The organism is Paraburkholderia sp. BGA-UO-ETr-F12, from assembly GCF_059567945.1.
The window spans coordinates 114,536-172,206 of the sequence record NZ_JCAQOZ010000066.1; the positions used below are offsets into that span (position 1 = coordinate 114,536).

General features: G+C 63.1%; 49 protein-coding genes and 1 pseudogene (2 of these 50 running past the window's edge). 24 read left to right on the plus strand and 26 right to left on the minus strand.

Annotation, left to right across the window (positions count from 1 at the left end):
• The 3 genes from AC57B6_RS34035 to AC57B6_RS34045 all read left to right on the plus strand — a co-directional run.
• Positions 1 to 310: the final stretch of an amidase family protein gene (locus tag AC57B6_RS34035; protein ID WP_496422987.1), read on the plus strand. It extends 1,154 nt beyond the left edge of the window; the window shows 310 of its 1,464 coding nt (coding positions 1,155-1,464); its start codon lies beyond the left edge, outside the window; the stop codon is at positions 308 to 310.
• A gap of 130 nt (positions 311 to 440) precedes the next feature.
• Positions 441 to 1,643, plus strand: a complete 1,203-nt coding sequence (locus AC57B6_RS34040) for a porin (protein ID WP_496422988.1) — start codon at positions 441 to 443, stop codon at positions 1,641 to 1,643.
• 548 nt (positions 1,644 to 2,191) lie between these two features.
• On the plus strand, positions 2,192 to 3,538 hold the full coding sequence (locus tag AC57B6_RS34045) for a TAXI family TRAP transporter solute-binding subunit (protein ID WP_028198652.1): 1,347 nt from the start codon (positions 2,192 to 2,194) through the stop codon (positions 3,536 to 3,538).
• Between the two features lie 18 nt (positions 3,539 to 3,556).
• Here AC57B6_RS34045 and AC57B6_RS34050 read toward each other — a convergent pair whose 3' ends face one another.
• The 3 genes from AC57B6_RS34050 to AC57B6_RS34060 all read right to left on the minus strand — a co-directional run bounded on the left by AC57B6_RS34050 (position 3,557) and on the right by AC57B6_RS34060 (position 6,411).
• The gene (locus tag AC57B6_RS34050; protein ID WP_042276111.1) at positions 3,557 to 4,291 is read right to left on the minus strand and encodes a ProQ/FinO family protein; all 735 of its coding nucleotides are present in this window, start codon (positions 4,289 to 4,291) and stop codon (positions 3,557 to 3,559) included.
• 96 nt (positions 4,292 to 4,387) lie between these two features.
• A complete protein-coding gene (locus tag AC57B6_RS34055; protein ID WP_106356759.1) occupies positions 4,388 to 5,752 on the minus strand; it encodes an ATP-binding protein in 1,365 nt (454 codons plus the stop codon).
• Entirely contained in the window at positions 5,752 to 6,411 is a 660-nt protein-coding gene (locus tag AC57B6_RS34060; RefSeq protein WP_030103351.1) for a response regulator, read from the minus strand. The genes AC57B6_RS34055 and AC57B6_RS34060 overlap by 1 nt, the downstream gene beginning before the upstream one ends.
• Before the next feature lie 225 nt (positions 6,412 to 6,636).
• Here AC57B6_RS34060 and AC57B6_RS34065 point away from each other — a divergent pair, with 225 nt between their 5' ends.
• Genes AC57B6_RS34065 through AC57B6_RS34075 form a run of 3 tightly spaced genes read left to right on the plus strand, consistent with a single transcriptional unit; the run spans position 6,637 to position 12,309 of the window.
• A complete protein-coding gene (locus AC57B6_RS34065; protein WP_496422989.1) occupies positions 6,637 to 8,127 on the plus strand; it encodes a TolC family protein in 1,491 nt (496 codons plus the stop codon).
• On the plus strand, positions 8,117 to 9,262 hold the full coding sequence (locus AC57B6_RS34070; protein WP_496422990.1) for an efflux RND transporter periplasmic adaptor subunit: 1,146 nt from the start codon (positions 8,117 to 8,119) through the stop codon (positions 9,260 to 9,262). Before AC57B6_RS34065 ends, AC57B6_RS34070 begins: the two co-directional genes overlap by 11 nt.
• Positions 9,259 to 12,309 (plus strand): efflux RND transporter permease subunit, encoded by a 3,051-nt coding sequence (locus tag AC57B6_RS34075; protein ID WP_496422991.1) that lies wholly within the window; start codon positions 9,259 to 9,261, stop codon positions 12,307 to 12,309. The genes AC57B6_RS34070 and AC57B6_RS34075 overlap by 4 nt, the downstream gene beginning before the upstream one ends.
• An 877-nt stretch (positions 12,310 to 13,186) precedes the next feature.
• Here AC57B6_RS34075 and hpnK read toward each other — a convergent pair.
• The 3 genes from hpnK to AC57B6_RS34090 are packed head-to-tail and all read right to left on the minus strand — an operon-like array spanning position 13,187 to position 15,632.
• Positions 13,187 to 14,011 carry a hopanoid biosynthesis-associated protein HpnK gene (gene hpnK, locus AC57B6_RS34080; protein ID WP_178369812.1) on the minus strand — a complete coding sequence of 275 codons (825 nt, stop codon included), beginning with the start codon at positions 14,009 to 14,011 and terminating at the stop codon, positions 13,187 to 13,189.
• Entirely contained in the window at positions 14,001 to 15,278 is a 1,278-nt protein-coding gene (gene hpnI / locus AC57B6_RS34085; RefSeq protein ID WP_028198645.1) for a bacteriohopanetetrol glucosamine biosynthesis glycosyltransferase HpnI, read from the minus strand. The genes hpnK and hpnI (AC57B6_RS34085) overlap by 11 nt, the downstream gene beginning before the upstream one ends.
• 12 nt (positions 15,279 to 15,290) lie before the next feature.
• Positions 15,291 to 15,632 (minus strand): hypothetical protein, encoded by a 342-nt coding sequence (locus AC57B6_RS34090; RefSeq protein ID WP_028198644.1) that lies wholly within the window; start codon positions 15,630 to 15,632, stop codon positions 15,291 to 15,293.
• A gap of 385 nt (positions 15,633 to 16,017) precedes the next feature.
• Here AC57B6_RS34090 and AC57B6_RS34095 point away from each other — a divergent pair, with 385 nt between their 5' ends.
• Positions 16,018 to 16,677: a response regulator gene (locus AC57B6_RS34095; protein ID WP_028198643.1), complete on the plus strand. Its 660-nt coding sequence runs from the start codon at positions 16,018 to 16,020 to the stop codon at positions 16,675 to 16,677.
• Entirely contained in the window at positions 16,677 to 18,080 is a 1,404-nt protein-coding gene (locus AC57B6_RS34100) for an ATP-binding protein (RefSeq protein ID WP_496422992.1), read from the plus strand. Before AC57B6_RS34095 ends, AC57B6_RS34100 begins: the two co-directional genes overlap by 1 nt.
• 21 nt (positions 18,081 to 18,101) lie before the next feature.
• On the opposite strand, the gene AC57B6_RS34105 is transcribed toward AC57B6_RS34100, so the two are convergent.
• The 3 genes from AC57B6_RS34105 to hpnJ all read right to left on the minus strand — a co-directional run bounded on the left by AC57B6_RS34105 (position 18,102) and on the right by hpnJ (position 21,837).
• On the minus strand, positions 18,102 to 19,154 hold the full coding sequence (locus tag AC57B6_RS34105) for a flippase-like domain-containing protein (protein WP_496422993.1): 1,053 nt from the start codon (positions 19,152 to 19,154) through the stop codon (positions 18,102 to 18,104).
• An 80-nt stretch (positions 19,155 to 19,234) separates the two neighbouring features.
• Complete coding sequence (gene hpnI / locus AC57B6_RS34110) at positions 19,235 to 20,419, minus strand: bacteriohopanetetrol glucosamine biosynthesis glycosyltransferase HpnI (RefSeq protein ID WP_030102873.1); 1,185 nt, start codon at positions 20,417 to 20,419, stop codon at positions 19,235 to 19,237.
• Positions 20,416 to 21,837 carry a hopanoid biosynthesis associated radical SAM protein HpnJ gene (gene hpnJ / locus AC57B6_RS34115; RefSeq protein WP_496422994.1) on the minus strand — a complete coding sequence of 474 codons (1,422 nt, stop codon included), beginning with the start codon at positions 21,835 to 21,837 and terminating at the stop codon, positions 20,416 to 20,418. Before hpnJ ends, hpnI (AC57B6_RS34110) begins: the two co-directional genes overlap by 4 nt.
• 412 nt (positions 21,838 to 22,249) lie before the next feature.
• On the opposite strand from hpnJ, the gene AC57B6_RS34120 reads away from it, so the two are divergent.
• From AC57B6_RS34120 to AC57B6_RS34130, 3 genes are all read left to right on the plus strand, one after another.
• Positions 22,250 to 23,332 (plus strand): aliphatic sulfonate ABC transporter substrate-binding protein, encoded by a 1,083-nt coding sequence (locus AC57B6_RS34120; RefSeq protein ID WP_496422995.1) that lies wholly within the window; start codon positions 22,250 to 22,252, stop codon positions 23,330 to 23,332.
• A gap of 89 nt (positions 23,333 to 23,421) precedes the next feature.
• A complete protein-coding gene (locus tag AC57B6_RS34125; RefSeq protein WP_496422996.1) occupies positions 23,422 to 24,279 on the plus strand; it encodes an ABC transporter permease in 858 nt (285 codons plus the stop codon).
• Positions 24,231 to 25,052 (plus strand): ABC transporter ATP-binding protein, encoded by an 822-nt coding sequence (locus AC57B6_RS34130; RefSeq protein ID WP_496422997.1) that lies wholly within the window; start codon positions 24,231 to 24,233, stop codon positions 25,050 to 25,052. The genes AC57B6_RS34125 and AC57B6_RS34130 overlap by 49 nt, the downstream gene beginning before the upstream one ends.
• Before the next feature lie 152 nt (positions 25,053 to 25,204).
• On the opposite strand, the gene AC57B6_RS34135 is transcribed toward AC57B6_RS34130, so the two are convergent.
• Complete coding sequence (locus tag AC57B6_RS34135; RefSeq protein WP_007181784.1) at positions 25,205 to 25,408, minus strand: cold-shock protein; 204 nt, start codon at positions 25,406 to 25,408, stop codon at positions 25,205 to 25,207.
• 372 nt (positions 25,409 to 25,780) lie between these two features.
• Here AC57B6_RS34135 and AC57B6_RS34140 point away from each other — a divergent pair, with 372 nt between their 5' ends.
• Positions 25,781 to 27,226: an NAD-dependent succinate-semialdehyde dehydrogenase gene (locus AC57B6_RS34140; RefSeq protein ID WP_028198637.1), complete on the plus strand. Its 1,446-nt coding sequence runs from the start codon at positions 25,781 to 25,783 to the stop codon at positions 27,224 to 27,226.
• 123 nt (positions 27,227 to 27,349) lie between these two features.
• Positions 27,350 to 27,949 (plus strand): GNAT family N-acetyltransferase, encoded by a 600-nt coding sequence (locus AC57B6_RS34145; protein ID WP_030102869.1) that lies wholly within the window; start codon positions 27,350 to 27,352, stop codon positions 27,947 to 27,949.
• Between the two features lie 24 nt (positions 27,950 to 27,973).
• Here AC57B6_RS34145 and kdgT read toward each other — a convergent pair whose 3' ends face one another.
• Positions 27,974 to 28,996, minus strand: coding sequence for a 2-keto-3-deoxygluconate transporter (gene kdgT, locus AC57B6_RS34150; RefSeq protein ID WP_474634042.1), 1,023 nt, complete (start codon positions 28,994 to 28,996; stop codon positions 27,974 to 27,976).
• Positions 28,997 to 29,299: 303 nt separating this feature from the next.
• Here kdgT and kduI point away from each other — a divergent pair, with 303 nt between their 5' ends.
• The 3 genes from kduI (at position 29,300) to kdgR (ending at position 32,006) form a co-directional block, all read left to right on the plus strand.
• On the plus strand, positions 29,300 to 30,136 hold the full coding sequence (gene kduI / locus AC57B6_RS34155; protein ID WP_178369819.1) for a 5-dehydro-4-deoxy-D-glucuronate isomerase: 837 nt from the start codon (positions 29,300 to 29,302) through the stop codon (positions 30,134 to 30,136).
• Between the two features lie 82 nt (positions 30,137 to 30,218).
• Positions 30,219 to 30,974 (plus strand): 2-dehydro-3-deoxy-D-gluconate 5-dehydrogenase KduD, encoded by a 756-nt coding sequence (gene kduD / locus AC57B6_RS34160; protein ID WP_030102866.1) that lies wholly within the window; start codon positions 30,219 to 30,221, stop codon positions 30,972 to 30,974.
• A 132-nt stretch (positions 30,975 to 31,106) separates the two neighbouring features.
• On the plus strand, positions 31,107 to 32,006 hold the full coding sequence (gene kdgR / locus AC57B6_RS34165; RefSeq protein WP_252889160.1) for a DNA-binding transcriptional regulator KdgR: 900 nt from the start codon (positions 31,107 to 31,109) through the stop codon (positions 32,004 to 32,006).
• Positions 32,007 to 32,028: 22 nt separating this feature from the next.
• On the opposite strand, the gene AC57B6_RS34170 is transcribed toward kdgR, so the two are convergent.
• Entirely contained in the window at positions 32,029 to 32,961 is a 933-nt protein-coding gene (locus tag AC57B6_RS34170; protein WP_030102864.1) for a TauD/TfdA dioxygenase family protein, read from the minus strand.
• A 153-nt stretch (positions 32,962 to 33,114) separates the two neighbouring features.
• On the minus strand, positions 33,115 to 33,669 hold the full coding sequence (locus AC57B6_RS34175) for a cytochrome b (protein WP_252889159.1): 555 nt from the start codon (positions 33,667 to 33,669) through the stop codon (positions 33,115 to 33,117).
• Between the two features lie 672 nt (positions 33,670 to 34,341).
• On the opposite strand from AC57B6_RS34175, the gene AC57B6_RS34180 reads away from it, so the two are divergent.
• Together AC57B6_RS34180 and AC57B6_RS34185 are read left to right on the plus strand one after the other, a co-directional pair.
• Positions 34,342 to 34,731 (plus strand): hypothetical protein, encoded by a 390-nt coding sequence (locus tag AC57B6_RS34180; RefSeq protein WP_046569533.1) that lies wholly within the window; start codon positions 34,342 to 34,344, stop codon positions 34,729 to 34,731.
• A 78-nt stretch (positions 34,732 to 34,809) separates the two neighbouring features.
• On the plus strand, positions 34,810 to 35,058 hold the full coding sequence (locus AC57B6_RS34185) for a hypothetical protein (protein WP_028198628.1): 249 nt from the start codon (positions 34,810 to 34,812) through the stop codon (positions 35,056 to 35,058).
• Positions 35,059 to 35,227: 169 nt separating this feature from the next.
• Here the strand turns inward: AC57B6_RS34185 and AC57B6_RS34190 are convergent, their stop codons facing one another.
• From AC57B6_RS34190 to mprF, 5 genes are all read right to left on the minus strand, one after another.
• On the minus strand, positions 35,228 to 35,476 hold the full coding sequence (locus AC57B6_RS34190) for a hypothetical protein (protein WP_028198627.1): 249 nt from the start codon (positions 35,474 to 35,476) through the stop codon (positions 35,228 to 35,230).
• A gap of 245 nt (positions 35,477 to 35,721) precedes the next feature.
• Entirely contained in the window at positions 35,722 to 36,894 is a 1,173-nt protein-coding gene (locus tag AC57B6_RS34195) for a 4-hydroxybenzoate 3-monooxygenase (protein WP_046569535.1), read from the minus strand.
• Positions 36,895 to 37,157: 263 nt separating this feature from the next.
• Entirely contained in the window at positions 37,158 to 38,729 is a 1,572-nt protein-coding gene (ilvA, locus tag AC57B6_RS34200; protein ID WP_496422998.1) for a threonine ammonia-lyase, biosynthetic, read from the minus strand.
• Between the two features lie 300 nt (positions 38,730 to 39,029).
• Positions 39,030 to 40,325, minus strand: coding sequence for a virulence factor family protein (locus AC57B6_RS34205; protein ID WP_496422999.1), 1,296 nt, complete (start codon positions 40,323 to 40,325; stop codon positions 39,030 to 39,032).
• The gene (gene mprF / locus AC57B6_RS34210) at positions 40,322 to 42,874 is read right to left on the minus strand and encodes a bifunctional lysylphosphatidylglycerol flippase/synthetase MprF (protein WP_496423149.1); all 2,553 of its coding nucleotides are present in this window, start codon (positions 42,872 to 42,874) and stop codon (positions 40,322 to 40,324) included. The genes AC57B6_RS34205 and mprF overlap by 4 nt, the downstream gene beginning before the upstream one ends.
• A 500-nt stretch (positions 42,875 to 43,374) precedes the next feature.
• Here mprF and AC57B6_RS34215 point away from each other — a divergent pair, with 500 nt between their 5' ends.
• Complete coding sequence (locus AC57B6_RS34215; protein WP_268748855.1) at positions 43,375 to 43,509, plus strand: hypothetical protein; 135 nt, start codon at positions 43,375 to 43,377, stop codon at positions 43,507 to 43,509.
• Positions 43,510 to 43,770: 261 nt separating this feature from the next.
• Here AC57B6_RS34215 and AC57B6_RS34220 read toward each other — a convergent pair whose 3' ends face one another.
• Complete coding sequence (locus tag AC57B6_RS34220; RefSeq protein WP_167346792.1) at positions 43,771 to 43,923, minus strand: hypothetical protein; 153 nt, start codon at positions 43,921 to 43,923, stop codon at positions 43,771 to 43,773.
• 245 nt (positions 43,924 to 44,168) lie between these two features.
• On the opposite strand from AC57B6_RS34220, the gene AC57B6_RS34225 reads away from it, so the two are divergent.
• Positions 44,169 to 45,566: an MFS transporter gene (locus tag AC57B6_RS34225; protein WP_028198622.1), complete on the plus strand. Its 1,398-nt coding sequence runs from the start codon at positions 44,169 to 44,171 to the stop codon at positions 45,564 to 45,566.
• A 125-nt stretch (positions 45,567 to 45,691) separates the two neighbouring features.
• Here AC57B6_RS34225 and AC57B6_RS34230 read toward each other — a convergent pair whose 3' ends face one another.
• The 6 genes and pseudogenes from AC57B6_RS34230 to AC57B6_RS34255 form a co-directional block, all read right to left on the minus strand.
• The gene (locus tag AC57B6_RS34230) at positions 45,692 to 46,345 is read right to left on the minus strand and encodes a glycosyltransferase family 2 protein (RefSeq protein WP_028198621.1); all 654 of its coding nucleotides are present in this window, start codon (positions 46,343 to 46,345) and stop codon (positions 45,692 to 45,694) included.
• A complete protein-coding gene (locus tag AC57B6_RS34235) occupies positions 46,342 to 46,947 on the minus strand; it encodes a class I SAM-dependent methyltransferase (RefSeq protein WP_028198620.1) in 606 nt (201 codons plus the stop codon). Before AC57B6_RS34235 ends, AC57B6_RS34230 begins: the two co-directional genes overlap by 4 nt.
• A 24-nt stretch (positions 46,948 to 46,971) precedes the next feature.
• Entirely contained in the window at positions 46,972 to 48,135 is a 1,164-nt protein-coding gene (locus AC57B6_RS34240) for an acyl-CoA dehydrogenase family protein (RefSeq protein ID WP_496423000.1), read from the minus strand.
• A 183-nt stretch (positions 48,136 to 48,318) separates the two neighbouring features.
• On the minus strand, positions 48,319 to 50,301 hold the full coding sequence (locus AC57B6_RS34245) for a PAS domain-containing hybrid sensor histidine kinase/response regulator (protein WP_106357784.1): 1,983 nt from the start codon (positions 50,299 to 50,301) through the stop codon (positions 48,319 to 48,321).
• Between the two features lie 188 nt (positions 50,302 to 50,489).
• A pseudogene (locus AC57B6_RS34250) lies at positions 50,490 to 50,646 on the minus strand (DHA2 family efflux MFS transporter permease subunit); the annotation flags it as partial.
• Between the two features lie 97 nt (positions 50,647 to 50,743).
• Entirely contained in the window at positions 50,744 to 51,793 is a 1,050-nt protein-coding gene (locus AC57B6_RS34255; protein ID WP_496423001.1) for an NAD(P)/FAD-dependent oxidoreductase, read from the minus strand.
• 262 nt (positions 51,794 to 52,055) lie between these two features.
• On the opposite strand from AC57B6_RS34255, the gene AC57B6_RS34260 reads away from it, so the two are divergent.
• On the plus strand, positions 52,056 to 53,165 hold the full coding sequence (locus AC57B6_RS34260; protein WP_028198617.1) for a porin: 1,110 nt from the start codon (positions 52,056 to 52,058) through the stop codon (positions 53,163 to 53,165).
• An 89-nt stretch (positions 53,166 to 53,254) separates the two neighbouring features.
• A complete protein-coding gene (locus tag AC57B6_RS34265) occupies positions 53,255 to 54,292 on the plus strand; it encodes a nucleoside hydrolase (protein ID WP_496423150.1) in 1,038 nt (345 codons plus the stop codon).
• Positions 54,293 to 54,378: 86 nt separating this feature from the next.
• Here AC57B6_RS34265 and AC57B6_RS34270 read toward each other — a convergent pair whose 3' ends face one another.
• On the minus strand, positions 54,379 to 55,305 hold the full coding sequence (locus AC57B6_RS34270) for a LysR family transcriptional regulator (RefSeq protein ID WP_028198615.1): 927 nt from the start codon (positions 55,303 to 55,305) through the stop codon (positions 54,379 to 54,381).
• Between the two features lie 82 nt (positions 55,306 to 55,387).
• Between AC57B6_RS34270 and AC57B6_RS34275 the strand changes: the two genes are divergently transcribed.
• Complete coding sequence (locus AC57B6_RS34275; protein WP_496423002.1) at positions 55,388 to 56,734, plus strand: NCS2 family permease; 1,347 nt, start codon at positions 55,388 to 55,390, stop codon at positions 56,732 to 56,734.
• Between the two features lie 22 nt (positions 56,735 to 56,756).
• Positions 56,757 to 57,671: the 5' portion of an adenosine deaminase gene (gene add / locus AC57B6_RS34280; protein ID WP_030102852.1), read on the plus strand. Its footprint extends 183 nt past the window's final position; the window shows 915 of its 1,098 coding nt (coding positions 1-915); it begins with the start codon at positions 56,757 to 56,759; its stop codon lies off the right edge, out of view.

Genomic DNA, 57,671 nt, shown 5'->3' on the forward strand with positions numbered 1-57,671 from the left:
CCACGCGTACTACGTGCTGCCCGCCACGCAGATGCTGCCTTTCGACGCCGATCTGCGCTGGCCCACAGAATTCATGGGCACACGCTACGACTCGTACATCGACTGGATGCGCATCTGCTGGTATCTGTCTTCCACCGAATCGCCAGTACTCGCTCTGCCGTGCGGCTTTAGCGCATCGGGCTTACCGATCGGCCTGCAAATCGCCGGACGCTTTCGCGACGACTGGGGTCTGTTGCAATTCGGTCACGCCTATGAAGCTGCCGCGGCACACGAGAGGATTCGCCCGCCGCTTATCGCCGGGCGTCATTAACCGCCGCTCACTCTGAGTTCTTCCAGTAGCCGGTTTCGCCTCCGGCTGCTGGCTGGCAAGCAACGCGTGGCTCGCGGGAGTCCACACGTCCGTCACTTTTCGCACTTCTCCAACTTGAGCGTCAGACCACATGAAAAAAATGCTACTGGCAGTATGCCTCGCCGCCCCCTTTCCGGCCGTGGTTCATGCACAGAGTGCCGTCACGCTATACGGCATTATCGATGAAGGTGTGAGTTATACGAGCAACGCGGCGACGGTCAACGCCAACGGCAGCATCTCGGGTCACAGCGCGGTTCGCCTGCTGAGCGGCGTGATGCAGCAAAGCCGCTGGGGCATGCGCGGCATGGAAGACCTTGGCGGCGGTATGAAAGCGATCTTCATGCTGGAGAATGGCTTCGACGCCAGCACCGGCAAGCTCGGCCAGGGGGGACTGCTGTTCGGCAAGAAGGCCTGGGTGGGTTTGTCGGGCCCGTTCGGCACGGTGACGCTCGGCCGTCAATACGATACGAACGTCGATATCCTTGGACCGTTCGAGGTCGGCGATCAGTGGGGGGGCTATATGGTTGCGCATCCCGGCGATCTCGACAACTTCAACAACACGAACTCGACGAATAACGCGATCAAGTTCACCAGCAACACTTATGGCGGCTTGACGGTTGAAGGCATGTACAGCCTGGGCGGTGTGGCGGGCGATTTCGCGCGTAACCGGATCTGGTCGGTATCGGCCGGGTATGTGAATGGACCGTTGGCGCTCGGTGTCGGTTATCTCGATGTGGCCAACCCGAACACGTCGTTCTTCGGCAGTACTGGTAGTCCTGCGGCTAGCGTGAATGGCCTGCCTGGAAGCAATATGGTGTCGCCGGTCTATTCCGGATACGCGTCGGCGAAATCGCTGCGTGTGATTGGTGCTGGGGCGTCTTATCTGTTCGGTGCCGCTACGTTCGGCGCGACGTATTCGAATACGAGTTTTCGCGATCTCGGGGATCTTGCTTCGGGGCCGAATCCTGCCGGGTTGAGTGGCAATGCCACGTTGAATAATGCGGAAGTGAGTTTCAAGTATCAGATCACGCCTGATCTGCTGTGTGGTGTGGCGTATGACTATACGAAGGGAAGTTCAGTCAAGGGGATGACAGGGGCGACCTATCAGCAGGTCGCTTCGGGGATCGATTACTTTGTTTCGAAGCGTACCGATGTGTATGTGATTGGGGTTTATCAGAAAGCCTCCGGCACGGACTCGACCGGGCGGCAGGCTGTGGCCGCTGTTAATGGGCCTTCTGCGTCGGCTGATGATAAGCAGGCTGTTGTGAGGGTTGGGATGCGGCATAAGTTTTGATTTTTTTGTTGTTGGGGTGTTGGTCTGTTCTGGTGTTGGTCGTTTGGTCTCTTGGCCTTTCCTTGCTTTGTTAGTGGTCTATTAGCGTTGCCCCTGTGCGGGGCGGCACCTACTTTTCTTTGCCTGCCGCAAAGAAAAGTAGGCAAAAGAAAGCGGCTTTACACCGCCAGCTCATAAGCGGGTCCCCCGCGCAGCCACGGTAGTGGTGCATCTGGAATCTGTGTTCCCGCACACTCCGCCTTAGTGACAAGGCCGTCATACCTCCGGCGGCGCTGCGCGCGCCGTGCCGGTACTTCGTCACGTTATCCCTTTGGTACGGGTGGGGCGCAGGTTGCAATCGCCGTGGGCCGTGCATGTCGCCGTGTTGGGCCGCTCCCTGCTGCCTGGTTCGATGCGGCATACTGCATTTGGAATGCGTTGCGTCACTTTAAACTTGCATTTTGCTTTCGCTGTATGCGCGCCGCGAACAACTGGAGGTCACGGGTCGAGGCGTGGCCTGTGTGTCCTCGCCGACGATGCCTCATCTCGGCTGCTCGTACGGAGTTCCCATGAAAGCGCATCGCCCGCGTCTGCCACACCTGCCCGGCGATCCGTCGCATGCGGAGTGGCGCGATCACACCGTGTCATACATCGTCGTGGCCGTGATTGTCGTGCTGGTCGTCACCCTCATCGTCTGGCTGGTCGATCCGGCTCCGCCGAAAACCATCACGATGAGCGCAGGACCGCATGACAGTTCTTTCCTCGCCACCGCGGATCAGTATAAAAAGATCCTCGCCCGCAACGGCATCACACTCAAGGTGCTGGAATCCGATGGCTCAGTGCAGAACCTGCATCGTCTGCTAGACCCGAAACAACACGTCGATCTCGCACTCGTGCAAGGCGGCGTCGCCGATGGGCTCGATACGTCATCGCTCATGTCGCTCGGTAGCGTGTTCTATGTTCCGGTCGTGGTGTTCTATCGCGGCACAGGGCTCAGCGAGCTCGCGGAACTGGAAGGCAAGCGGATTGCAATCGGCCGTGAAGGCAGCGGCACACGCCTGCTCTCGCTCAAACTGCTGGAAGCAAACGGCATCGCGCCAGGCGGCGACACCAGGCTGGTGCCCAGCGACGGCATGCAAGCCGCCACCCAACTGGTGGCGGGCGAGGTCGACGCCGCGATCCTGAACGGTGATTCGGCCACGCGCGGCCTGATGCTGCGGCTCCTGAAAGTACCCGGCATCTCGGTCATGAATTTCGATGAGGCCAGCGCCTATACGCGCCTTTTTCCCTATCTCGACGAAATCGATCTACCGCCCGGCGTGCTGGATCTCAAGCGCAGAATTCCACCCGACACCATCCATCTGATCAGCCCGACAGCCGAACTGGTGGCCCGGACCGGTCTGCATCCGGCCATTTCCGATTTGTTGATCGAGGCCGCGCAGGAGGTGCACGGCATGCCCGGGCTCTTGCAGCACGCGGGGGAATTCCCGAGTCCGGTTGCCCACGAATATCAGATCAGCGAGGACGCACAGCGCTACTACAAGACCGGCAAGAGTTTTCTATACCGGACGCTGCCGTTCTGGCTCGCCAGCATCGGCGACCGCACGCTGGTTCTGCTGCTGCCAATGGCAGTGCTGCTGTTTCCGGCAATGCGCTTGATCCCGGCGCTTTACCGGTGGCGCGTACGCTCGCGTATTTATCGCTATTACGGAGCGCTGATTGCAATCGAACGCGAAGCACTCGCCGACTCGACCGAGACCGAGCGCAAACAGCTCTTCGCGGAACTCGACGCTATCGAGGCGTCGCTTGATCGCTTGCGTATGCCGCTTGCATACGCCGACGCGTTCTATGTGCTGCGCGAGCACGTCGGCTTTGTGCGCAGCCGGCTGGCGGCGGCACAAGGCAGCCGCCCCTAGGCGGGGCGGCTGGCGTCTTTACGATTTAGCGGAGGATGAAGGCGCTGCCGGCGGCGTGGCCGATTCTGCGGCCGGAGTGTCTGCCGAAGTGGTCTGCTCCGGCTGCGTCGGCACGCCAGCTTGCGCAACGGATGCTGCCTGCGCTGTGGCATCCGTAGCATCCGTAGCATCCGCAGCAACCGAGGCATCGGCAGATGTTGCAGCCGCCGAAGCCGCCGCTTTCGCCGCGCCCCGGCCCGCACGATGCGCCTGCAGACGCTGCGCGCCGGCTGCTTCCTGCGCCGTTACCTTGCCCGCTTCAGCGCCCGTCAGATCGACCCGCGCGGCGCCTTCGACGAGGCACTTCCAGTAGCGGCTGCCACGGCACCACGTCTTGATCGCATCGCGCAATTCGGCTTCGCTCAGCGACAGGTCCTTCGCGTGAACCACGAGGTCCTCGAAGATGCCGACCTTGAGCGGGAGCTTGGGCGCCGGATTCTTCGGGAACACATTGGGAAAGCGCTTTTGCAGTCTCCCGATCGATTTCACCACCGGATCCACGGGTCTCGCGTCAGCCGCAGGCTTTGCTTCGGCCGCCGGTCTGGCGTCGGCCTGATGCGCCTGATGCTTGTGAACGGGCGCGGCACGGCGCGGCGGCGACGGCTTGCGAGCAGGCTTCGCGCCGGGCTTGGCGACTGGCTTGGCCGCAGGCGCAGCTTCGGCGCGTGCCGCCGCCAGTTGCTTCTTCAATTCAGCAAGTTGTTCGAAACCCATAGCGCACAATCAATCGAGAAAGACAGGATTGTAGCAGCGTGTTGCGCCACGCTCCCGTCACCCGGCGATGCGCCGCGCACCGATGGCGGCAAACGATCAGCTTTTGACCGCAACAGGCGCTACCGGCTCGTGCGCGCTCAGGCCAAAAACCGATACACACAAGCCCGGCCGCCCTACGTTATTGCGTAGGGAAAGTTCAAGCTGATGCCGCGCGGCGATCCGCGCCACAATCGCCAGCCCGAGCCCGCTACCTTCGCCCCGCGCCTCTTCGCCTCGATAAAACCGGTCGAAAACCCGCTCGATCTCGGCCTCCGGAATCCCCGAGCCGCTATCCACCACGTCGAATCCCACCCGCTCGCCGGCGCGCTTGAGAATCACATCCACACGGCCGCCTGGCGGCGTATGCCGGATCGCGTTGTTGATCAGATTCCCCAGCAACACACTCATCCCGTGCGGCTCCGCCAGCACCGTATAAGCATCGTAGCCCGCGCCAGCGTCTTCGCATTCGAGGCCGAGATCGATCTCGGCCGTCTCCGCGAGCAACGACAGATCCCCCACCGCCTGTTCGCCGATCCGGCGCAAGCTCACCGGCACCATCGACGTTACGGGATGCGCATCTTCGCGCGCGAGCGTCAACAATTGCTGCACCAGGCGAATGATCCGGTTGACCCGCTCCTCGACGCGCTCCAGCGTTTGCCCCTCGCCCTTCAGCGAGCCGTCGCGGGAAGCCGCCTGCAATTGCAGCTTCAGCGCGGCAAGCGGCGAGCGCAATTCATGCGCGGCATCCGCGATAAACGTGCGCTGTGCCTGCGACGCCACGTTCAGACGTTGCAACAGATCGTTGAGCGACGCCACCAGCGGCTTGATTTCGACCGGCACGCTGCCATCCAGACGCAAGGGGTCCAGCGAATCGAGCGAGCGGGTCGTGAGCGCGCGCGTCAGGCCGCCGATCGGCGCCAGCCCTTTTGCGACCACCAGCAGCACCAGCACGATCGTCACGGGCAGCAGCACGCCGAGCGGCCACAGCGTATGCAGCGCCAGTTGCAGCGCGAGGTCCTCGCGCACGGAGATCGGCTGCGCGACCTGGATATAGCGGTCGCGCTGCTGCACCCCGAATGTGCGCCAATGGCTCTCGCCTCGTTCGACTGTGCTGAAGCCTTCGGGCAAGCGCGAGAATACCGGCGCCTGAGTCGAGTGATAAATGAGTGTGCCGGCACGGTCCCAGATTTCGATGACGACCCGATCGTCGGCCAGATCACCCAGGTCCGGGCTGTGATGCTCGCCGTCGCCGGTACCGGCCAGATTCGACGGCAACGACAGTGCGACCGTGCGCAACTCGTAGTCGAACAGTTCGCTCGCTTCCTCCCGCGCGGTGTGAAAGATGCCGAAGCCGGCCACGCCCGAGGCCGCGGCCAGCCCGAAAATCAGCCAGCCCAGCAGCCAGCGGCGAATCGACGTCATCAGCACCTCTTCAGACGGTAGCCCACGCCGCGCACCGTCACCACCTGGTCCGCGCCGATCTTGCGGCGCAGGCTGTGCACATGTACTTCGATTGTGTTGCTGCCCACCTCCTCGCCCCAGCCGTACAGTTTCTCTTCCAGCTCCGCCTTGGTGAACACGCGCGTGGGTTCTTCGATCAACGCCTGCAGCAGCGCGAATTCGCGTGGCACGAGCGGCAGCAGCTCGCCGTCTTTGGTCACTTCATGCGCGGCGGGATCGAGTGTAAGTTCGCCGTGCGCATAGATGGGTTGCTTCTGGCCAGTGCGCCGCCGCAATAGCGCACGGACTCGCGCGGCCAGTTCGTCGAGGTCGAATGGTTTGATCAGATAGTCGTCGGCGCCGGCATCGAGACCGCGAATCCGATCTTCAACCGCGTCGCGCGCGGTCAGGATGATCACCGGCGCCGCACCGCCGCTCTTGCGGTAGGCGTTGAGCACGTCGATGCCGTCTTTTTTCGGCAAGCCGAGATCGAGCAGCACGAGGTCGTACACGCCGTTGCCCAGCGATAGTTCCGCCGCGCGGCCGTCGTCGGCCCAGTCGATCGCGTAGCCCGAACGGCGCATGGCGCCCAATACCGTTTCCGCAATCATGTTGTCGTCTTCGACGAGCAGCAGACGCATGGCCCCTCCTCTTTGCAGTTTGCCTGCATTGTCCAGCCCGCTAGCTTAACGCTTCCTTAAATCATCCTTAAAGGATCCTTAGCGCAAGCTTAAGCAACGCTGAAGGCAGACTGATGGGACGCTTAACTTCAGCTAAGCGTCCCTTAAGCTCTTCCTCAGCAAAATCGGCACCTGTTGCGCGACATCCGCTCGCCGCCGTCCCAGTTTTCATTCAGGAGCCGGACTTTGCCCGTTTTCAACGCTGCTGCGAAAGTCGCTTCAGTAGTCGCTCCAGTGGTCGATTCAGTGGCCAGTTCAGCGGCCGATCCAGCGGCAGTTCCCGCTCCACCCTCGCGCATGCTCGCGCTCGTGCTCGTGCCCCTCTGCGCCATGCTGCTTGGCGGCTGCACGTGGTATCACCGCGAGCCGCTCGCGCCGCAGGACACCTCGACTTCCGCCAACTCGCTCGACCGCATCCAGATCGATCCAGCCACCATGCCGTTGCCCGAACTGGCGGCGCATCGCTTCGATCCGTCCGATGGACTGGATATCGACGAAGTCGCGATGCTGGCGGTAGCGAATAATCCCGACCTGAAACTGGCGCGCGACGATCTCGGCATCGCCCGCGCACAGGCTTATTCGGCCGGACTGCTGCCCGACCCGCAATTGAGTGTGTCGAGCGATTACCCCGGTGCGGCCGGCGCCACGCGCGCATTCAATTATGGTCTGAGCATCGACGTGATGGCGATCGTGCTGCGCAGTGCGAACAGGCAATCCGCCGATGCGACGGTGGCTAAAACCGATCTCGGCCTGCTGTGGCAAGAATGGCAGATTGTCGCCCAGGCGCGGCAGCTGTTCATCAAGACGCGCTTCCAGCAGGACACCCTGCCGCTGCTGCAACAGCAGCGCGAGCTCGCGCGCACGCGCTACGAACGCATGGCCGAAGCGCACCGCGACGGCAATCTGACCGACGACACCCTGACCGCCGCGCTCACCGCTTACAGCGATGCGCGCAAACAGTACACCGACGCCGAACGGGCCGCGGAACAGACTCATCATGATCTGAACGCGCTGCTCGGTCTCTCGCCCGACGTGCAACTGCAACTCGCGGGCAGCGAAGAAACGACCGCGCTGTCCGACACGACGCTCGATGCAGCGCTCGCGAAACTCGCGCAGCGGCGCCCGGATCTGATCGCGCTTCAGGCGGGTTACGAGGCGCAGGAGCAGAAGTACCGTGCCGCGATTCTCAGCCAGTTTCCGAGCCTTTCGGTAGGTTTCGTGCGTGCGCGCGATACCTCGAACATCTACACCAGCGGCTTCCAGATCAATCTGAGCCTGCCGATCTTCAATCGCAATCAGGGCAACGTCGCGATTGAGAAAGCAACCCGTCAGCGCCTGCGTGACGAATATCAATCGCGCTTGAATCAGGCCTACGCCGATGTCGCCCACATGCGCGCCGACAGTGAGATTCTCACGCGGCAGTTGCAGCAAACCGAGGCGGCGCTGCCCGATGTCGACCTTGCCGCGCAACACGCGGCTGCGGCCTATGCGCAGCACGATCTCGCGCTCGGCGCCTACACCGACGCACAAGGCGCGGCGCTCACCAAACGTGTCGACGTCGCCACCCTGCGCGAATCGCTCGCCGAACAACGCGTCGGTTTGCAGGCGCTGTTGGGCAGTGCGATCCCCGACGCTTTTTCCTCTGCTCAGACCTTCAGCGAAACTCATGCGAAATAGCCCCCTTTCGGCACGGCGGCCGCGTATCGCCTCTTATGCGATTTCATTTGCCTGCGTCGCACTGCTGAGCGCGGCCGTTCATGCGGCTGATACAGCGAGCGCAGCCGGTGCATCCGCCGCCGGCGATGCGGCCGATCAATCCGTCGTATCCGTGCAAACCGTACGGGTACAACGCGCCATCATTGCGCAACCGGTCCGCGCCTATGGCATCGTCGCGGCGTCCGCGTCGAACCTGACCACCGTTAATCTGCCATACCTCGCGCGTATCGTGCAGATGCGCGTCCAGGCCGGCCAGCGCGTGACGCGAGGCACACCGTTATTCGTCGTGCAAGCCGATCCTGCCGCGGTGCTCGCCGCGCTCCAGGCGAAAAGCGCCGTGACGCTGGCGCAAGGCGAACTCGCGCGCACGCAGTCGCTGTACGGCAAAGGACTCGCCACGCAATCGCAACTCGCCGCAGCCCGCAAGGCCGCCGACGATGCACAGCAAGCACTCGCCGCGCAAAACCAGACGGGTATCGCGAGCGGCAACAAGATCGTCGCGGCGCCGATCGACGGCGTGGTTTTGCAGGTATCCGCGGCACAGGGCGATCAGGTACAGCCAGGCGCGGCGATCCTGCAACTGGCCAGCGGCGCCGGCCGCGCCGGCCGCGATATGCGCGCGAACGTGATGCTCGGCGTCGAGCCCTCGGACGCCGCCGCGATCCATGCCGGCGATACCGTCACGCTGCACGGACTCTCCACCGCACTCGCGAAATCTTCGGCGGATGGGCACGTGACGCTGGTCGGCGCATCGGTCGATCAGCAAAGCCAGCTCGTCGACGTTGGCGCGAACGTGCCGCTCGAACAGAGCGCATTCATTCCGGGCACGCGAGTCAGCGCCGACATCGCGACGCGCAGCGGCACGCACTGGGTCGTGCCGCGTGCCGCCGTGCTGAAAGATGGGGCCGGCGCGTACGTGTTCCAGATCACGCCGCAAAACAGGGCACGCCGCGTAGCGGTGGTCATGCAGATCGAGAACGGCGACCGCTACGGCGTGGACGGCCCGATCGACGGAGCGGCGGGCCTCGTCGTCAGCGGCAACTATGAGTTGAAGGACGGCATGGCGGTGCGCGTCAGCAAAGGCGCGCCGCAATGAATTTCGGTCAATGGATGCAGAAGCACCGGCGCTCACTGCTGTTCGTGATCGCGTTGCTGGCGATCGCGGGCGCGCTGACCGCATTTCGCCTGCCTATCTCGCTGTTCCCGAATGTCGCGTTTCCGCGCGCCGTCGTCTCGCTGGACGCCGGTGACCGCCCCGCTGAACAGATGGCCACGCTCGTCACAATGCCGGTCGAAGAGGCGCTGCGCCGCGTGCCGAACGTGCGCGACGTCGAGTCGACCACGAGCCGGGGCGCCGCGGAAATCTCGATCAATTTCGACTGGGGCACCGACATGGCGCAAGCCACGTTGCAGGCTCAGTCGGCGATCAGCGAGATTCTCGCGACGCTGCCGCAGGGCACCTCGATGCAGGTCCGGCGCATGGACCCGACCGTGTTCCCGGTACTCGCGTATAGCCTGACATCGAAACAGCAGTCGCTATCGGCGCTGCACGATCTCGCGCAATTCCAGATGCGCCCGTTGCTGTCTTCAGTGGAAGGGGTCGCGCGTGTCGATGTGACGGGTGGCGCGCAGGACGAATTTGAAGTCGCGATCGATCCGGCGCGCCTTGCCGCTTACAAGCTGTCGCTGCCGGACGTCTCGAAAGCGATCGGCGCGAGCAACGTGCTGATGGCCAACGGCCGCATTGAGGATCACGACAAGTTGTATCTCGTGATTGCCAACACCACGATCACCCGACTCGACGAACTGCGCGACGTGGTGGTGTCAAGCAATGGCGCGACGCAAATCCGCCTCGGCGACATCGCGACCGTTCGTCAGGGCGTCGTGCCGCAATGGATGCGCGTCACGGCCGACGGTCAGGACGCCGTGCTGCTCAACGTCTACCAGCAGCCCGGCGCGAACAGCGTGGCGATGGCCAAGGCGATCCGCGCGAAACTCGCAGATTTCCAGCATCAGATGCCGGCGGGCGTGCACCTGTCGAACTGGTACGACCAGAGCGAACTGGTGATCGCCTCGGCGACCAGCGTGCGCGACGCGATCATGATCGGCGTGGTGCTGGCTGCGTTCACGCTGTTTGCCTTTCTGCGCAACTGGAAGATCACGGCGATCGCGGTCGCCCTCGTGCCGGTCGTGATGGCCGCCACGATCCTGCTGCTCGACGTGTTTGGCATGGGCTTCAACATCATGACGCTCGGCGGCATGGCAGCCGCGGTCGGCCTCGTGATCGACGACGCCATCGTGATGATCGAACACATCGTGCGACGCATGCGCGAAGGCGGTGCGCACAAGTTCCATGGCCGCGTGATGGCGGCGGCGCTCGAGTTCACGCGGCCGCTTGCCGGATCGTCGGCGGCGACGCTGATCATTTTCGTGCCGCTCGCGTTTCTGTCGGGCGTGACGGGCGCGTTCTTCAAGGCGCTCTCCGTGACGATGGCAAGTGCGCTGTTCATTTCGTTTCTCGTCACGTGGCTCGCCGTGCCGATTCTGTGCGACCGCTGGCTGACGCCGAAGGACGCCGAGGAGCACAAGGAAACCCGCTTCGCCGCATGGATGAACCGGCGCTACGGCTTTCTGATCGAGCGTGTGACAGCGCGGCCGCCTCTCGTGCTGCTCGGCGTGTTGCCGCTGATCGTGATGGCCGCATTCGCGTTCACGCGGGTGGGTAGCGGCTTCATGCCGAGCATGGACGAAGGCGGTTTCGTGCTCGATTACCACACCGAACCGGGCACATCCGTGACCGAAACCGACCGGTTGATGAAGCAGATCGAGGCGATCATCCGCGCGAATCCGAACATCGCGACTTACTCGCGCCGTACTGGCGCCGGTCTTGGCGGCGATCTGAACGAGCCCAATAAGGGGGACTTCTTTATCCGCCTGAAATCAAGTGGCCGTGAGCCGATTGAAACGGTGATGGAGGAAGTCCGCTCGAAGATCGAGACGCAGGTGCCCGGCGTGAGCATCGAACTCGCGCAGTTGATGGAGGATCTGATCGGCGACCTCACCGCGGTGCCGCAACCGGTCCAGATCAAGATTTATTCCGACGACCAGACGACGCTGGACACGACCGCGCGCAAGGTGGCCGAACGAATCGGCAAGATTCAGGGCGTGGTGGACGTCAACGACGGCATCAATCCGGCGGGCGATGCGCTCGAACTTCACATCCGGCCGGAGGCGGCGGCGGCTGAAGGAATGGACCCGCAGTCGATCGCGCAGGCGGTGTCGGACATGGTGGAGGGCAATATTGCAACGCAGTTCCAAAGCGGGCCGAAGACCGTAGGCGTGCGGGTACGCGTGGCTGGCGCGCTGAAGCTCACCGATACGCAACTGGGGCAGTTGGAAATTCGTGCACCGGACGGCCATCTGTTCGCGCTGAATCGCGTTGCCGATCAGGTGACGGTGACTGGCCAACCGGAAATCAGCCGCGACAATCTCAAGCGGATGGTGGCGGTGACCGCGCGGATCGACGGCCGCGATCTGGGCTCGACGATCGCGGACGTGCAGCGCGTCTTGGGCGATGCAAGTTTGTTGCCGGCTGGCGTGTATTACGAGTTGGGCGGCTTGTACCAGCAACAGCAGATTGCCTTCAAGGGTTTGTTGACGGTGTTCGGCGCGGCAATTGCGTTGGTGTTTGGCTTGCTGCTGTTTCTGTACGAACGGTTTCGCGTTGCGCTGGCGGTGATGGCGATGCCGTTGCTGGCCGCGGGCGCGGTGTTTATCGGGTTATGGATCACCGGCATCGAGTTGAACATCTCCGCGATGATGGGGATGACGATGATTATCGGCATCGTGACCGAGGTGGCAATTTTTTATGTATCGGAGTTGCAGGGGTTGATTCGGGATGAAGGTGTCCGGTTCGAGGAGGCGCTGATCGCGGCTGGGCGGAATCGGTTGCGGCCGATTGCCATGACGACTATTGCGGCTATTTTGGCATTGCTGCCGCTTGCTTTTGCCCTTGGGCAGGGGTCGGCTATGCAGCAGCCGTTGGCCGTTGCCATTATTTCGGGGTTGATTGTGCAGTTGCCGTTGGTGTTGTTGCTTTTGCCTGTGGTGTTGAAGTTGTTGATGAAGAAGGGGGGTGTTTGAAGGGGGGGTGATTGCCTGCTCGGCGGGGTCTGATTTGGGTGTTGATCTTTTGGCCTGTTGGCCTTTCCTTGATTTGTTAGTGGTCTATTAGCGTTGCCCCTGTGCGGGGCGGCACCTACTTTTCTTTGCCGGCCGCAAAGAAAAGTAGGCAAAAGAAAGCGGCTCAAACCGCTAATTTTTAAGCGGGTCCCCCGCGCAGCCACGGTAGTGGTGCATCTGGAATCCGTGCCCCCGCACACTCCGCGCCGTTGACAAAGCACTCATCAGCTCCCACTCCGCACTGCGTGCGTCGCGGACGGGTCTGCCAGGGAAACCAGCGGCTTCGCTTCGCGCAGCGGGTGCCCTCGGCTTCGCCTCGGCGAGATGCCCCCGCCCTGATTGGTCAACCCCACTTCAAATGGAATGGCGTGCGTCGCATTCGCGGTGCAATCACGATCGCTGCCACAGTTGTGCTTGCAGCAGCGAGGCAACAGGAAGCAGGGAACGGCAACAGGAAATCGGGAGAGCTACACCGCGGCCGAGTGGCAGCGATGCAACGGCGAGCTGGGAACGGACCAAACCGCGGAAGCGCAAGTCCGGCGGCCGGTGTTTTGAACAGGGTATCGGCGCGCGCAGCGCCGCCGGAGGTATGACGCCTTTGTCACCAGCGCCGAATGTGCGAGGACACAGATTCCAGATGCACCACTACCGCTACTGCGCGGGGGACCCGCTTAAGAATTAGCGGTGTGAGCCGCTTTCTTTGCTTATCTTTCTTTGCGGCGGCAAAGAAAGTAAGTGCCGCCCCGCACAGGGGCAACGCCAATAGACCACTAACACAGCAAGGAAAGGCCAAAGAGCCAGATCAACAAAGGAACCCGCCGAACAGGCAAAAAGAAAATCAACCTCTCAACACATCCCCAAACCCTCCCACCGGAACCCCCAACCCCCGAATCGCCTCGCCAACCCGAGGCGACAAAAGCGCCTGCAACTCATCGGCATGCCGATAATCCCGCATACCATCACTCAAAACCCGATCGCCGGCAAACGCAGGATGACAATAAATTTCCCCCACCCCATGCGGCAAATCGGCAAGCGCAGCGAGCCACACCGCCTCATCCATCCGTCCACTATCAGCAATCCCAACTACATAATCGTTATGCGCGATCCCCGCCCGATCCAACCTCGCCCGCACCCGCGAAATCCACGGCCGTAACCACACCGGCGCGCTAACCTCGAACGGCAACCGCATCGCCCGCATCCCGTACTCGCGGCCAATCTCCAGAATCAAACCCAGCACCGTCGGATGCAAATGAAAATGCTTGTGCGTGTTGACGTGATCGAGCGTCAACCCCGTCTTCGCAAATGCCTCGAATTGCGCGCGAATTTCCCGCGCCAACTGTTTGCGAACATGCGGCAAAAAGAAAAACCGCACCCCGTCACGCACCATGTTGTCGCCGAACCGTCCATGCTCGTCAACCAGCGCGGCAATCCCGTCGCGCGGCATAACGGCGTCACCGTCAGCCAGCACCAGATGCAGGCCAACCCGCAACCCCGGGAGCGCGCGAGCACGCGCCACCGCATCGTCCGCGGCAGGCGCACCGATCATCAGGCTCGCAGCCGTCAACACACCATGCCGGTGCGCCTGCTCGACCGCCAGATTCACCCGTTGATGCAGGCCGAAATCGTCGGCTGTGACAATCAACCCGCGTGGCTTAGCCGCCATCCGACGTCTCCATGACATCCATTACACGCAACGCCGCAGGTTGCGCGGTAGACGTGGAGGTGTCGACCCGCACGCGTTGGCCGCGCCACACCACATGCGAGCCAAACGCGGCCACGAGCCACTGGAACATCAGCAAGACATCGCGCAACGGCACCAGCGGCAGATCGCGCCAGAAGGTGCGCTCATGACGCGCGGACCGCAGATGCAGCAGCATGCGCGCGGCAAACCCCGCCGCCGTGCCCGCGCCGCTCGCCAGCGCCGCCCACAGATGCACGCCGTCGAACGGCGCGCTCGCAAGGCTGTGAGTCAGCCATGCGCCGGCCAGCAGCCACGGCGTCGGGAACGTGATGATCAACGACGCAAAACCAGGCGGGTTCACCGAACGGATCGTACGCAGCCAGCGCGTCTCGCGCTGCCACAACGCGGAAAAGGTCGGCTCGATGACATCGGTGGCCACCATCACACGCGACAGCACCGTCCGAAGTCCGAGTGCCCGCACGTGTTCAGCGAGCCAGTAATCATCCGCGAGACAGTCTTTTAACGCGTCGAAACCGCCAATACGCTCAAGCGTTGCGCGGCGCAATGCGAGCGTCGCGCCAAAACCGAAGCGGCGCGAGCCGACCGCATGCGCGACACGCACAGACGGAGCAAACCACTCGTTGATGAACAACGCACCCAACCGCGGCCAGAAACCGCCGACGCCCTGCGCCACGTAGAGACAGGTGACGACCCCCACGCGTGGATCGGCCAGCGGCGCCGCCACGCTGTCGAGATAATCGGCTTCGACCGCGATGTCGCTATCGGCAATCACAATCAACTCATGGCGCGCATGCTCCGCCATGTTGATCAGATTGCTGACCTTGAGATTGCTGCCGTGCACACGCGCATCGACCGCAAGCTCGATATCGTGCCCCGGGTATGCGGCCTGCAAACGGCGCACCACGGCAATGGCCGGATCGTCCGGCGAAGATACGCCCAGCACGAGCTGGAAATTCCCGTGACGCTGGTCGCAAAAGGTTCTGAGATTTTCGTACAGACGCGGCTCGGCGCCACACAGCGGCTTAAGGACGCTGACGCCGACACCGGCAAAGGGAGTCAAAACATCCGCGGCCCTGGAGGCGGCGCTCGCAGCCGCCGCTCGCGCCGTTCGTCCGCGCCGCGCCGCAAAAAACGGCATCGCCACGGCGGCCAGCATCGCATAAAGCGACGCTGACGCGCAGCCGAGTAACAGGACCCATTGGTATGCTGTCAATGAATGCGCTGCCATCGCTCGTGTCCGTCAAGGCCTGGCCAGCACGAACGGCCTACCCGTAAAGCGCAGATGAAGCACAACGAACCAACGCCACGGACAATCCGCACCGATCAGCACGGACCGGCCGGCGTGGGTTGCGTGCCGGTTCCGGAAGGCGACGTTGAAAGCGGCCTGCGCGAACTGGCGCATCAGCACGACGCCGCTCGCGATCAGCGTGAGCGCAAGGATCCGGAAACTCGTGGAACTGAAGACTTGCGAGGAAACCGGCATGACCAGCAGGGCCAGCAACGCGAGCACCTGAGTACCCATGGCCGTGAGCGACGCCGCCATCAGGTGGGCCCGCAACATGTCGATCGTGACTGGCTTCATGGCGTGATCTCGTGGCCTGACGAAACGCACGAAACGCACGTCGGCGTGAGGTGGTGCCATTCGCCGGAAAAAGCGCTGACGAAAGCGCCTACCAAAGCGCCGGCCGTACTTTCGGTCGATGTTATTACGATTGGGTTGCAACATTCTGACAACCCGACGTAATGTCGTATGCCCATGACGGCCACACGACAGCAACAATTCAGGGGCGATGGTAGCGATTCTAGCTGAAGGAAACCTTAAGGAATAATGAGGTATAAAGCGTGTCGTAGACATGATCGTTACACTTCGGATATGCGGCCTGAAGCTCACGGAATTTCACTGAAGCTCACATCGACGGGAACCCTTTGCCGCAATGCAATGAACATCCAACGGAGTCTTTTCCCCCATGCGCGTACTCCTCGTAGAAGACGACGACCTGATCGGCTGCGGTATCGAAGCAGGACTGCGTCAAGCCGGTTTCACGGTCGATTGGGCACGCGACGGTCACAAGGCAAGTCTTGCGCTTGATACTACCGCCTACGCGCTCGTCGTGCTCGATCTGGGCCTGCCCAGAGTATCGGGTATGGACCTGCTCAAAAGGCTGCGCGACGCCGGCAAGGATGTGCCGGTGCTGGTGCTGACCGCAAGAGGCACGGTAGTGGATCGGGTCGGCGGCCTCGAGGCGGGCGCTGACGATTACCTCGGCAAGCCCTTCGACCTGACCGAGCTGATTGCCCGTTGCCGGGCGCTGCTGCGACGCGCGCAAGGGCGCAGCATCGAACTTATCCGCTATCAGGATCTGACGGTCAATCCCGCCGCGCAAACCGTTGAAATCGGCAATACGCGCGTCCCCCTCACCTCGCGTGAATGGGCAATCCTGATGCAGTTGCTGACCAACCAGGGTATTCCGCAGTCCCGCTCGCGGCTGGAAGAAAGTCTGTACGGCTGGCAGGAGGAAATCGAGAGCAATGCGATCGAAGTCCACGTGTCCAACCTGCGCAAAAAGCTCGGCGCCAAGCTGATCAGAACCGTGCGCAATATCGGCTACGTGGTGGAGAAAGCTTGATGCCGGCATCGATACGCCGTCGCCTGATGCTGCTGATCCTCACCAGCATCGTGCTGATCTGGGGTATCGCGCTGATCTCGAGCTATCTTCAGGCCAAGCGCGAAGTCAGTGAATGGGAAGAGGCACGCCTTGCGGAAATCGCGCAAATTCTCGCGCTGCTCGACCAGCGGAATCTGACCACGCTCGCCAATGCGCGCATCGATCTGCGCGAGGAAGAACAAGGCGGCGAAGCCGGTGCGAACGATAGCGACGACGACGACGCGTTGCCCCGCGACGCGCTATTTCAGGTACGCGGAGCGAACGGCGAGGTCCTGGCGGGCAGCCCGCGACTGCGCGCCCTGCAGGCGTGGGACTTACCCGTGCCACCCGCAAGCGGTGCGCAAAACATGACGCTCGGCGGCGAGGCATGGCACACGTTCACCTTGCGCGATACCGCCCTCGGCCATACGGTTCGGGTATTCGAACCGGCCAATACGCGCAGCGATCTGGTAAGCGGAGTCGCGAGCCGGATCGCGCGCCCCACCCTCGTCGCGCTGCCGGTGCTGGCGTTGCTGGTGTGGTTCAGCATCGGCTGGAGTCTCGCGCCGCTCAAGGTGCTGTCGGGCGCAATTCGCGCACGCGACATCAACCGGCTGGAACCCGTCGATATTGGCCGGGCGCCGACCGAGGTGCGGCCGCTCGTCGACGCGATCAATCTGGTGCTGTCGCGCTTGCAGCACTCCATCGAACGCGAACGTGCATTCACCGCCGACGCCGCCCACGAATTGAAGACGCCGCTCGCCGCGATCAAGGTGCAGGCACAAGTGGCGCTGGCCGAGCCGGATGCGGCGTTACAGCGCGTGGCGATGGAGCGTGTGGTGCAAGGCGTCGATCGCAGCGCGCGGCTTGCGGAGCAGTTGCTGCTGCTTGCCCGCCTGGACGTGCACGAGAAGCTCTCCACCGCGCCGCTCAAGCCGGCGGCGGTCGCGAAAGATGCGCTACTCGCCAACGAACGCAATGCGCAGCAGAAAAACATTCACGTCACGCTCACGGGCGACATGCGTGCGGAGATCAACGCGGAACCCGTTCTGATGGGCATCCTGCTCGACAATCTGCTGGATAACGCAATCAAGTACGGACGGCGCGGCGGCAGCATCGAAGTGGCGGTGCGCCGTGAAGTCGGCCGTGTGCAACTCACGGTGCGCGACGACGGCCCCGGCGTCGCACCGGGCGATCTCGCGCGTCTCACGAACCGTTTTTTTCGTGCGACCGGCAATCAGGCGACCGGCAGCGGACTGGGACTCTCGATCGTCGCACGCATCGCCGAGCATTTCGGCGCAAGCCTGCATCTGGGCTCGGGGATCGGCGAGCAAGGTCTCGCCGTCGCAGTATCGTTCCCCGCCTACACGGGAGATAAGGACTGAGCGCGCCACGCGCGCGCCGGCCTAGCGTCCGCTTACCTCGCCCACGGCCGTGCGCCCCGCCCGTGTTCCCTGTGCCCCCTGTGCCCCCTGTGCCACCGGCTTCGGCTCGCGATTCGACGACTCGGCAAACTGCCACGCAATGAGGCCGGGCACGAAGATCAGCAGATCGCGAATGCGCCGCGCGCCGGCGAGCGCGAGGCAGGTGGACGGATCGAGGCCGAACGCGCCGCCGATCAGAATGAAACCGCCCTCCTGCACCCCGAGGCCGCCCGGCACGAAGAAAGCCGCGCTGCTGATCGCCTGGATCAGCGATTCGATCACCACCGCTTCAACGAGGGTGACATGTACGCCCAGAAAATACAGCGCGAGCCAGATTTCGAGCGAGGTCAGGAAACACTGCAGCGGTTGCCAGAAGAACAGATAGCGCAGCACCACGGCGCGGCGGCGCCAGATCAGCTTGATGGCCTGGTCGATCTGCGCCGATTGTCCGACGAGCGTGGCAAGCTTGCCACTCGTCATACGATTGAGCATGCGCGTGATGCGCTCGAAGGGGCTCGCATGCTGCACGAGTGCGAACAGTATCAGGAGCGGCGTCAGCACCACCACGCCCCACGCGAGTTGCCCGGCGAGCCGCAGCGTGTCGGACTGCGCGTGCGCGAACAGAAAACCGATACCGACCATCGTGAACAGCAACTGACTGATCACCGTGAGCTGCATGTCGACAATGATGCTGCCCACTGCCGTGGATGGCCGCACGCCCCAGCGCCGGAGCATGCGGAACGACACCACCTCGCCGCCGATCCGCGCCACCGGCAGCATGCTATTCACGGATTCGCGCACCCACACCAGATGCAGCATATTGACGAAACCCGGCCGGTTCGCGCCACGAATCAGCGAGCGCCAGTCGCAGGCGTTGGCGATCATCGGCAGCACGTGCGCGATCGCCGCCAGCAGGAGGCCAGCGCCGGCCGCGCGCAAGGCGGAGAACACCGCACCGGGGTTGTCCTGCCAGACCAGCCACAGCGACACCAGCAAGCCGGCCAGCGCGGCGATGCGCCCGAGATGCTTCATCATCGCGCGGCGACTCCCGGCGCGCGCTTCAGGCACGCCACGCGAGCTTCGCCGCCCTCCTCCAGATATCCACGCGTCATTGCTTACCCAACCTGCTGCTCATCCGTCAATCCGTCCTGCACGGCCGACAGCAGGCCGTCGCCGTCCACCTTGAAACTGAAGCCGCGCCAGATCACGTGCGAGGACCAGAAACTCGCGACAAAAATGCAAAACGATACGATATCCCATAACGGCAACAGCCACAGGTCGCGACGCGTCTGCTGCAACGCACGGTCGGCCAGCAGCTTCAGCACGAGCCGCGCGCACACGGCGAGCAGCGCGAGCGGCCACGACCACAGCGCACCGCCCGAGAAGGCAATCGCGAGCAACGCGAAAGCGAGCGGATGAATCAGCGCGGAGCCGAGATGGCCGAGCGGGTCGATGCTGCGAATCGTCCGGCTCCAGCGTAGTTCGTGCGCGATCAGCTGTGTCGCGCTCGATTCCACGCAGGCATGCGAGATCGTAAAAGGCGGAATCACCACTTTCTCGCCGATCATGCGCACGGCTTCGCCGATTGCATGGTCTTCGGCGAGATGCTTCACGAACGGTGTGAAGCCGCCGATTTTTTCGAGGGTGTCGCGGCGCATCGCGATGGTCTGCCCAAAGCATGGGCGCGCGAGACCGAGTGCGAGCCCTGTGACCACGCCAGGCAGAAACTGGTAATTGGTGGCCTTGGCCGACATGCGCGGCCAGAAGCCGGGGTCGGGCGCACCGCGATACACACAGGTAACGAGACCGACGCCGGGCTTCTGCAGTTCGCCGATCACATTGCGCAAATAATCCGGCCCGACCCCTACGTCGCTGTCGGCGAACACCAGCACGTCATGCCGGGCCTGCGGCAGCATATTGAGGATATTGCTGATCTTACGGTTCGGACCGTAGAGGCGCGCATCCACAACCACGGTGATGTCCGCTTCCGGGTGCAGCCGCCGCAGGGCGTCGACGGTTTGCAAGGCGGGGTCGGCTGAATCGTGCACGCCGAACAGGAATTGCACGGGGCCCGGATAGTCTTGCTGGCAGAAACCCGAGAGGTTGTCGAGCAACGCCCACTCGTTGCCGTGCAATGGTTTGACGACGGTGACCGGCGGAAAACTGCTCGGCTCGGATACCGCTCTCGCGAAAAACCGGCCGATCAGGGCGCCCGCCAGCACCGTGTAGGCGATGCCGAAAACCGCACTCGCCGCACACGCATAGGCAAGCGTGACGGCGAGCAGATGCAGGGCGCTCACGCTTGGTGGGCGCGCAGGAAGCGGAAGAATTCGACGCCTTCACGCAGACGCCGTTTCATCATGTCCCAGCTCGTGAGCATCTCACGCAGGATTTCCCAGATCTTCGACGGCCGGAAATAGAAGCGTTTATAGAAATTCTCGAGCTGGTGATAGATCTCGTCGCGCGACAGATGCGGATAGCCGATCGCCGCAAGCTGCACCCCTGACTTGCTGACCAGGTTGATGACCTTGTTCTCTTCCAGCCAGCCGTTCTCGACCGCCTGGTTGTAGAGCGTCGTGCCGGGATAAGGCGCTGCGAGCGACACCTGGATCGTATGCGGATTGATTTCCTTCGCATACTCGATGGTCTTCTGGATCGTGTCCTGCGTCTCGCCCGGCAGACCGAGAATGAAGGTGCCGTGAATCTTGATGCCAAGCTTGCGGCAATCTTCGCTGAAGCGGCGCGCGATGTCGGTACGCAGACCCTTCTTGATGTTGAGCAGAATCTGGTCGTCGCCCGATTCGTAGCCCACCAGCAGCAGGCGCAGGCCGTTTTCCTTCATGATCTTCAGCGTCGAGTACGGCACGTTCGCCTTCGCGTTGCACGACCACGTCACACCCAGTTTGCCGAGACCGCGGGCGATTTCCTCGACGCGCGGCTTGAAGTCGGTGAAGGTATCGTCGTCGAACATGATCTCCTTGACTTCAGGCATGTTGTCGCGAATCCACTTCACTTCTTCGAGCACGTTCTCGGTCGAGCGCGTGCGGTAGCGATGCCCGCCCACCGTTTGCGGCCACAGGCAGAACGTGCATTTCGAACGGCAGCCGCGGCCCGTGTAGATCGATACGTACGGGTGCTTCAGATAGCCGATGAAATAGTTGTCGATCTTCAGATCGCGCTTGTACACGGGCGCCACGAACGGCAGCTCGTCCATGTTCTCGAGGATCGGGCGCGCTTCGTTGTGTTCGATCGAGCCGTCGGCCGCGCGATAGCTGAGACCTTTGATGCCGACGAACGGCTTGCCTTCGGCGACTTCCTGGCAGGTGAAGTCGAATTCTTCACGGCAAACGAAATCGATCGCTTCGCTCGCTGTCAGCGAATTGTGCGGATCGACCGCGACCTTCGCGCCGACCATGCCGATCAGCACCGAAGGCTTGCGCTTCTTCAGGTCTTCGGCAAACAGCGCGTCGGTGGGGAAGGACGGTGTGCTGGTGTGGATCACCACCAGGTCATATTGCTGTGCTATGTCGAGCGATGCTTCGACGGACAGACCGTCGGCGGGGGCATCGAGTACGCGGCTATCGGGGACGAGCGCGGCGGGCTGCGCGAGCCACGTCGGGTACCAGAACGAGCGCACTTCACGCTTGGCCTGGTAGCGCGAACCCGCGCCACCGTCGAAGCCGTCGTACGACGGCGCCTGTAAGAACAGGGTTTTCATGAATGCTCCAGCAAGCCTTTGATCGGCGCTTTCAGTTTTCTGTCAGAAAACTATCGGAACGATTGCCCGCAAGAATGCAAGCGGGCACATAGGATCGCGCAAATACTACGGAGCAAAGCTGAAGGAAACCTTAAGGAAAGTATCCCGGTTCAGGCCGTACTAAATGGTTAATCCCAGCCTTCGCCTCAAGTGCGCTTGAGTACTTTATAGCGAAACAATGTTGCAGCCACAATCGCGGCGTAAGACGGACCATACGCCGCCAACGGCTCGTCTGGCGGCAAGGAACGGTGCGCTGCTCACTGTCGCCATAGCGCCCGATCTGCTTTGATTGTGAGTTTTTATTCGTTCAGTTCGGCACGCGCATTGACTACATTGACCGGTCACAACTAAACGTCCATCTCAGGATCAGTCAATGAACATCCCGCGGGGCACGGCGCGCTTCTTTCTCTCTTCCCTTGTTTCGATTTCGTCACACGAAGGACATACGAAACGCCCGCAAGCCGGCCGCGGCGCGCTGCTGACGGCGGCGGCGACCGCGCTCGCGCTCACCTTCAGCCTTCTTGCAGCGGGTATCGCGCATGCCGCGCCGCCTGCCGAACTGAAACTCGACTATGCCTATTACTCGCCGGAAAGCCTCGTCATCAAGCGCAACGGCTGGCTCGAGCAGGAACTCGCTCCGCAGCACACCCAGGTCAAATGGGTGCTGAGCCTCGGCAGCAATCGCGCGCTCGAATATCTGAACAGCGGCGCGATCGATATCGGTTCGACAGCGGGTCTGGCCGCCGTGCTCGCCAAAGCCAACGGCAATCCGATTCGCGCGGTGTACGTTTTCTCGCGCCCTGAATGGACCGCGCTCGTCGTGCGTAAAGACTCGCCGATCAAAACCCTCGCGGACCTGAAAGGCAAGAAGATCGCCGCGACCAAGGGCACGGATCCGTTCCTCTTCGCCTTGCGCGCGCTGCACAGCGCGGGCCTTTCGCGCGACGATGTGGAGATCGTCAATCTCCAGCATCCGGATGGGCGCACCGCGCTCGCCAACGGCCAGGTGGACGCCTGGGCCGGCCTCGATCCGCACATGGCCGCCGCCCAGATCGACGACGGCGCGAAGCTGCTGTATCGCAACGTCGACTTCAATACGTGGGGCCTGCTCGACGCTCGCGAGGATTTCATTCGCGACCATCCGGAGACGCTCGCGCAGGTGCTCAAGGTCTACGAAAAGGCACGCTTGTGGATCGCCGCGCATCCGGACGAAACCGCCAGGATCGTCGCGGAAGAATCGAAGCTGTCACTGCCGGTCGCGAAGCTGCAACTGAGCCGCAACGACTTCAGCCGTCCGCAGCCGGGCGCGCAGCAACTCGCCGCGCTCAAGGCCGCCGCACCGATTCTCCTGCAGGAGCAACTGGTGAAGCCGGGTACGGATCTGAATCAGGTAATCGACGCCTTGATCGACGTAAAGACAGCGCAGCCGGTTATCGCCGCGAACAGCGGCCAGTAAACGATCAATCCGTGCGACCCGCCTGCGCGATCGACCCGTGATAAACAAGCCGCCGCACCCAGTGCCTGCGAACTATTCGACCGACTCCCATGGCTAACGACGAATCGCTCGCGCTTCATCACCAATCGCAGGGAACGGAGGAACGCGCGCCACGCCCGCGCGACCCGCTCAAACGCTGGCGCATTGCCGGCTTGATCCTGCCGCTTGCCTTTCTTGCGGCGATCGAAGCGCTGGTGCGTGCGTCGGTATTGCCGGAACACCTGGTGCCGGCGCCGAGCACGATTGCCGGGACGCTGTGGCAACTGGGCGGCGAGCGCCTCGGCCGCCACATCGGTGCAAGCGCGATGCGGGTCCTCGCGGGCTTCGGCATCGGCTGCGCACTCGCCCTTCTGCTCGGTGCGGCAATGGGCTTGAGCCGCCGGCTCGACGCCCTGCTCGACCCGGCGTTTCAGGCGCTGCGGGCAATCCCCTCGCTCGCCTGGGTGCCGATACTGCTGCTGTGGATGGGCATTGACGAAGCGCCGAAGATCACACTCATCGCCATCGGTGCGTTTTTTCCGGTGCAATTGAGCGTTGTGGCCGGCATTCGCGGCGTCGACCGAAAACTGATCGAACTCGGCGAAGTCAACCGTTTGAGCCAGCGGGCGCTATTCACACGCATCCTCTTGCCGGCGTCCTTGCCGCACATCTTCACCGGACTGCGCACCGGCCTGAGCCTCGCCTGGATGTTCATGGTCGCCGCCGAACTGATTGCCGCCACCCGCGGCCTCGGCTATCTGCTGAGCGACGGCCGGGAAACCGGCCGCCCCGACCTCGTGTTCGGCGCGATTCTGCTGCTCGCGCTGCTCGGCAAGCTCAGCGACAGCATCCTGAAAGCGGTCGAAGCGCACGTCCTGTCATGGCGCGATACCGCGGACGACCGCTCTTCTTCGCGAGGTGTGCGTTGAACGCCTCAGCGCTTTTGAATCAGGCACCCCTGCTCCAGGTTCGCGCCGTCAGCAAGCGCTACGAAGCGCGATCGGTGCTCGAACGCGTGAGCTTCGAGATTGCACGTGGGGAGATCGTGAGTCTGGTGGGCCCGAGCGGATGCGGCAAGAGCACGCTGCTGCGCGTGCTGGCCGGTCTCGATCGCGATTTCGAGGGTGAGATTGTGCTCGACGGCGTGGCGCAGCACGGCCCGTCGCCGCGCCTCGGCGTGATCTTTCAGGAACCTCGCCTGCTGCCATGGCTGAGCGTGGCCGACAACGTCGCGTTTTCCGCCGGTCCACGGCAAGGCGGGAACCCGCGCGTGGCTCGACTGCTCGGCGAGGTCGGTCTGGCCGATACCGGCGCGGCGCTGCCCAAGCAGCTTTCGGGCGGCATGGCGCAACGGGTGGCGCTCGCGCGCGGCCTGTTCCCGCAGCCCGACCTGCTGCTGCTCGACGAACCGTTCAGCGCGGCGGACGCCATGACCCGCATGCGTCTGCAGGACCTGCTGTTATCGCTGACGCGCGCCCACGGCACCGCGGCGCTGATCGTCACGCACGATCTGGATGAGGCGCTTTATCTGTCCGATCGCGTGCTGCTGCTCAACACGGCGGGCCCGCATGGCGCCGGGCGGCTGGTGCGCGACATCGGCATTGCCGCGGCGCATCCGCGAGACCGGCGTGATAACGCGCTCGCCGACGTGCGAAACGAATTGCTCGAGGGGATCGGCGCGGCGCGAAACGCCTACGCATAAACGGACATTCCCGCGTTGCGCGAATTTAAGCGAACGCAAGCGAATTCAGGCGAATCCGCATGACGAGCGCGAGCGAATCGCCCGCGCCCCGTCAAAACCCGCCGGTCCGCACACCTTGGCGCGTGCGGACCGTCTACCGCGCTACTACTGCTTCATACCGGCTTGATGTCCGCCGCCTGCTTGCCCTTCGGCCCCTGCTTGATTTCGAAGCTGACCTTCTGGTTTTCCTGCAGCGATTTGAAACCTTCGCTGCGAATTTCCGAGAAATGGGCAAACAGATCCTCGCCACCGTCGTCCGGTGTGATAAAGCCAAAGCCCTTCGCGTCATTGAACCACTTCACTGTACCGGTTGGCATGTCGATTCCTCGTTTGCACCTTGGTTGAACGGGTTGCATTCGCCGTCTTTTACCTGCTGCTTTCGATCGCTGCATCGAGTGCCGCTTTCTGCTCACTCGCCGCACCATTCCACGCTGCTGGCTCCCGCCGGTTCCTGCGACTGCTGCTTGACTTTACGCCTGTTTGCGAGGCAATGCTCAGGCAGGCGTTTGTCTGCTGCGGCAACCGGGCGAGCAAGGCCTGTGCCGCGCGCTCCCGGTGAGGGCGCCGCCGATGCAATCGCGCGCAATCAGATAAGATGTTTGCTATCGGCAGTCCAGCCTTGGCCGCGCAGGTTCAGCCCAGTACCCCGACCGCGCGGCCTGTCGTTTTCCCACTTACAGGAACCCAGCATGGCCACCTCGAGCTATACCGATACCCGTCTTCTGATTAACGGCGAGTGGTGCGACGCCGCCAGCGGCAAAACCCTCGACGTCATCAACCCTGCCACCGGCAAGGCCATCGGCAAGGTGGCCCACGCCGGCATCGCCGATCTCGACCGGGCGCTGGCCGCCGCGCAACGCGGCTTCGAAGCCTGGCGCAAGATCCCGGCCAACGAACGTGCCACTACCATGCGCAAAGCGGCCGCGCTGGTGCGCGAACGCGCTTCCGACATCGCCCGTCTGATGACCCAGGAACAGGGCAAGCCGTTCGCCGAGGCTCGCATCGAAGTGCTGTCCGCCGCGGACATCATCGAATGGTTCGCCGACGAAGGCCGCCGCGTCTACGGCCGGGTCGTGCCCTCGCGCAATCTGGCAGTGCAGCAGACCGTGCTCAAGGAGCCGATCGGTCCGGTAGCCGCGTTCACGCCGTGGAATTTCCCGGTCAATCAGGTCGTGCGCAAGCTGAGCGCGGCGCTCGCGTGCGGCTGCTCGTTCCTCGTCAAGGCGCCGGAAGAAACCCCGGCGTCGCCGGCGGCGCTACTGCAGGCGTTCGTTGAAGCCGGCGTGCCGGCCGGCACGGTCGGCCTCGTGTTCGGCGATCCGGCCGAGATTTCCAGCTACCTGATTCCGCACCCGGTGATCCGCAAGGTCACGTTCACGGGTTCGACCCCGGTCGGCAAGCAACTGGCCGCATTGGCGGGCGCTCACATGAAGCGCGCGACGATGGAACTGGGCGGTCACGCGCCCGTCATCGTGGCCGAAGATGCCGACGTAGCGCTGGCCGTCAGGGCCGCAGGGGGTGCGAAGTTCCGCAACGCCGGCCAGGTCTGCATTTCGCCGACCCGCTTTCTGGTGCACAACAGCATCCGCGAAGAATTCGCCGCGGCGCTCGTCAAACACGCTGAAAGCCTCAAGCTTGGCGACGGTCTGGCCGAAGGCACGACCCTCGGGCCGCTCGCCAATGCGCGCCGTCTCACCGCCATGAGCAAGGTGCTCGACGACGCGCGCAAGACCGGCGCCAAAGTCGAGACGGGCGGCGAACGCGTCGGCTCGGAGGGCAACTTCTTCGCGCCGACGGTGCTGACCAACGTATCGCTCGAATCGGACGTGTTCAACAACGAGCCGTTTGGCCCAATCGCCGCGATCCGCGGTTTCGACACACTCGAAGAAGCGATTGCCGAGTCGAATCGCCTGCCGTACGGCCTGGCCGGCTATGCGTTCACGAAGTCGTTCAGCAACGTGCACCTGCTGTCGCAACGGATGGAAGTCGGCATGTTGTGGATCAACCAGCCTGCCACGCCCTGGCCGGAAATGCCGTTTGGCGGCGTGAAGGATTCGGGCTACGGGTCGGAAGGCGGTCCGGAAGCGATGGAAGGCTATCTCGTCACCAAGTCCGTTTCGGTGACGGCGGCTTAAAACAGCGAAGGCCGCGAGGCCTCAGGGCGAGGTTGCCGACCTCGTCCGCCAGTTTGATCGTAGTGCCAGGTCCGCGAGCGTTCGTTCGCGGACTTTTTTCTTGCAACGAAATTCTGCCTGCTCATGAACGACACCGCCCCGCACGTCATGCAACCCACGCTGACCGGACCAAGCGTCGAACTCCTGCCGCTTCAGCAGGAACACACGCAGGGTCTGCTCGACGCCGCCGCGGACGGCCAGTTGTGGAACATGAAGCTGACGGTCGTGCCGGGGCCGGAAACCGTCGGCAGCTACATTGCCACCGCACTCGATGGGCGTGCGGCTGGCACGGTGATGCCGTTTGTGATCGTCAAGCGCGATACCGGCGCGATTGTCGGCAGCACCCGCTTCTGGAAGATCGACCGCGTGAACCGGAAGCTGGAAATCGGCCACACGTGGCTGAGCGCCTCGATGCAGCGCTCGGTGGTGAATACCGAGGCGAAGTACCTGCTACTGAGTCACGCGTTCGAAGCGATGCAATGCGTGCGCGTGCAATTCACCACGGACGAACTCAACGAGAAATCACGGGCGGCGATTCTGCGGATCGGCGCGAAACAGGAAGGCATTGTCCGGCATGAACGGATCATGCCGGATGGCCGCAAGCGCAACTCGGTGCGCTTTAGCATCATCGATGAGGAATGGGCGGAGGTGAAGGCCATGCTGGAGAAAAAGCTGGGGCGGTAAGTGAGAACCCGCCGCCCCGCGCCTTCAAACGTGCACGTCCCGCTCGCCCAGCGGCTGCGGTGGCGTCGTCGCCGCCGCGAACTCCTCGCGCAACGCATCCCGCGCATGATGCCGACGCACCCATAGCGCCGTCAAAATCGGCACGAGAATCGCCGTCACGAGACACGCCGTCGCGACCATCGCCGTCGCTGCCGGCACGAGCGGCTTGAAGCGCGGAATCATCTCGCCGATGATCGCGGGGTTCGCCACCGCGGCGCCCGCCGTCGACGAAGCCGCCAACCCCGCTGCTCCGTTTCCACCCGCGATCCAGCGATCCGCGAGGATCAGCGGAATCCCCGTCACGACGATCACCCCGAGACCCAGCACGATACCGGGCAAGCCGCTCGTGACGATCACGTTCAGGTCGATGCCGTTGCCGAGCGCGAAACCGAAAAACGGAATCAGCGGATGCACGCAGCGGCCAAAGAACTCGCGCAGGTCGCTGTCCATATTGCCGAGGGTGAAGCCGATCAGGAACGGCAGCACCGCGCCGACGAACAGCCGCGGCTCGAAGAACGCGACACCGGTCGCGCCGAGAATGATCATGCTGATGAGCGGCCCCGACTCGATCGACATCAGCACGAACGCCCCTGCCTCCTCCTTGCTGCCGTATTGCTGCATCACCGCCGCGTAGAGGCCGCCGTTTGTCATGTCCATCGACGTCGTGATCGCGAGCACCGAGAGGCCGGCGAACAGGCCGGCCTTGACGCCGTCAATCGGAATGAAGTGCGAAGCAACGATCGTGGCAATCCACGCCACCACCATTTTGGTCACGAGCAGCGTGCCCGACTTGCGCAGCACGACGCCCGTCGCCCGCAGGTCGATGGTCGCGCCCATGCAGAAGAACCACACCGCCAGAATCGGCACGGTGCCGCTAATCAAGCCATTCGTGAACGACCCGAGGTATTTCCCCGCGCCCGGTGCAAACGTATGAACACAGGCGCCGAGCAGCAATGGCACCAGCATCAGGCCGCCTGGAATGCGGTCGATGGCCTTCTTGAGCTTCATGCCTCCTCCATGGACTTTGCGTCCAGTTATCGGGTGGATCACCCGGGGTGATGTCCCGTTCTTGCGCCGGGCGACTCCCTTTCGGCGCAATATAGCACCGCGATAGGAACAACGTTCCGATTTTGATGAGCTTCGCGCTCATCGTTTACCCGCTGTTAGCCTGAAAGCCTTGCTACTCTTAATGCGGCGTTGCAATATTTTCGGACCAGCGTTCCATAATTTAAAATCTGCGCTACAGTCGAGCGCAGACCGGCGCCGCAATACGGCCTGCCAGGGCGCCCAACCCGATCGGAGAACACAACAATGGAAGTGAGACAGAGCATCAATAGCGAGTACGCGAAGACGCTGGATACCGCGGGATTGCGCAAGCAGTTTCTCGTTGAGCAGGTGTTCGAACGCGACGCGCTGCAACTCACCTACAGTCACATCGACCGCATCATCGTCGGCGGCGTATGGCCGGCCTCGCGCGCGGTCGAACTGGCCGCCTCGCTTGGCAAGGCAATCGGCGTCAACTATCTGCTGGAGCGCCGCGAACTCGGCGCGATCAACATCGGCGGCGATGGCTGGGTCGACGTGAACGGCACGCGCCACACGGTGCGCAATGAAGAAGCCATCTACATCGGCAAGGGCGCGCAGGCCGTTGCATTCGGCAGCGACGATGCGGCCCGCCCCGCGAAGTTCTACCTGAACTGCGCGCCCGCGCACGAGTCGTATCCCACCCGCACGATCTCACTCGCGCAGGCCTCGCCCGAAACGCTCGGCGCGCCCGAAACAAGCAACCGCCGCACCATCTACAAGTTCATCGTCCCCGAGGTACTGCCCACCTGCCAGCTCTCGATGGGCATGACCAAACTCGAACCGGGCAACCTCTGGAACACAATGCCGTGCCACACGCACGAGCGCCGCATGGAGGTGTATTTCTATTTCAACATCGCCGACGACGCAGCCGTTTTCCACATGATGGGCGAGCCGAGCCAGACACGGCACATTCTCGTGCACAACGAACAAGCCGTGATCTCGCCGAGCTGGTCGATTCACTCGGGCGTCGGCACGCGCGCGTACACCTTCATCTGGGGCATGGTTGGCGAAAATCAGGTGTTCAGCGATATGGATCACCTCGCCGTGCGCGATCTGCGTTGATGCACGGCATGCTGGCCACGCCGGATACGACCGGCAGGAAAGGCACCCTCGGCACCCTCAGCACCATAGGAGCCCACGCACAGTGAACACCTTCGATCTGACCGGCAAGGTCGCTATCGTCACCGGCAGCAATGCGGGCCTCGGCGCCGGCATGGCCGTCGCGCTTGCCACGGCCGGCTGCGATATCGTCGGCGTGAGCCGCGCGGACGCCGGCGCTACGCCCACCCATGTCAAGGCGGCCGGCCGCCGCTTCGCGGATGTGCGCGCCGACCTCGCGTCGATCGCCCCGGTCGAGGACATCGTGCGCGCCGCCGTCGAAGCATTTGGCCGCGTCGACGTGCTCGTGAACAACGCGGGCCTCATCCGCCGCGAAGACGCACTCGACTTCAGCGAGGCCGACTGGGACGCCGTCATGGACGTCAACCTGAAGAGCGTGTTCTTTCTTTCGCAGGCCGTGGCGCGGCAGTTCGTGCAACAGCAAAGCCGCGGCAAGATCATCAACGTCGCGTCGATGCTGTCGTTCCAGGGTGGCATACGCGTGGCGTCCTACACGGCGTCGAAAAGCGGCGTGCTCGGTCTCACGCGGTTGCTCGCGAATGAATGGGCCGCGCACGGCATCAACGTGAACGCGATCGCTCCAGGCTATATGGCGACCGCGAACACAGCAGCGCTGCGCGGCGACGCGCAGCGTAACGAAGAAATTCTCAGCCGCGTGCCGGCAGGCCGCTGGGGTACGCCGGAAGATCTCGCGGGACCGGTTGTATTCCTCGCTTCGTCGGCATCGGACTATGTGCATGGGCATACGCTTGCCGTAGACGGCGGCTGGCTTGCGCGCTAGCGTGACAGCAGCACGGGTCGATGACGGGTTGCACGGATCGCCGGACACGGTATCCTCTCGACGCCGACGAACGCTCGGTCAGGGCCATGAGCGATTCTTGATCGGGTTGGCATCAACAGGGGAAGGATGGAAATGGCAGCAATGGGCAAACAGCGCAGAGGCGACGACAGCACCTACGCGCAAGATGCGGACAGCGCGGGTGGCGCGGGTGGCGCGGGCGGCCCGATCAACGACAAGGGCGAGTCGGCCTCGTCGATCGGCAGGGTCTTTGCGATTCTCGGCGCGATCGGCGACAGCGGGCAGATCGGCATCAGCGAATTGTCGCAGCGGCTCGATCTGTCGAAGACCACCGTGCACCGCGTAATTCAGACGCTGAAGGCGCTGGGCTACGTGACCCAGGAAGTCGAAACCGAGCGTTACCGGCTAACCATCCGCCTGTTCGAACTCGGTGCGAAAGCGCTGGAGAGCGTCGACCTGGTGCGCGAGGCCGATATCGAGATGCGCCATATCGGCCAGGTCACGCGCGAGGCCGTCCACCTCGGCGCGTTCGATGAAGACGCCATCATTTACATCCACAAGATCGACGCCGACTACGGGCTGCGCATGCAGTCGCGAATCGGCCGCCGCAATCCGCTGCACAGTACGGCAATCGGCAAGGTGCTGCTTGCGTGGATGCCGCCGGCCGAAGCACGCGAAGTCCTCTCGCACGTGGAATTCCGCAAGTCGACGCAAAAGACGCTCGCCTGCGCCGACGCCGTGCTCAGCATCCTGCCGCGGGTGCGTGAGCAAGGCTATGGCGAGGACAACGAGGAGCAGGAAGAAGGCCTGCAATGTCTCGCGGTACCGGTGTTCGACCGCTTTGGCCGTGTGATCGCCGGCCTGTCGATTTCATTTCCGACCATGCGCTGCGGCGCCGACACGAAATCGCACTACGTCGCCCTGCTTAAGCAATCGGGGCTCGCGATCTCGGCGCGGCTTGGCTATCGCGAGGCGGCGACAGACGAGCAAGCCGCTATCGAAGGCTTGAGCTAAAGCCGCGAAACGCCTCGCGAGTTCAAGCGGCCTTCGCCGCCGGATTCGGCTCGACGCTGCGCGTAAAACTGCGGCGCCCGTCGACACTGACCGGCACGTCCCCCTTCAGCGTCACGCGACGCACCACGCGGTGAGCATCGCCGTAGTCGTTGACCGCGTAGTGCTGGGTTGCGCGGTTATCCCAGATCGCGACGTCGCCCGCCTGCCAGCGCCAGCGCACAATGTTCTCGAGTCGCGTCACGTAGGCTTGCAGCAGTTCCAGCACATGCGCCGACGCACTGGGCGTGAGGCCGACGAAATTCTTCACGAAATGGCCGAGTATCAGCGTCTTTTCGCCGGTTTCCGGATGGACACGCACGACCGGATGCTCGGTTTCGTAGCGCGTCGACACGAATACTTCGCGATAGCGTTTAAGCGCTTCGGCATCCCGGCCGCGCTCTCCGACGTTGCCATAGCTCGCGTAGTCGTATTCATTGCTGTGCACCGCCCACAGTTGCTCGGCGAGCGCCTTGAGCGGCGGCGGCAGATCGTCGTACGCGGTGGCGGTGTTGGCCCAGACGGTGTCGCCACCCACCTCCGGAATCGTCACGCCGCGCAGGATCGACGCCTGCGGATAGGCATCGACGAACGTCACGTCCGTGTGCCATGAATTCGCGCGGCCGCCGCGATGTGAATCGAGTTCGAGCAGGTGGTCGGTGCCCTCCACTACCGGCACCGTGGGATGCGAAACCGGCTCGCCGAGCAGCCTCGCGAAGGCTTCCTGATCGCTGTCCTGCAAGTGCGCCTGGCCGCGAAAAAAGATCACCTTGTGGCGCAGCAGTGCGGCGCGAATCGCTTCGACGGTTGCCGGTTCGAGTTGGCCCGACAGGCGCACGCCGCGAATTTCCGCGCCAATGCGGCCGGTGACAGGTTGAATGTCCAATGCGTTGGACGTCGCGAGACTGAGATTCGACATGCGAGGCAACTCCTGGGTTCAAGGACGATGCCTCGATCTAACCAGTGTTGACGGCGCACGTAAAACACTTGTTTTTTCTGTGCTTATCACGCATTCGGGCATGACGATCGCACGCGATGCGATGACGTCAGAATCGCCACAATCACGGCACAATCACGGCAGCATGCGCTGCAACGTCTGATCCTTGAGCACCAGGCGATGAAACAGCGCTGCCGCGATATGCAGCGCGATCAGCGCGAACAACACCCAGGCCAGATATCCATGGATATCGCCCATTTCATGTCCCACTGACGAGCCGACCGGCGCGATGTCCGGGTACGGCAACACGCCGAGCAGCTTGACGGACCATCCGCGCGAAGACGCATTGGCCCATCCCAGCACGGGCACAACCACGAGCGCGAGATAAAGAAGACCGTGCGTGATGTTTGAAACGACACGAAAAAAAGGCGAAAGCGATGCAGGTGCTGGCGTGTGCGTAAGACGCCAGACGATTCTCACCAGCACCGCTGCAATCAGCGTTGCACCCACACCGAGGTGCCACGCGATCAGGCCTTCGGGCCGCGTGCCTTTATGGATATCCGGCATGGTCCAACCGATCACGAACTGCGCTGCAATCAGTAAGACCACCAGCCAGTGAAGAAACCTGGCCACGCCGTCATAGCCTGATGCGTAACGCGAGAAACTGGCCGGGTCCGATCGCATGGTCATGAAAATGATTTAGCCGCAGTGAAGCGATTGAATGGGGAGCGCATTTGTGCCGGGTGCGTGCTTATTCCGCACTTGTCCCGCAATTGTATTCCGAGCGTACTCACGCGGGATGCTACGGATGAAACCTTAAGAGAAACTGATGTCGCGATCCATCGCGAGTCTGCAACTGAATGTATCCGTTCTGCATACGCGCAAGGATTAGCCGCGTCCCGCCTGTCCCGATTGTTCGTACCCGTGTGAGGCGACCCGCTCGAGCCCGCAGGATGCGCGCGGCTTCGACATTTTCCATAGCGCGCTCAACGGGTTGGCCAACAATGTCTTGCCATCGGAACGGCCAATCGCCGCGTCACGCCCGATCTCCCGCCCCTGTGCTGAACGCCGTCGACATGCGCAAAAATCGACACGTCCTGTTACACACGAACACACCGGTAATCCCGCCGCTCAGTAGAGTTCTGATCACACATAAAGGGAGAGCATCGTCATGAAACGAATTTTCGCGCTGGTCCTGCTGGCTGTCACGCTGGGGAGTGCATTGGGCGGCTGCATCGTCGTCCCCGGAGGCGGTTATCACGATCATGACCACTATCACGACCATTACTAAACGTCCTCAGCACTCCAGGCGCCGCTGGCATGGCGCACTCCACACTCAATCGTAAAAACCGAGAATAAAACATGAGCAATTCACGAAGCCGCTGGCTGTCGATGGCTGTCGTTGCAGGTCTGGGGATCGGCGCATCTTCTGTCGCGCTGGCGCACGTCGACGTGGGCGTGAACATCGGTATTCCGGGTGTGGCCTATGCACCCGAGCCGGTCTACGCCCCGCCGCCCGTCTACGCACCCGCGCCGCCGGTGGTCGTGGTGAGCCCCGGCTGGTACGGCGAACGTTATTACGACGGCCATCGCTACTGGGAACGGCGCGAGTGGGAAGAGCGCCATCGCGAGCGCGAATGGCACGACGCACGCGGCTATCGTGAAGGCCCACACGATGATTGGCACGGTCATGGCGGCGACCACGGCGATTGGCACGGCCATGGCGACGGTCACGGGCCGGGCGATCACTAAGGAATGGGCCGTAGCGGCGTCGCTGACGCGGTTGGCCCACGCCGGCATTCGCGCCCCATCTTTTGCAGGAGCGAAGACTTGCAACGCAACGATCCAAGGCGTGTAACCGCACACATCGACGGCGCCGTCATTTCCGCCGAATACAGCGAACAGACCGGTCAATTGTGTTTGCGTCAGGACGGCGTCGTGCTTCGCGAATGGTTTCCACCTCACTCGTGGATCGCGATTGCATCAGTGGCCGGCGCGCGCCACTGGGGCACGCGGCCCACTGACGACGACCTTCTGGCGTTACTACGCAATGAAATGACCTTGCTGCGCGCGCAATAGGCCCCAATGAGCGCAATGAGCACGCGATGCTCAGGCGTAAAAAAAACGGTCATCGAATGTGTTTCGATGACCGTTTTTCTGGTCGACATCGCGGATGTTGAATGCGTCCAGCAACGCAGCGATAAATCCGGTGTTTCGTCGTTCCCTGCGTTATTCCTTCGTTATTCCCTTAGCGCGCGTTATAAACCGGCGGCGAATAGGAACTGACCGTCGTATCGTTGCCGCGACCGGCTTGCCATGTGCCGTGGCTGCCCGAACCGTAGCCACTGGTATCGGCCTGACGAGCGCCTTGCTGTGCGGAAACCTGCGCTTGCGCGCCCTGCTCGTTTTGCGGGACCGGCTGATTCGATTGCGCGAACGAAGCGATCGGGGCACCGAGAACAACAGCGAAAGCAACAGCCTTGATGAGCGATTTCATGAAACCACCTCCATAGATTGACTTGCACGCGCTGCAGACATGATGTGTGGTGCAGCGGATGAAGCAAGTCTAGGAGGGGATCAGGCGCGGATAAATCCCCCAATCCTGAATTCACTGTTGCTTTTGACACTACAATGGCAGAAGCCCGCCCATCAAGGGTTTGCCGGGCTTTTTCCGCGCGGCGAAACGCCTCTGACCGAAAAAAAACCGGCCCCTGTTCTATAAACGCTGGCTATCAATTCGTGCTACACCACCGCGACGCCCACGTAATTCTCCGCCATCGCGGTCGCCGCCGCGCGCGACGTGGTCACGTATTCGAGTTCGGCCACCTGCAACTGCTGTTCGAACGGCGACGCGCCTTCAATGCGGTGCATCATGCTCGTCATCCAGTACGAGAAATGCTCGGCGCGCCAGATCCGCTTGAGCGCGGTTGCGCTGTAACCATCCAGCAGATCGGTGCGATTTTCAACGTAGAACGCGTTCAGCGCCTCGGTCAATACACGCACGTCGGCGACAGCGAGGTTCATGCCCTTCGCACCGGTAGGCGGCACGATATGCGCGGCGTCGCCGGCGAGAAAGAGCCGGCCATGCTGCATCGTGGCCGAGACGAAACTGCGCATGCCGACAATGTTCTTCTGAAAAATCTTGCCATCCACGATTTTCTGGCCATCGTGTGAATCGACGCGTGCGTGCAGTTCGGCCCAGATGCGGTCGTCGGACCAGTTGTCGACAGAGTCCTTAGGATCACACTGGAAATACATGCGCTGCACGTTCTGCGAGCGTGTGCTGATCAGCGCAAAACCGCGCTCGTGGCGCGCATAGATCAGCTCATCCGACGACGGCGGCCCTTCGCACAGAATGCCGAACCAGCCAAACGGGTACACGCGTTCGAAATCTTTGCGCAAGGCCTGCGGAATCGATGTACGCGATATCCCTTGCGAGCCGTCGCAACCGATCACAAAGTCGCATTGCAGTTCGCATGCCTCGCCTTCGTGGTGATAGCGAATCGACGGCGCATCGGTATCGATGCCGTGCAGCGAGGTATCCGTCACCCCGAAGCGCAAAGCGCCGCCGGCAGCCATGCGCGCGGCGACCAGGTCCTTGATGACCTCGTGCTGCGCGTAGACCGTAATCGAATGGCCGGTGAGTCCGGTCAGATCGATGCGGCGGCGCTTGCCTTCGAAAGCCAGTTCGAAGCCGTGATGCAACGCGCCCTCGGCCTTCATGCGCGCGCCGACGCCGGCTTCGGTGAGCAGGTCCATCGTGCGCTGTTCGAGCACACCGGCGCGGATGGTGGATTCGATCTGTTCGCGGGTACGCGATTCGAGCACGACGGAGTCGATGCCGCGCAAATGAAGAAGATGGGAAAGAAGCAGGCCCGCAGGCCCGGCGCCGATGATGCCAACTTGGGTGCGCATGAGTTGTCTCCTGAATGCGGCGATTGATTTGCACGCAGTTTGACAATCATGCGCTGTATCGCGCAACGCGATATGGCGGATATGCGTTATCTAGTTTTGAGATATTGAATGCATCGGTTTGGGCCGTCCTATGGCGCGCTAATGCGCTCGGGCGTTGTCCAGACGGCGATCGCGCCTGGCCGGCTGAGCGACGACCAGGCATATGGTTTTGCGAGGCATCGAGGTAAACCCCGATTCGTTCCTGCGCCCCTTGCAACGTCGGCTTACGCGAGGAAAAAGCGGTACGCCGGATTCTGCGTCTCTTCCCAGTACGGATAACCCAGCGTCGCGAGAAAGCGGTCGAACTCGCGGTTCTCGCTCTCCGGCACCTGGATGCCGACCAGGATCGAACTGTAGTCCGCGCCCTGATTGCGGTAGTGGAACAGGCTGATATTCCAGTTCGGCGCCATCGACGACAGGAACTTCATCAGCGCACCCGGACGCTCCGGAAACTCGAAGCGGAACAGGCGTTCGTCGTGCGCCAGCGGCGAGCGGCCGCCGACCATGTAGCGGATGTGCTGCTTCGACAGTTCGTCGAAAGTCAGATCGACGGTGGCGAAGCCGTGTGCTTCGAACGCGCCGGCGATCTGCGCCGACTCGCTGCGGTTGCGGATCTGTACGCCGACAAAGATATGAGCGGAGTTGGCATCCGCAATCCGGTAATTGAACTCGGTGACGCTGCGGGTGCCCACCAGCTCGCAGAAGCTGCGGAAGCTGCCGCGCTCTTCGGGAATCGTCACCGCGAACACCGCTTCGCGCGCCTCGCCGACTTCGGCGCGCTCGGCCACGAATCGCATGCGGTCGAAGTTCATGTTCGCGCCCGACGTGATCGCGATCAGCGTCTGGTTTTCAAGGCCCTCGCGCTCGGCGTACTGTTTGGCGCCCGCCACGGCCAGCGCGCCGGCCGGTTCCAGCACGCTGCGGGTGTCCTGGAACACGTCCTTGATCGCCGCGCACAGCGCATCGGTATTCACAAGCAGCACGTCGTCGAGATAATCGCGGCACAGGCGGAAGGTCTCGTCGCCCACCAGCTTGACGGCCGTGCCGTCCGAGAACAGCCCGACTTCGTTCAATGTGACCCGTTCCCCAGCTTTCAGCGAGGCGGCCATCGCGCACGAGTCGTCGGTCTGCACGCCGATCACCTTGATCTCCGGGCGCACCGATTTCACGTATGCCGCGACGCCTGCCGCGAGTCCGCCGCCGCCGATCGGCACGAAGATCGCGTGGATCGGGCCCTGATGCTGGCTGAGAATCTCCATCGCAACCGTCCCCTGGCCGGCGATCACGTACGGATCGTCGAACGGGTGAACGAAGGTCAGGCCGCGTTCCTCCTGCAGCTTCACCGCATGCCCGTACGCATCGCTATAGGACTCGCCGAACTGCACGACTTCGACCGTCGCGCCGCCATGCGCGCGCACGGCGTCGACCTTCACCTGCGGGGTGGTCACCGGCACCACGATGATTGCCTTCACGCCCATGCGCGCCGCCGACAGCGCGACGCCCTGCGCATGATTGCCCGCCGACGCGGTAATCACGCCGCGCTCGAGCGCGTCCGCCGGGATGTGCGCCATCTTGTTGTAGGCGCCGCGCACCTTGAAGGAGAACACCGGCTGGTTGTCCTCGCGCTTCAGATAAACCGGATTGGACAGCCGCGCCGACAGGTTCGGCGCGCGTTCGAGTTCGGTCTCGCGGGCCACGTCGTAGACGCGCGCGGTCAGGATTTTCTTCAGGTAGTCGTGGCGCAAGCTCACGCTGTCAGCGGCTTCGGCAACCTGATTGAGTTCGTGTAACGGCAAGGCAAGCTCCTGGGCGGCAAGGGCAAATCAACAGAGAGATCACCAGGAGGCAGGCAGCAAGCGGACATAAAAAAACCCGCCTCGTGGGGCGGGTTATTGTCACTGCGATCAGAGGCGCGCTAACCCACCATTCGATGAATGGTGCTAATAATCAGCGCAATACGGATGTCGAGGCAGTTCATGCGGATGATCTTCGTTGACTTGGCGGCCTTTGTCAATCCCTGCCAGCCAGATCGGGCAGCGCCGCCTGAGCCTGTATGACGCGCACCGCCAGCGACACGCGTCATACGGACGGACGCATCACCGCACGCCGCTTTGTTTCTTGAAGGCGTCCAGAATGCGCCGTTCCAGCGCGTTGTAGTCGCGCCCAAAGTGATGATCGCCCGACGTGCGAATCACCGTGACGCCAGTTTGGGCCAGCGTCGGACACAAGGTGTCCTTCTCTTCTTCACCGTAGAAGCACTGCACGATCGCAGGCGGTACACGCGTCAGTTCGGGCTGCACCTTCAAGGCCTTGTCGCTTGCCGGCATACCGAGCCAGCCGCCCACACGGATCTGGAAATCGGCGTCGGGCGCGAAGCCCAGCAACGCAATCAGCGACACCTTCGCGCGCAGCGCCTCGGGCAAACGGTTATAGGCGAACGGCATCACGTCGGCGCCGAACGAATAGCCGACGAGCGCAATATGCTCCGCATGCCAGCGCGTCCCGTAGGTTTGCATCACGCGCGCGAGATCGCGGCTCGTCTGCGCCGGGGTTTTCTCGCTCCAGAAATAGCGCAGACTGTCGATGCCGACCACCGAAACGCCGTCTTTCTGCAACGCGAGCGAGATGGTCTTGTCGAGATCGCGCCAACCGCCGTCGCCGGAAATCACAATCGCCATCAGGCCGTTCGGATGCGCCGCCGGCAATTCGATCAGCGGCAGATCGGAGACGTCGTCTTCGCTCGCCGGGGTCGTCTGCAAATGCCGCGTCACCAACGCCACGAGTTGCGTGCGATCGTCGTTGCCAGGCGTCGCCTTTTCGACGAAGCCCGGCACTTTGTCGCGGATGATCGTCGGGTCCGGCGGGCACGGTTGAAAGCGCGGATCCAGATTGCGCTCAGCGTCCACCGAAACCGCGCCGGCTACCGTATTCGACGGCGCCTGCTCCAGCACGTGCATCGCCAGCGTCGCGCCCTGCCCCGTACCGGCGACGATCGGCGCGAAATAGCGGCTCGATTGCGATTGCCGTTCGAGTTGATGGCTCAGGGCCTCAGCATCGCCCACCAGTTGATGACAGGTTTCTTTTTTCGCGCTCAGATTGGCCGCATAGCGCGCCGTATCCACGCCGACGGTCATCGCGCCTGCCTTCGCGAGCGCATCTGCGGTTTGCTGGTCGGCGGCACTCCAGCCGCTCGCCGGCGAGTACAGCACCACCAGGCCGCGCAAGGGGCCGGCCGGCTGCGTCACCGTTACGTCGCCATAACGGCCGCCGGGTACGGTGGTGGTAGCGGTGGTGGTAGCGGTGGTAGTGGTGGTGGTTGCGGCGCAAGCAGCGGTGCTGCCAGCAACGAGGCTCGCCGCCATGGCGAGCCTGAAAAACGGTTGCAATGTCATGAACGCCGGCCTCCTGCCAGCAATGACAGGTCCGCGAGCGTGAAGAACACGCTCATCGAACCCGACGCCGCGAGATAGCGCGGCTCCCAATGCGGCTGGAACTTGCTCTTGAAAGCTCGCAGTCCGCGGAAGTTATAGAAGCGGCCGCCGAAGCGCCACACGATGCCCGCCAGCCGATGCCAGCGCGACGCGAGCGGCGTCGGCTGCATGCCGGAGAGCGGCGCGATGCCGAGACTGAGCGAGCGGAAACCCGCCTGCTTCAGATGCAGCGCCAGTTGGGTGAACAGATACTCCATCGCATACGGCGATGCGCTTTCCACGTGGCGCATCACGCCGACCGTCGCCTCGGTGTTCAGATCGGTCGTCATGTAGGTCACGAAAGCCACCGGTTCGCCGTTCTGGCGCACCAGCATCACGGATTGCGCGGCGAGGTACTCGTCGGTGAACGCGGCTACGGAGAAGCTCTTTTCGCGCGCGTCGCGGCTGTCGAGCCAGCCATCGGAAATCTCGCGCAGCGTTTCGAGCGACGCCGGCACGTCGGCCTGATCGATCACTTCGACGGCAAAACCATCACGCTCGCCACGCTTGAGCGCATAGCGCAAATGCGCGCGATGCGAGCCCTTCAGATCGAAATCGTCGAGCACCACGTGAGCCTCTTCGCCCAACTTCATCAGCGTGAGGCCCGCGTCGAGGTAAAGCGGCAAAGCGTTTGCGCGCACCTGATAGAACGCGGCGCGGCCGCCGTGCGTGTGCGCAAGCGCGACAAACTTGCTGATCAAGCCGGCCCACTCCTCGCGCGGACCGACCGGATCGTGAAGCGCGGCCCACGTGCGGCCATTTTTCGCGTACATGAGGAACGCCTCGCGCGATTCGGAAAAGAGAAAGCTCTTGTCGCCCATCAGCGCGAGCCCGGCGTCGCTGCGCTCCTGCGCCCGCACGATACGCGCCGCATCCTGCAGATCTTGCGCCGGGGGCATGACGAAACGGCCGGCCGCGGGACGCAGCAACTGCCAGAACGCGAACGTCGCGGCAAACAGGCTGGCGGCCAGCGTCGCACGCAGCGCACGCGGGGCGCGTTCGTCGAAAGCGAATTGCCACCACAGGTCGCGCGTATAAGGCACGTCGCGGAACGCAAACAGCATCACCCACACCGCGAGCGCGAGCACCATCGCCACCGACACCAGCCAGCTCATCGTAAAGCGCTCGGCGAACAGCGACGAATGACGATTGAAGCGGCGACGGGTAGACAGCAGCAGCGCGATCAGCATACCGAGCACGCCCGCTTCCACAAACGCAAGTCCTTTGGTCAACGACAGCGCGAGGCTCAATACCGCCAGCAGCAGCGTCATCCACCACGCGGCATCCAGACGCCGCAGCAAGCCGCGCGCGACGAACAGCAGCAGCACGCCGAGCACGCTGCACAGCATCTGCGAGCTTTCGAGCACCCATAGCGGCAGCACGTCGCGCAGAATCCGGATGCGGTGCCAGAACGCGGGCGTGGCGCTGGAAATCACCAGCATGCCGCCGACCACGAACGTCACCAGGCTCAGAAACAGCGGTGCGAGTTTCGACGCGGCCGCCGCATGCTGCAGCGAAAAACGGCTTTTCAACGCGCGGCCTTCGAAACCGGCAAGCAGCGCCGCCGAGACGATCAGCGGGGCACCGAAGTAAATTGCGCGATAGGCGAGCAGCGCCGCGACCATCTGATGCGTTTGCACGCTGCCGTTCAGCGTGAACACCATGGCGGCTTCGAACACGCCGACGCCGCCAGGCGTGTGGCCGATCAGGCCGAGCAGCATCGCGGCGGCATAGACGGTGATGAAGGTCACGAAGCCGACATCCGCATGCGGCAGCAGCGCCCACAGCGCGAGGCCCGCGGCCACCACGTCGAGTACGGCGAGGGCCACCTGGGCGAGCAGATCGCGGCGCGCCGGGATATCGAACGACAGCCACTGCCAGCGCGTGCGGACCGGGCGCGTTTCGCGACGGCAGGCGGCCGCCGCGAGTCCGAGCAAGGCCAGCACCGCGACGCCGCTCCAACGCAGCGTGAGCGGCGCAAGATGCAGCATCGCCGCGAGCGGGTTGGCGAGGCACACCATGCCAAGCGCCGTCATCAGCACCAGCGCGAGCGCCAGCGAGACGCTCGTGAACACGGTCATGCGGCCGATCTGCGCGGGCGTGACATTCGACACCCCGTAGACGCGCGCACGCACGGCGCCGCCCGTCAATGCGCCAAAGCCGGTGACATTGCCGAGCGCGGAACCCGCGGTCGCGCCAATCCACAGCGCGGCGCGCGGCACCACGGCGCCGAGGTAGCGCAAGCCGACCGCGTCGCGTCCGACCAGCGCGACATAGCTGAGCGCGGTCGCGCCGAGCGCCGCGGCCCACTCGCCTGCCGTCAGGTGACGGAGCTGGCGCACGACCGAGCGATAGTCGACTGCTTGCGAGAGATGTTGGAGTACGACTAGCAGCAACCCGCAAATGACGAGTGCGAGCACGGGCGAGAGAATGCTGCGCTTGCCAAGCACGCGGGACACTCGGTCGAACATCGCGCCTAGCCGGTCGAACCTGTTGTTATATCGGTGGAACATGGTCAATGCGAGCCTTGCCTGGAGCTGTCGTGGCGACGGATCGTCTGCCACGGCGTCGCCTCACTCTGGCGATTACAAATGGATAACGGCAAAGCGTTAAAAAGGTTGACACTGTCAGCCAATGTCATTCAGTTCGTCGGGTTTTAACCTGGATCGGTGAAGGAAGCCGAACACGCTTCGTGGCATGACGGCGCAACTTGCGCCCATCAAACGGTCGAAGTTGCCGATTGGTTTGCCGTGCCGATACGGACCGCGAGCCTCGACAGGGGGGAGAATTTTAAACGTTTATTGAAGATACCGAGACGAAGATTTGGCGCCCCGTCGTAATCAGCCGATCGCGCACTGATTTAAAGGCTGATTTTATCCATCAAGATTTTCGCCTCGCGTGCCGTAATCGAGATCAATAGCACGGCGCAATGCCGGGATTTCGTAGCCTGAACGGCGGCAATTGAAGGGGAATGATGATGGCAGAACAGGATTGGGTGATGGCGGGGATCTATCTGGTCGGACTGGTATCGATGGCGCTTCTCATTAGCGCACTGTCCGCGCGAGCGACCAAAGAACGTCCGGTTTCATCGCGCATCAGCGATTAATGCCCGCAGGACCGGGCTTCCGACGCCGCGAGCCCGGAGCAGGTAGTGGGAAGCTGCCTGGATGAAGGCCGTGACGTCGCGCGTGCAATTTGCGCGGCCTAGGGCGAAGTGATTCATTGCGCCCGGCAATTGACGACAGCGGGGGCTCCGCCTGATCGATCCCGACGGCACGCCCTACGCGCGAGACAACGACCTGCCTGGTGTTCCGGATTCCAGGCCGTAGATGACTACCAGCCGTACTACCAGCCGTTAGTGAGACGCCTACTGCGGGCGGCGATGCGCTTCGGCCAACACAGCGCAGGTTTGCAGATGCAGGTTGAGCGCGTGCAGAGCCAGTGCGCGGAGCTTGCCCAGCCACGTGGTGTTGGCGGGAGTTGCGGTGCGGACGGTAGCGGCGTTGGACGCAGTGTTCATGACGGACTCCTGTATAGGGTTTATACCTAGGGAATAACCCGATTATAGTCCTCTCATGCCGCACCGCAACAAATATCAATAATATTGCCGGCATGTTGCGCGGCGCCGACGCCCATACCCGCACAATCCACAAAAAGGGCGGCATCAGCTGGCGCATAGGCGGCGCGCAATTAACCATCCGCACCGTACAGGTGCAATAATGACGCCTTTGCCTGCGACCATCCGCCGCAGATCGCCTCTCCTCCATGACCGTCGTCGAGAAAGCTCTGATTGCGCCCCTTATCGTCGCATGTGCGATGTTCATGGAAAGCGTCGATGCGAATGTGATCGTCACCGCCCTGCCCGCCATGGCGCGCGATTTCGGGCGCGATCCGGTCACGCTGAAAATCGCGGTAACGAGCTACGTGCTGGGTCTCGGCGTGTTCATCCCGGTATGCGGCTGGCTCGCCGACCGCTTCGGCGCGCGCACGGTCTTCCGGACCGCGATCGGCATTTTCGTGGGCGGCTCGCTGCTGTGCGCCGCGTCGAACTCCCTGCCCACCTTCACCCTCGCCCGCTTCGTGCAAGGCGTCGGCGGCGCGATGATGGTGCCGGTCGGGCGAATCATCATCTTCCGCGTGGTGCACAAGTCCGACTTCATCCGCGCGATGAACTATCTGAGCGTCCCCGCGTTGCTCGGACCGGCCGCCGGGCCGCTGCTCGGCGGCTTCATCACCACCTATCTGCACTGGCGTCTGATCTTCTTCATCAACGTGCCGATCGGCATTCTCGGCATCTATCTGACCAACCGCTATATCGCCAACACACGCGAACCGGATCCCGGGCCGCTCGACTGGATTGGCTTCTTTCTGTCGGCGGCCGGCGCGGTGCTGCTTCTGCTCGGACTGTCGCTGGTGGGCGGCGAACTCATTTCGAATCAGAACGCGTTCGGCATGTGCGCGAGCGGCGCCGTCCTGCTTCTCGGCTATGTCGTGTACGCGCAGCGCGTCGAATTTCCGCTGCTGGATCTGCGGTTTTTCAAGGTGCCGACTTTCCAGGCGAGCGTGCTCGGCGGATCGTTGTTTCGTATCGGCCTCGGCGCGTTGCCGTTTCTGCTTCCGCTCATGCTGCAGGAAGGACACGGCATGAGCGCGTTCGAGTCAGGCCTGATCACCTGCGCGTCCGCATTCGGCGGCATGTTCATGCGTGCGGTCGCGTCAAGCGTGCTTCATCGGTTCGGCTTCCGTTCGGTGCTGGTGGTGAACGCGGCGCTCTCAGGCATATCGATCGCCGCGTGCGGACTGTTTTTTCCCGGCACGCCGACCTGGATCATCTGGTTCGTCGTCCTGCTCGGCGGCTTCTTCCCGGCGCTGCAGTTCACGAGTCTCAACTCGCTGACGTACGCGGAAATCGCCAGCCGCGATGTAGGACGCGCCACGAGTCTCGGCAGCGTAGTGCAGCAGATGTCGCTCGGTCTGGGCGTGACGATAGGCGGTATCGTGCTGCAGATTTCGCGCGCACTGCATGGCCATCCGAGCATCACGTGGTCGGATTTCTGGCCCGCGTTCCTGGTGGTGGGCCTGTGTTCGTTCGCGTCGATTCCCGTGACGCTGCGCATGCCGCATGGCGCCGGTGAAGAAATCTCGCGGGGTGGCCGGGGGTAAAGTGCCTCTGCCTAAGTCGGTCTTGCGGCTCACGCTCATCTGGCCGATGCGCTGGCCGATGCGACACAAGGAGAGAGAGTGGCGCCCACTTCGTCAAGCGAGCCTGAACCGGACCGCCCAACGTGCTAGCCGCTCGCCAATGCAGCGAGCGTATCGCCGAAGCCGCCGCGAGCGCGCGTCGCCGTGCGTGCGCTAGTGATTACGCGCGGTGCGGCACTCCACGCGATGCGGGCGCCAGTCGCGATCAAACGATCGACCAGCGCGACGTCTTCGCTGCACGTGAGCGGCGGAAAGCCGCCGGCCCGTCGATACGCTTCGGCCGAGACGCCGAGATTCGCGCCGTGCACATGGCGATGGCCGTCGGCATCCACATAGGTCTTGCGGAAATATTCGCGCACGCTGTGGGGGTGAGCGGCCCAGTCGTCGACGGCAATCGAGCCGCACACTGCGTCCGTGTCCAGCGACAACTGCGCGACCAGCCAGCCCGGCGACACGCGGCTGTCGGCATCGGTGAAAGCGAGCCAGCGGGCGCCGTCCGCCAGCAGAAAATCGGCACCCGTCGCGCGCGCAATGCCGACATTGCGCACCTTCAACGTCAAGGTCTCGACACCGTAAGCACGCGCGATCACGTCGGAAAAATCGTTGCAGGCATCGAGTACGGTCACGATCCGCACCGGCTCGCCGGCCAGACCGGCATGGCGCGATGCTTCGATCAACGCGGCAAGGCATGGGGCCAGCAGAGCCTCTTCGTTATGTGCCGGAACGATCACGCCGATCATAGAAGCCCCTCGCGTTGCGCGACTGAACGCGCGTCGTACGACCAGACGTCGATCAGCAGATCGGCTTCGTCGTGATGCGCGAGACGCGACAGGCCGCAGCGCGCATCGAACAACGCGTGCGCGGCATCGGCGGAGGCAAGCGCCTCGGCAAACGGCCGGCGCCAATGGCATGCGAGCAACGTGCCGTCCGGCGTGAGCGACGCCGCAATTCGCGCGGCCAATGTTTCGAGATCGGCTGCGTCAAGGTAGTAAGCAAGTTCGCTGATCACGATCAGCTCGAACGGCCCCGCCTCGGTCGGCCATTGCTGCGGCACCCTGCGCTGTTCCACAGAGACCTGCGGCAAGCCGGCCACCCGTTCGCGTGCAAGACGTACGGCCGTTTCGTGCAGATCGGCGGCGAGCAGCGCGTCGCATCGGCTTGCCAGCGCGGCCGTCAATTCGCCGTTCGCGCAGCCCGGCTCGAACGCGTTGCGATAACGCGGACGCGGCAACAAGGCAAGCGTGAGCGAGCGCTTGCGGTGCTCGTACCAGCCTTCGCGCAGGTGCCAGGGGTCGTCGCTGCTTTTGTAGAGTTCATCGAAATACGTCGCTGTAGAGGACATATCAGCGGCCCTCCGCGAATCGCGTCAGAGCGTCCATGGCGCACCTCCGGCAATAGCGTTGGGCCCGGCTTTGACGATCAGTTCGCCGAGCGCGGCAAGATCCCGTTCAGCATGGCTTTGCCGAAGGAACACCGGCAGGTCCGCCAGCGCCCGGGCAAAGCGGGCATCGCGGCATAACGGAGCGGCGCCGAGCGTACGCGTCGCGTGGGCCATCACCTCGGTGGCCGCTTCCTCGACGATGAGGCGAGCGCGCATGGCTTCCGGTTGAGCGTCGGCTTGGGGGTTCGCGTCGATATGAGCAGCGGTTTCCCGCAGCACGGCGGCAGCACCCGCCAGCGCCACGGCGACCGCGCCGAGGTGGACAAGCCGATGTGGGTCGGCGCGCTGCATGGATGCGTCGCGCAAAGTCCGCGCGATCTGCGCTGCCGCGCCGTACCAGCACGCGGCGATACCGGCGCCGCCCTGCCAGAAGCCCGGCCGGCGCACGTAAGCATGCGCGCCGCCCACGAGCGTGGCCGCGGCCCGATTGAAGGTAACGTCGGCACTGGCGGTGGCTTGCATACCGACGGCTTGCCACTTCGAGGTGTCGATTGAAATCGACGCCTGATCCATCGCGACGGCGGCAAGCACTGGTTCGTCATCGAGCCATGCGGTGACGAGCGCGTGACTGACCACGCGCGCGCCCGAACACCAGGCTTTCGTGCCGTTCAGCGTCAGTTGCGCGGCATCGTCGGCGCCACTTGCACCTTTGCTGGCCTGCACACGCGCGTCAGGCGGCTCCGCCGCCCATACGCCCCAGCGGCTGCCAACGGACGGCGTGGGGCCGTGCAACTCGGCGAGAATCGCCAGCGCGTCGGTATGACCTTCGAACAGTTTGACGAGACTGAGATCGCACGCGGCAACCGCGGCCAGGGCGCGCCAGCGTGCGAGCGTGTGTCCGTGCCCCGGCAACGGCATGCAGGGCAAGCGGTCATAGCCCCGTTCGATCAGCGCCTGAAAAACATCGCCCAGCGCGGCGGGGTCTGCCGTATCGAAACACGTGTGATGCAGAAAATCTTCCAGCGACCCGGCGGAGCGCACCGTCGATTGCGACGTGAATCCCGAATGAGGGTCGCGAGTGTGGGTTCTGCTGATTCGTTCCGGCGACCGCGCACCCACGCTGGCCGCACGATCGCGCGTGGCGAGCATCGTGCCTCCCTGAAGCAGTTCGATCTATACGCGCGGACTTTGGATAGCAGCCGCGCGTGCAGACAAACAGCAAGCGGCGTGCCGCAGGCATCGAACCTCGAACAGTTGGGATGCGCCGTGCTGCTTCAGGCGTGATAGCGTTCAAGATTAAGCGCGCAGCGCGCTGCTATGAAGGAAGCGCGCCTACTGACTTTTACCCGCGCCACCCTGTTCGCGCCGCGCTTCCGCCTGTTCCAGCAACGCCTCGAACAACGTGAGGTCCACAGGCTTGACGAGATGGGCGTCAAAACCGGCCGCCCGGGTGCGCTCGCGATCACTCGCATGACCGAAGCCGGTCATCGCGGCGAACAGCGTGCCGGCCAGCGCGGGCATCTCGCGCAAGCCCGCCAGCGTCGCGAAACCGTCCATTTTTGGCATCGCAAGGTCGATCAGTGCAAGGTGCGGCACGAGGCGCGGCGCGACTTCGAGTGCCTGCGCGCCATCGTAGGCAATGCGAACTTCGTGGCCTTTGAGCTCGAACAGCATGGCAAGGCTGTCGGCGGAGTCGCGATTGTCGTCCACCAGCAGAATTCGTAGCGGCGGCACCACCGCGCTCACCACGCCGGCGTGATCCACCTGGGTTTCGGCGGGTGCCGCGGCAAGCGGCAAACTGAGCGTGAACGAACTGCCGCATCCCTCGCCCGCGCTGCTCGCGATGATGCTGCCGCCGTGCATTTCGATCAGCGATTTGCATAACGTGAGGCCGATGCCAAGGCCGCCTTCGCCAAGACTTTGCCCGCTCTTTTCCTGCACGAACAACTCGAAAACCGTGTCGAGCGAACCCACAGGAATGCCACAGCCGTGGTCGCGCACTTCCAGCACCGCCATGTGATGCTCGACACGCCCCAATATCTCGATCTGACTGCCGGAGGGTGAAAATTTCGACGCGTTATGCAGCAGATTTTGCAGCACCTGCACGAGCCGCGTCGTGTCGCCACTCACGACCAGCGGCTCGGCCGGCATCTGCGTCGCCACACTCTGTGAGCGCGAATCGGTGAACGGCCGCGCGGCTTCGATCGCGCGCGCCACCACCTCGACCAGATCGACGCGTGCAAGCCGCAATTCGACTTTGTCCGACATGATGCGGCCGATGTCGAGAAGATCGTCGACGAGGCGCGTAAGGTGCGTGACCTGACGATCGATGAGATCGCGTGAGCGCGCGAGCGTGGGGCTCATACCCGCCTCGAGTCGCATCACGCCGATCGCGTTACGCACCGGCGCCAGCGGGTTGCGCAACTCGTGCGCAAGCGTGGCGAGAAACTTGCGCATACGCTCGCCCGAACGTTCCAGTTCCTCACGCTCGCGGCGCTCGGTCAGATCGCGTGTCACCTTGGCGAAACCGCGCAACCGGTTCGATTCGTCATACACCGCGGTGATGTTGACGTTGGCCCAGAAGGTCGTGCCGTCCTTGCGCACGCGCCAGCCTTCGTCCTCGACACGGCCGACCTGCCGCGCGATCGCCAGTTCCCGCGCGGGCTTGCCGGCCGCGACTTCTTCGCGCAGGTAGAACGTGGAAAAATGCCGGCCGATGATTTCCTCGCGTGTATAGCCTTTGATACGCGCGGCGCCTACATTCCAGCTCACCACATAGCCATCCGGATCGAGCATGAAAATCGCGTAGTCTCTTACGCGGTCGACCAGCAGACGAAAGCGCTCCTCGCTTTGCCGCAACGCATCGAGGTACTCGCGCTGCGCAGTCAGATCGCGGGTGATCTTGGCGAAACCCGTCAGCACACCCGCCTCGTTGCGTACCGCCGTGATGACCACGTTTGACCAGAAAGTCGTGCCGTCTTTACGAACCCGCCAGCCCTCGTCCTCGAAGCGGCCGGTTAGCGTTGCCTGCTGCAACTCGTAATCCGGCCAGCCGCGCGCGACGGCTTCAGCGGTGTAAAAGCGCGAGAAGTGCTGGCCAATGATCTCGTGCGCCGCGTAACCCGTCAGCTTCTGCGCGCCGGCGTTCCAGCTGACGATATGCCCAGTCGTGTCCAGCAGGAAGATCGCGTAGTCCTCGATCGACTGCACGAGCGACCAATAGTCGACCGCGACGGGCGGCTTCGCTAGGGGCGCAGACGAAACATGGGCAGCCTCGTTGTTGTTCCCTGCGGAGCGGGCTTCAGTTTCGTTCATGATGAAAAGAGTCTTTTGGTATGTTGAAACAGCATACACCGGCTCACTTTCATGTTTCGCCTATTACCCGGCACGTTATCGCCTCGATCACTGAAAACAGCCATATTTGACGCCGGGCGTGGCCGCAGGACGTCAATGCCCCCGGCGCCCGCCACCGCTGCGACGCTCGATCTGTTCACACAGATTTACTCAGCGAGCCGCGCACGATACAGGATCGAGGGATCATCTCAAGCGTTGTAGCAAGCGGCGTTCCCGCTACCCCGCAAATATCCGCACGAAATTGGACAAGCCCGCGGCGGCCGGAATCCCGTCGGCGGCGAGGCCGGAAAGAATGATCGCTGTAAGCGACAAACCCCCACGCTTTGCGTGATGCTGAAACTCGCTTGCAGGCTCAGTCGGACCAAACGCGACGCCAAGCCTGCGACGCCACCCACAGAACGGTTCAGGCCGCCGCCCCCACCTTCTCCGCCAGCTTCGCGTCATAGCTGGAATGGACATGCACCCTCTTCTTCTCCGGATAGGCGTATGCATACGCCTTGCGCAGCGCTAGCGACGCCTCATGGAAACCCGACAGGATCAGCTTCTGCTTGTTCGGATAGTTGGCGATGTCGCCGACCGCGAAAATGCCGGGCCGCGAGCTTTCATAATTGGATGTATCGACATCGACGCGGCCGCCGTGAATCGACAGATTCCACTTTGCGATCGGTCCAAGATCGGCGACCAGACCGTACAGCACGACAAGTTGCTCGGCGTCGAGCTGCGTCTCGCCTTCGATATGGCGCAGCGCGATTGATTTCAACGCATCGTTCTCGACCTTGAGCCCCGCAATCGCGCCGACCACAAAATCCATCTCCCCGGCCTCGACCGCCCGCCGCATCGCATCGACGCTCGAATTGGCCGCACTGAACCCGTTGCGGCGATGCACCAGCGTCACACGCCGCGCGACCTCGCGCAATGCCAGCGCCCAGTCGAGCGCGGAATCGCCGCCGCCCGCCACCACCACGGTCTTGCCAGCGAAATCGGCAAGCCGTTGCACGCTGTAGTGGACGTGACGCGACTCCAGCGGCACGGCTTCGGCAAGCGCCAGTTTTTGCGGAACGAACGCGCCATTGCCGGCGGCAAGCAGAATGGCCGCCACGTCGAATACGAGGCCGCGGTCGGTATGCACGGTCCAGCGCCCATCGTCGCGCTGCTCGACCGACTCGACCCGTTGTTCCAGATGAATCGGCACCTCGAAGGGCTTGCATTGCACCAGCAAACGCTCGACCAGTTCGCGCGCCGTACACGACGGAATCGCGGGAATATCGTAGATCGGCTTGTCCGGATAGAGCTCCGTGCATTGTCCGCCGACCTTGTCGAGCGCATCGACGATCTGGCATGACAGGCCGATCACGCCCGCTTCGAAAGCGGCAAAAAGGCCCACAGGGCCTGCGCCTACGATCAGAACATCGGAGCGAATCGGTTGCGGAAGGGGGTCTGCGGCGGTCGTCATGAGGTGCTCGCTGGGTAAGTCGATGATGTAGGTCGATGAGCCACCATACAGAATCGCCCGAGGCCCGGCAACGATGCCATTACAGGCGATAAGGACGCTCGTGCCGGTTGTTCCAGTGAGCGGCGCAGGCCTCATTGAATAGATTAAATTTATGGAACCATAAAAAAACAACATTATTTTTATAACCGACGAGTTCGTATAGTCGAGCCCAGTTCGAATGCGCCCCTTCTTCGGCGCCCTCCTTTCTCGCTACTGGACCACGATGAAACTACTCAAGTTCGCCCCTCTCGCGATCGCCGGCGCGCTCTCCAGCGTTGCCCATGCGCAAAGCAGCGTGACGTTGTATGGCCTGATTTCGGCGGGCGTCGGTTATGCGACCAATCAGGGCGGCAAGAACGCGTGGCAGGCGCTCTCGGGCACCAACCAGAACCCACGCTGGGGTCTAAAGGGCATCGAGGACCTGGGCGGCGGCACGAGCGCGATCTTCCAGTTGGAGAACGGCTTCAACGTGATGTCCGGCACCGCGTCGCAAAACGGCCGCGAATTTGGCCGCCAGGCGTTCGTCGGACTCTCCAGCAAAACCTACGGTACGCTGACCTTCGGCCGTCAGTACGACACGGTGCACGATTACGTCGGCCCGGTGATCATCGCGAGCAACGGCGTGAACATCGGCGACAACGACAACGGCTATAACGACATTCGCGTACAGAACGCGGTGAAGTACGTGACACCCGACTATCGCGGGTTGAAGGCCACGGCCGAATACGGCTTCAGCAATGCCACCGGCTTCGCCAACAACAACGCATATAGCTTCGGCGCCGGTTACGAACACGGACCGCTGAAGTGGAGCGTGGTCTACGCGCAATACAACAACCCGTTCAGCGCGACCAATCCGGACGGCGCGATTTCGAACGACTACGCGTCGTCGCTGCTGATCTTCGCGAAGAGCGCGCTGCATCCGGCCGCGTACGCGAGCAAGCAACGCATCTTCGGCACGGGCGGTTTCTATACGGTCGGCCCCGCGCAATTTGCAGCGCTTTTCACCGATGTCCGCTACGATTATCTCGACGGTTCGCACCTGCATCTGCAGAACTACAACCTGAACGTGAACTACCACGTGAGCCCCGCGTTCATTCTCGGCGCTGCGTATGCGTTCACCGACGGCAAATACGACGTGATCAATACGAGCCCCAAATGGCATCAGGTCAATTTGCAGGCCGATTATTTCCTGTCGAAACGCACCGACGTCGCGTTGACGGTGATCGCGCAGCAGGCCGCGGGCGACGCGCAGCATGCGCAGATTTTTGCTTACGCTCAATCCACCGGCATCCGTCAGATGATCGCGACGGTCGGCATGCGCCACGTGTTCTGACCATGATGAAATCCTTCGACTCGACTCAGGAGCGGCGCGCGTTCTTGCGCACAGCCGTGGGGCTGGCAGCGAGCGCATCGGCGTGGCCGATGTTTGCCGGCGCGGCCTCTCCAGCTACTGCGGGCTCGGCCAACACCGCAAGCGGCACGTCCTCTTCGGGCGCCGCTGCTGCGCCAGGCGGAGTGCGCCGCAGCGTGATCATCGATTGCGATCCCGGTCAGGACGACGCGATCGCGATCATGTTCGCCCTCGGGGCGAGCGACCGGCTCGACGTGCGCGCCATCACGACGGTTGCGGGCAACGTGCCGCTCGATCTCACCGAACGCAACGCCCGTATCGTGCGCGACTGGGCCGGCTGCACGCAATCGCTGCCGGTCTATGCGGGCTGCCCGCGGCCGCTCACACGCGAACTGATCACGGCGGCCAATGTGCACGGCAAGACCGGTCTTGACGGCGTGCCGCTGCACGAACCGCTCGCGCCCCTCGCGCCGCAGCATGCAGTCGCGTTTCTGATCGACACCTTGCGCGCGGCGCCGCCCCATAGCGTGACGCTGTGCGCGATCGGGCCATTGACCAATCTGGCCACCGCGCTTATCGAAGCACCGGAGATCCGCGCCGGCATCCGCGAAATCGTGATGATGGGAGGGGCTTTTTTTGAACGCGGCAACATTACGCCCGCGGCCGAATTCAATATCTATGTCGACCCGCAGGCCGCGCAGGTCGTGTTCGCGAGCGGCGTGCCAATCGTCGTGCTGCCGCGCGACGTCGCGGTAAAAGCGCCGATCACGCCGGCACGGATCGCACCGATCCGCGCGCTCGGCAATCGCTGCGGCACCATGGCCGCCGACATCATGGCCGCGGAAGTCGCGTATCAGAAGGGCCGCAAGGGCATTGAAGAAGCGCCGATGTACGACCCCTGCGCGACCGGCTACCTGATCGAGCCGTCCCTCTTCAAGGGACGCGAGGTCAACGTGATGATCGAGACCGTCGGCGAATGGACGCTCGGTGAAACGGTGGTGGACTGGAGCGGACACAGCGGCCGCAAGCCGAACGCGACATGGATCACCGAAGTGGACGCGGACGGTTTCTATGCCGCCTTGCGCGCACGGCTTGCCACGCTGCCGTGAGCGGTTCAAGCCGTGAAGCGGTGAAAAGCTCGACATCGGTGAGGCAATCGGTCATGCAATCGGTCATGCAGCGCGCGCCAGTTGCGTCAGATATGCGCGGCGATCCATTCGCGGCAAGCTCGCACGTGCGGGCCGCGATCCTCGCCGGCAAGCGAAATCAGCGCGATCGAACGGGCGACGCGCGGCTTGTCGAGACGCAACGCGACCAGTTCCGCGTCGTGCAAATGCATGGTGTAGAGACTGGGCAGCACGGCAATCGCCAGACGGTTGCGAACGAGTTCGTACAACGGCTCGGTGTACTCGACGCGATACGCGACCGTCAGTTGCAAGCCTTCGGCCCCGCCGGTGCGCCGCAGCGCGTCGCTGACGCTGCCGCGCACGAACACGGCCAGATCGCGGCCCACGAGTCTCGCCCACGCAAGGCTTTTCTTCTGCGCCAGTGGATCGTCACGCCGCACTACGACCACGATCTGATCCTCGAACAGATCCTGGTAGCGCAACGCGGCTTCGCCGTCCTTGTCCGGCACGGCTGCATCGGGTTCGTGCACGCCCACGCCGAAGTCGGCCGCGCCCTCGCGCACCGCATCGATCAGGGCGGTGTTCGGCATGTCGTTCAGCGTGAAGCGCAGCGACGGTTGCCGGGCGCGCAACGAGGCGAGCGCAGGCAACAGGCGCGCCGCAGCCGACGGAATCAGCCCGATGCGCACGGTCTGCACGCGTTCGGCGAAGGTGCTCGCCATATCGTCGAAGGTGCCGCGCGCCTGATTGAGCAACCGCTCGGCGAGCGGCAGCACGCTGGCGCCCGCATGCGTGAGCGTCAGCCGGTGCGCGGAGCGTGCGAACAGTGGACCGCCGAGCAGGAACTCGATCTGCCGGATCGCCGCCGTCAGGGCCGGCTGCGTCAGGGCGAGCGACTGCGCGGCCTGCGTGAAGCTGCGCGCATGCGCCAGGGTGACGAAATACTGGATTTGCCGCAGCGTGAGCGCGGGCAGCAGGGACGAACGGTCGGTCATGGAGAGCAATGCATCGACGCAATGCGCAGCAGTATAAATGCGTGGTTACAGGATGAATCAATTGATCAATAACGAATCTTCAATGCCGCACAGCAACAATCCGGCACAGGCCGCGCACGGCGGCTGGCTCGAACGGCGTTTCGCGCTCGCCGCGCGCAAAACCAGCGTGCGTACCGAAACGATCGCCGGCATCACGTCGTTTCTCGCGGCCGCTTATTTGTTGGTGGTGATTCCGTCGCTGCTGTCGGCCGGTGGGATGGATCGCGGCGCAGCAACCACCGCGACGATTCTCGTGTTCGTGCTGAGTACGGTGTTGATGGCGCTGTATGCGAATCTGCCGTTCCTGGTGGGACCCGGCATCGGCGGCTCGGTGATTCTCGGCATTACGCTCGCGGGCGAACACGTCGCATGGCAAACGGGTCTCGGCATTGCATTCGTGTCCGGCGTGCTGTTCCTGATCCTGACCCTGGTGGGTGCGCGCAGCCTCGTGGTACGCCTGATTCCGGCGCAGATCAAGCTAGGGCTCGGCGCATCGATCGGTTTGTTCATCGCCGTGCTCGGTTTTCGCAACGCCGGGATGGTGATCGCCAACGCGAAGACCAGCGCGCTCGCGCTCGGCGATTTCTCGCGGCCCGGCACGCTGGTGGCGTTGATCGGCCTCGGCGCGGCTGTCGTGCTGCAAGGCCGCCGCGTGCCTGGCGCGATCCTGTGGGCGATTCTGATTGCGGCTGCCGCCGGTGTGCCGCTCGGCGTCACGCATATGCCCGCGTCGTTCCTGTCATGGCCGCATAGCATCGCGCCGATCGCCTTCAGGCTCGACATAGCGAGCGCGCTGAGCGTGGCCGCGATTCCGTATCTGTTCGTGTTCTTCGCGGCGGAGTTTTTTTCGACGCTCGGCACCACGCTCGCAGTCGGCGCCAAAGCGGATCTGCTCGACGAAAACGCGAACTTGCCGAACATCAACCGGCCGTTTCTCGTCGATTCGATTGCCGCGACGCTCGGTCCCGTGTTCGGCATTCCGGCGCTGACCGCGCTGGTGGAATCCGCCGCAGGCGTTGAAGCGGGTGGGCGTACCGGCCTCTCCTCGCTTGCCGCAGCCGCGATGTTCGCGCTAATGCTGCTGTTCGTGCCGGTCGCACTGGCTATTCCGAAGGAAGCGACCGCGCCGGCGCTGATCCTGATCGGCTTGTCGATGTTCAGCACGATCCGCCATACGCATTTCGACGACTTCAGCGACTCGCTACCCGTTCTTTCCATGGTGCTGCTCACGCTGATGTCGAACAGTTTCGGCACCGGCATCGCGGGCGGCCTGCTCTGCTATGTGCTCGTCAAGCTGCTCGCCGGCCGTTTCCGTGAAGTGCCGTGGGGCCTCTATGTGCTGGCCGTGCCGCTCGGCTATTACTTCTATACCGTGGTCAAGCCGCACTGAAACTACCGAAAACCATACCGACATGAAAGAGACATTGGGCAACGTGCCCGCATCGCGCCTCGGCATTACGCTTACCGACGCCCATCGCGCCTTCTTCATCGCCCTGCCGAAGGTCGAACTGCATTGCCATCTGCTGGGCGCGGTTCGCCACGAAACGTTCATCGCGCTCGCCGAAAAGAGCCACGCACCGATCGCTCGCGAGGAGATCGACGCGTTCTATACGCGCGGCGAAAAACCGGTCGGCGTGCTGCGCGTACTGCGCGCGCTCGACGAACATCTGCTCACGCAGGCGGACGACCTGCATCGCATCGCCTATGAATATCTCGCCGACGCCGCCTCGCACCAGGTGCGTCATAGCGAATTCTTCTGGAATCCTACTGGCACTGTACGCGTTTCGAAGATTCCCTATGTGGATGCGCAAGCGGCCATTGTCACCGCGATTCGCGACGCCGCTTGCGACTTCGGCATCAGTGCGCGGCTGATCCCGAGCATCGACCGCGAAGCCGATCCCGACGAAGCGGTCGCGCTGGTCGACTGGATGTGCGCGCATCGCGCGGACGAAGTGGCGGGTCTTGGCATCGACTACCGCGAGAACGACCGGCCTCCGGAATTGTTCTGGAAGGCATACCGCAATGCGCGTAACGCAGGTTTCAGGACCACCGCGCATGCAGGCGAATTCGGCATGCCGTGGCGCAATGTCGAGACGGCCGTCGATCTGTTGCAATGCGATCGGATCGATCACGGCTACACGATCGTCGACAACCCGCAGTTGGCAGCGCGCTACGCGGAGCGCGGCATTGTGTTTACCGTGGTGCCGACAAACTCCTACTACTTGCGCACGCTCGCGCCGGAGGTCTGGGCGGAGCAGCATCCGATACGGCGCATGCCGGGTCTGGGCCTGAAAATTCACCCGAATACCGACGACCCGACACTGCAC

Coding starts and splice junctions, on each gene's coding strand:
- AC57B6_RS34260 (WP_028198617.1), top strand. CDS start 52,056: ATGAAACTACTCAAGTTCGCCCCTCTCGCGATCGCCGGCGCGCTCTCC.
- mprF (WP_496423149.1), bottom strand. CDS start 42,874: ATGTTCGACCGAGTGTCCCGCGTGCTTGGCAAGCGCAGCATTCTCTCG.
- AC57B6_RS34255 (WP_496423001.1), bottom strand. CDS start 51,793: ATGACGACCGCCGCAGACCCCCTTCCGCAACCGATTCGCTCCGATGTT.
- kdgR (WP_252889160.1), top strand. CDS start 31,107: ATGGCAGCAATGGGCAAACAGCGCAGAGGCGACGACAGCACCTACGCG.
- AC57B6_RS34215 (WP_268748855.1), top strand. CDS start 43,375: ATGATGATGGCAGAACAGGATTGGGTGATGGCGGGGATCTATCTGGTC.
- kdgT (WP_474634042.1), bottom strand. CDS start 28,996: ATGAAGCTCAAGAAGGCCATCGACCGCATTCCAGGCGGCCTGATGCTG.
- AC57B6_RS34140 (WP_028198637.1), top strand. CDS start 25,781: ATGGCCACCTCGAGCTATACCGATACCCGTCTTCTGATTAACGGCGAG.
- hpnK (WP_178369812.1), bottom strand. CDS start 14,011: ATGGCGGCTAAGCCACGCGGGTTGATTGTCACAGCCGACGATTTCGGC.
- AC57B6_RS34225 (WP_028198622.1), top strand. CDS start 44,169: ATGACCGTCGTCGAGAAAGCTCTGATTGCGCCCCTTATCGTCGCATGT.
- AC57B6_RS34205 (WP_496422999.1), bottom strand. CDS start 40,325: ATGACATTGCAACCGTTTTTCAGGCTCGCCATGGCGGCGAGCCTCGTT.
- AC57B6_RS34130 (WP_496422997.1), top strand. CDS start 24,231: ATGGCGCGATACCGCGGACGACCGCTCTTCTTCGCGAGGTGTGCGTTG.
- AC57B6_RS34245 (WP_106357784.1), bottom strand. CDS start 50,301: ATGAACGAAACTGAAGCCCGCTCCGCAGGGAACAACAACGAGGCTGCC.
- AC57B6_RS34135 (WP_007181784.1), bottom strand. CDS start 25,408: ATGCCAACCGGTACAGTGAAGTGGTTCAATGACGCGAAGGGCTTTGGC.
- AC57B6_RS34055 (WP_106356759.1), bottom strand. CDS start 5,752: ATGACGTCGATTCGCCGCTGGCTGCTGGGCTGGCTGATTTTCGGGCTG.
- AC57B6_RS34275 (WP_496423002.1), top strand. CDS start 55,388: ATGCCGCACAGCAACAATCCGGCACAGGCCGCGCACGGCGGCTGGCTC.
- AC57B6_RS34105 (WP_496422993.1), bottom strand. CDS start 19,154: ATGATGAAGCATCTCGGGCGCATCGCCGCGCTGGCCGGCTTGCTGGTG.
- AC57B6_RS34195 (WP_046569535.1), bottom strand. CDS start 36,894: ATGCGCACCCAAGTTGGCATCATCGGCGCCGGGCCTGCGGGCCTGCTT.
- AC57B6_RS34095 (WP_028198643.1), top strand. CDS start 16,018: ATGCGCGTACTCCTCGTAGAAGACGACGACCTGATCGGCTGCGGTATC.
- AC57B6_RS34060 (WP_030103351.1), bottom strand. CDS start 6,411: ATGCGTCTGCTGCTCGTCGAAGACGACAACATGATTGCGGAAACGGTA.
- AC57B6_RS34070 (WP_496422990.1), top strand. CDS start 8,117: ATGCGAAATAGCCCCCTTTCGGCACGGCGGCCGCGTATCGCCTCTTAT.
- AC57B6_RS34145 (WP_030102869.1), top strand. CDS start 27,350: ATGAACGACACCGCCCCGCACGTCATGCAACCCACGCTGACCGGACCA.
- AC57B6_RS34240 (WP_496423000.1), bottom strand. CDS start 48,135: ATGCTCGCCACGCGCGATCGTGCGGCCAGCGTGGGTGCGCGGTCGCCG.
- AC57B6_RS34270 (WP_028198615.1), bottom strand. CDS start 55,305: ATGACCGACCGTTCGTCCCTGCTGCCCGCGCTCACGCTGCGGCAAATC.
- AC57B6_RS34190 (WP_028198627.1), bottom strand. CDS start 35,476: ATGAAATCGCTCATCAAGGCTGTTGCTTTCGCTGTTGTTCTCGGTGCC.
- AC57B6_RS34125 (WP_496422996.1), top strand. CDS start 23,422: ATGGCTAACGACGAATCGCTCGCGCTTCATCACCAATCGCAGGGAACG.
- AC57B6_RS34040 (WP_496422988.1), top strand. CDS start 441: ATGAAAAAAATGCTACTGGCAGTATGCCTCGCCGCCCCCTTTCCGGCC.
- AC57B6_RS34230 (WP_028198621.1), bottom strand. CDS start 46,345: ATGATCGGCGTGATCGTTCCGGCACATAACGAAGAGGCTCTGCTGGCC.
- kduI (WP_178369819.1), top strand. CDS start 29,300: ATGGAAGTGAGACAGAGCATCAATAGCGAGTACGCGAAGACGCTGGAT.
- AC57B6_RS34090 (WP_028198644.1), bottom strand. CDS start 15,632: ATGAAGCCAGTCACGATCGACATGTTGCGGGCCCACCTGATGGCGGCG.
- AC57B6_RS34220 (WP_167346792.1), bottom strand. CDS start 43,923: ATGAACACTGCGTCCAACGCCGCTACCGTCCGCACCGCAACTCCCGCC.
- AC57B6_RS34265 (WP_496423150.1), top strand. CDS start 53,255: ATGTTTGCCGGCGCGGCCTCTCCAGCTACTGCGGGCTCGGCCAACACC.
- AC57B6_RS34120 (WP_496422995.1), top strand. CDS start 22,250: ATGAACATCCCGCGGGGCACGGCGCGCTTCTTTCTCTCTTCCCTTGTT.
- hpnJ (WP_496422994.1), bottom strand. CDS start 21,837: ATGAAAACCCTGTTCTTACAGGCGCCGTCGTACGACGGCTTCGACGGT.
- AC57B6_RS34075 (WP_496422991.1), top strand. CDS start 9,259: ATGAATTTCGGTCAATGGATGCAGAAGCACCGGCGCTCACTGCTGTTC.
- AC57B6_RS34235 (WP_028198620.1), bottom strand. CDS start 46,947: ATGTCCTCTACAGCGACGTATTTCGATGAACTCTACAAAAGCAGCGAC.
- AC57B6_RS34100 (WP_496422992.1), top strand. CDS start 16,677: ATGCCGGCATCGATACGCCGTCGCCTGATGCTGCTGATCCTCACCAGC.
- AC57B6_RS34170 (WP_030102864.1), bottom strand. CDS start 32,961: ATGTCGAATCTCAGTCTCGCGACGTCCAACGCATTGGACATTCAACCT.
- AC57B6_RS34050 (WP_042276111.1), bottom strand. CDS start 4,291: ATGGGTTTCGAACAACTTGCTGAATTGAAGAAGCAACTGGCGGCGGCA.
- AC57B6_RS34180 (WP_046569533.1), top strand. CDS start 34,342: ATGAGCAATTCACGAAGCCGCTGGCTGTCGATGGCTGTCGTTGCAGGT.
- AC57B6_RS34175 (WP_252889159.1), bottom strand. CDS start 33,669: ATGACCATGCGATCGGACCCGGCCAGTTTCTCGCGTTACGCATCAGGC.
- AC57B6_RS34045 (WP_028198652.1), top strand. CDS start 2,192: ATGAAAGCGCATCGCCCGCGTCTGCCACACCTGCCCGGCGATCCGTCG.
- hpnI (WP_028198645.1), bottom strand. CDS start 15,278: ATGGCAGCGCATTCATTGACAGCATACCAATGGGTCCTGTTACTCGGC.